This is a genomic window from Bacteroides clarus YIT 12056 (genome assembly GCF_900129655.1).
In the GTDB taxonomy this organism is placed as follows: Bacteria; Bacteroidota; Bacteroidia; order Bacteroidales; family Bacteroidaceae; genus Bacteroides; species Bacteroides clarus.
This window is the reverse complement of sequence record NZ_FQWK01000005.1, coordinates 288357-346027: the sequence shown is the minus strand read 5'-3', so window position 1 is coordinate 346027 and position 57671 is coordinate 288357. Positions and strand designations below refer to the sequence as shown.

At 47.4% G+C, this 57671-nt stretch carries 42 protein-coding genes and 1 tRNA gene (2 of these 43 cut by a window edge); 29 read left to right on the top strand and 14 right to left on the bottom strand.

The annotated features are described in order from the left end of the window. The 5 genes from BUB52_RS10860 to topA form a co-directional block, all read left to right on the top strand. Positions 1 to 5, top strand: the 3' end of a protein-coding gene (locus BUB52_RS10860; RefSeq protein ID WP_009122178.1) for an HU family DNA-binding protein. Its footprint begins 460 nt before the window's first position; only the last 5 of its 465 coding nucleotides appear in the window; the start codon falls outside the window, past its left edge; it ends in the stop codon at positions 3 to 5. A gap of 197 nt (positions 6 to 202) precedes the next feature. Further along, entirely contained in the window at positions 203 to 727 is a 525-nt protein-coding gene (locus BUB52_RS10855; protein WP_009122177.1) for an NUDIX hydrolase, read from the top strand. Positions 728 to 800: 73 nt separating this feature from the next. Then, positions 801 to 3833, top strand: a complete 3033-nt coding sequence (locus BUB52_RS10850; protein ID WP_009122176.1) for a tetratricopeptide repeat protein — start codon at positions 801 to 803, stop codon at positions 3831 to 3833. A 9-nt stretch (positions 3834 to 3842) separates the two neighbouring features. Further along, positions 3843 to 5507 carry a TonB-dependent receptor gene (locus BUB52_RS10845; RefSeq protein ID WP_009122175.1) on the top strand — a complete coding sequence of 555 codons (1665 nt, stop codon included), beginning with the start codon at positions 3843 to 3845 and terminating at the stop codon, positions 5505 to 5507. Positions 5508 to 5641: 134 nt separating this feature from the next. Then, entirely contained in the window at positions 5642 to 7990 is a 2349-nt protein-coding gene (topA, locus tag BUB52_RS10840) for a type I DNA topoisomerase (RefSeq protein ID WP_039950861.1), read from the top strand. Between the two features lie 74 nt (positions 7991 to 8064). Here the strand turns inward: topA and argS are convergent, their stop codons facing one another. Both argS and BUB52_RS10830 read right to left on the bottom strand, forming a co-directional pair. Then, positions 8065 to 9882, bottom strand: a complete 1818-nt coding sequence (gene argS / locus BUB52_RS10835; RefSeq protein ID WP_009122173.1) for an arginine--tRNA ligase — start codon at positions 9880 to 9882, stop codon at positions 8065 to 8067. Positions 9883 to 9987: 105 nt separating this feature from the next. Then, the gene (locus BUB52_RS10830) at positions 9988 to 10254 is read right to left on the bottom strand and encodes an HU family DNA-binding protein (protein ID WP_009122172.1); all 267 of its coding nucleotides are present in this window, start codon (positions 10252 to 10254) and stop codon (positions 9988 to 9990) included. Positions 10255 to 10457: 203 nt separating this feature from the next. On the opposite strand from BUB52_RS10830, the gene BUB52_RS10825 reads away from it, so the two are divergent. The 5 genes from BUB52_RS10825 to secDF all read left to right on the top strand — a co-directional run bounded on the left by BUB52_RS10825 (position 10458) and on the right by secDF (position 18336). Further along, positions 10458 to 11141 carry a rhomboid family intramembrane serine protease gene (locus tag BUB52_RS10825; protein ID WP_009122171.1) on the top strand — a complete coding sequence of 228 codons (684 nt, stop codon included), beginning with the start codon at positions 10458 to 10460 and terminating at the stop codon, positions 11139 to 11141. Next, positions 11122 to 12012 carry a rhomboid family protein gene (locus BUB52_RS10820; RefSeq protein ID WP_009122170.1) on the top strand — a complete coding sequence of 297 codons (891 nt, stop codon included), beginning with the start codon at positions 11122 to 11124 and terminating at the stop codon, positions 12010 to 12012. Before BUB52_RS10825 ends, BUB52_RS10820 begins: the two co-directional genes overlap by 20 nt. Positions 12013 to 12019: 7 nt before the next feature. Continuing rightward, positions 12020 to 13120 carry an endonuclease/exonuclease/phosphatase family protein gene (locus BUB52_RS10815; RefSeq protein ID WP_039950859.1) on the top strand — a complete coding sequence of 367 codons (1101 nt, stop codon included), beginning with the start codon at positions 12020 to 12022 and terminating at the stop codon, positions 13118 to 13120. A gap of 57 nt (positions 13121 to 13177) precedes the next feature. After that, positions 13178 to 15262, top strand: coding sequence for a M3 family metallopeptidase (locus tag BUB52_RS10810; protein WP_009122168.1), 2085 nt, complete (start codon positions 13178 to 13180; stop codon positions 15260 to 15262). Between the two features lie 83 nt (positions 15263 to 15345). Beyond that, a complete protein-coding gene (gene secDF, locus BUB52_RS10805; protein ID WP_009122167.1) occupies positions 15346 to 18336 on the top strand; it encodes a protein translocase subunit SecDF in 2991 nt (996 codons plus the stop codon). Positions 18337 to 18971: 635 nt separating this feature from the next. Here secDF and BUB52_RS10800 read toward each other — a convergent pair. After that, positions 18972 to 19043, bottom strand: a tRNA-Arg gene (locus BUB52_RS10800). Positions 19044 to 19209: 166 nt separating this feature from the next. Here BUB52_RS10800 and BUB52_RS10795 point away from each other — a divergent pair. The 4 genes from BUB52_RS10795 (at position 19210) to BUB52_RS10780 (ending at position 27600) form a co-directional block, all read left to right on the top strand. Continuing rightward, positions 19210 to 21057 (top strand): 2-oxoacid:acceptor oxidoreductase subunit alpha, encoded by a 1848-nt coding sequence (locus BUB52_RS10795; protein ID WP_009122166.1) that lies wholly within the window; start codon positions 19210 to 19212, stop codon positions 21055 to 21057. Positions 21058 to 21071: 14 nt separating this feature from the next. Next, entirely contained in the window at positions 21072 to 22076 is a 1005-nt protein-coding gene (locus BUB52_RS10790) for a 2-oxoacid:ferredoxin oxidoreductase subunit beta (RefSeq protein ID WP_009122165.1), read from the top strand. 410 nt (positions 22077 to 22486) lie between these two features. After that, the gene (locus BUB52_RS10785) at positions 22487 to 25870 is read left to right on the top strand and encodes a SusC/RagA family TonB-linked outer membrane protein (RefSeq protein ID WP_009122163.1); all 3384 of its coding nucleotides are present in this window, start codon (positions 22487 to 22489) and stop codon (positions 25868 to 25870) included. A 35-nt stretch (positions 25871 to 25905) separates the two neighbouring features. Further along, positions 25906 to 27600, top strand: coding sequence for a SusD/RagB family nutrient-binding outer membrane lipoprotein (locus BUB52_RS10780; protein ID WP_009122162.1), 1695 nt, complete (start codon positions 25906 to 25908; stop codon positions 27598 to 27600). Between the two features lie 11 nt (positions 27601 to 27611). On the opposite strand, the gene upp is transcribed toward BUB52_RS10780, so the two are convergent. Next, the gene (upp, locus tag BUB52_RS10775; protein WP_009122161.1) at positions 27612 to 28271 is read right to left on the bottom strand and encodes a uracil phosphoribosyltransferase; all 660 of its coding nucleotides are present in this window, start codon (positions 28269 to 28271) and stop codon (positions 27612 to 27614) included. A gap of 313 nt (positions 28272 to 28584) precedes the next feature. Between upp and pckA the strand changes: the two genes are divergently transcribed. Together pckA and BUB52_RS10765 are read left to right on the top strand one after the other, a co-directional pair. Further along, the gene (pckA, locus tag BUB52_RS10770) at positions 28585 to 30192 is read left to right on the top strand and encodes a phosphoenolpyruvate carboxykinase (ATP) (protein ID WP_009122159.1); all 1608 of its coding nucleotides are present in this window, start codon (positions 28585 to 28587) and stop codon (positions 30190 to 30192) included. A 98-nt stretch (positions 30193 to 30290) separates the two neighbouring features. Continuing rightward, positions 30291 to 30938, top strand: a complete 648-nt coding sequence (locus BUB52_RS10765; protein ID WP_009122158.1) for a nitroreductase family protein — start codon at positions 30291 to 30293, stop codon at positions 30936 to 30938. A 110-nt stretch (positions 30939 to 31048) separates the two neighbouring features. Here the strand turns inward: BUB52_RS10765 and typA are convergent, their stop codons facing one another. Next, entirely contained in the window at positions 31049 to 32848 is a 1800-nt protein-coding gene (typA, locus tag BUB52_RS10760) for a translational GTPase TypA (protein ID WP_009122157.1), read from the bottom strand. Positions 32849 to 33004: 156 nt separating this feature from the next. Between typA and rpsO the strand changes: the two genes are divergently transcribed. Beyond that, on the top strand, positions 33005 to 33274 hold the full coding sequence (gene rpsO / locus BUB52_RS10755; RefSeq protein ID WP_009122156.1) for a 30S ribosomal protein S15: 270 nt from the start codon (positions 33005 to 33007) through the stop codon (positions 33272 to 33274). Between the two features lie 118 nt (positions 33275 to 33392). Here rpsO and BUB52_RS10750 read toward each other — a convergent pair whose 3' ends face one another. After that, positions 33393 to 33920, bottom strand: coding sequence for a GNAT family N-acetyltransferase (locus tag BUB52_RS10750; protein WP_009122155.1), 528 nt, complete (start codon positions 33918 to 33920; stop codon positions 33393 to 33395). Between the two features lie 96 nt (positions 33921 to 34016). On the opposite strand from BUB52_RS10750, the gene BUB52_RS10745 reads away from it, so the two are divergent. The 5 genes from BUB52_RS10745 to BUB52_RS10725 all read left to right on the top strand — a co-directional run bounded on the left by BUB52_RS10745 (position 34017) and on the right by BUB52_RS10725 (position 39587). After that, positions 34017 to 34505, top strand: coding sequence for a DUF4251 domain-containing protein (locus tag BUB52_RS10745; protein WP_039950858.1), 489 nt, complete (start codon positions 34017 to 34019; stop codon positions 34503 to 34505). A gap of 232 nt (positions 34506 to 34737) precedes the next feature. Continuing rightward, positions 34738 to 36177: an MBOAT family O-acyltransferase gene (locus BUB52_RS10740; protein WP_009122153.1), complete on the top strand. Its 1440-nt coding sequence runs from the start codon at positions 34738 to 34740 to the stop codon at positions 36175 to 36177. Positions 36178 to 36181: 4 nt separating this feature from the next. Beyond that, on the top strand, positions 36182 to 37150 hold the full coding sequence (locus BUB52_RS10735) for a hypothetical protein (RefSeq protein WP_009122152.1): 969 nt from the start codon (positions 36182 to 36184) through the stop codon (positions 37148 to 37150). A 104-nt stretch (positions 37151 to 37254) separates the two neighbouring features. Further along, positions 37255 to 37830, top strand: a complete 576-nt coding sequence (locus BUB52_RS10730; protein WP_004291603.1) for a helix-turn-helix domain-containing protein — start codon at positions 37255 to 37257, stop codon at positions 37828 to 37830. Between the two features lie 110 nt (positions 37831 to 37940). Then, the gene (locus BUB52_RS10725) at positions 37941 to 39587 is read left to right on the top strand and encodes an AMP-binding protein (protein ID WP_039950785.1); all 1647 of its coding nucleotides are present in this window, start codon (positions 37941 to 37943) and stop codon (positions 39585 to 39587) included. 563 nt (positions 39588 to 40150) lie between these two features. Here BUB52_RS10725 and BUB52_RS10720 read toward each other — a convergent pair. Both BUB52_RS10720 and BUB52_RS10715 read right to left on the bottom strand, forming a co-directional pair. Next, on the bottom strand, positions 40151 to 40639 hold the full coding sequence (locus tag BUB52_RS10720; RefSeq protein ID WP_009122150.1) for an S-ribosylhomocysteine lyase: 489 nt from the start codon (positions 40637 to 40639) through the stop codon (positions 40151 to 40153). Positions 40640 to 40663: 24 nt separating this feature from the next. After that, entirely contained in the window at positions 40664 to 41368 is a 705-nt protein-coding gene (locus BUB52_RS10715; protein ID WP_009122149.1) for a 5'-methylthioadenosine/adenosylhomocysteine nucleosidase, read from the bottom strand. A 200-nt stretch (positions 41369 to 41568) separates the two neighbouring features. On the opposite strand from BUB52_RS10715, the gene BUB52_RS10710 reads away from it, so the two are divergent. From BUB52_RS10710 to BUB52_RS10700, 3 genes are all read left to right on the top strand, one after another. After that, positions 41569 to 44085 (top strand): YfhO family protein, encoded by a 2517-nt coding sequence (locus BUB52_RS10710; RefSeq protein ID WP_009122148.1) that lies wholly within the window; start codon positions 41569 to 41571, stop codon positions 44083 to 44085. Between the two features lie 580 nt (positions 44086 to 44665). Next, positions 44666 to 45004, top strand: coding sequence for a 30S ribosome-binding factor RbfA (gene rbfA, locus BUB52_RS10705; RefSeq protein ID WP_009122145.1), 339 nt, complete (start codon positions 44666 to 44668; stop codon positions 45002 to 45004). 109 nt (positions 45005 to 45113) lie between these two features. After that, positions 45114 to 46346, top strand: a complete 1233-nt coding sequence (locus BUB52_RS10700) for an FtsX-like permease family protein (protein ID WP_009122144.1) — start codon at positions 45114 to 45116, stop codon at positions 46344 to 46346. Between the two features lie 86 nt (positions 46347 to 46432). On the opposite strand, the gene BUB52_RS10695 is transcribed toward BUB52_RS10700, so the two are convergent. From BUB52_RS10695 to aroQ, 3 genes are all read right to left on the bottom strand, one after another. After that, complete coding sequence (locus BUB52_RS10695) at positions 46433 to 47062, bottom strand: O-methyltransferase (protein WP_009122143.1); 630 nt, start codon at positions 47060 to 47062, stop codon at positions 46433 to 46435. 89 nt (positions 47063 to 47151) lie between these two features. Beyond that, complete coding sequence (pyk, locus tag BUB52_RS10690) at positions 47152 to 48609, bottom strand: pyruvate kinase (RefSeq protein ID WP_009122142.1); 1458 nt, start codon at positions 48607 to 48609, stop codon at positions 47152 to 47154. A gap of 100 nt (positions 48610 to 48709) precedes the next feature. Beyond that, positions 48710 to 49129: a type II 3-dehydroquinate dehydratase gene (gene aroQ / locus BUB52_RS10685; RefSeq protein ID WP_022218518.1), complete on the bottom strand. Its 420-nt coding sequence runs from the start codon at positions 49127 to 49129 to the stop codon at positions 48710 to 48712. A gap of 66 nt (positions 49130 to 49195) precedes the next feature. Here aroQ and xerD point away from each other — a divergent pair, with 66 nt between their 5' ends. The 4 genes from xerD to BUB52_RS10665 all read left to right on the top strand — a co-directional run bounded on the left by xerD (position 49196) and on the right by BUB52_RS10665 (position 54729). Further along, positions 49196 to 50146, top strand: coding sequence for a site-specific tyrosine recombinase XerD (gene xerD, locus BUB52_RS10680; protein ID WP_009122140.1), 951 nt, complete (start codon positions 49196 to 49198; stop codon positions 50144 to 50146). Between the two features lie 135 nt (positions 50147 to 50281). After that, positions 50282 to 51973, top strand: coding sequence for a tetratricopeptide repeat protein (locus tag BUB52_RS10675; protein WP_009122139.1), 1692 nt, complete (start codon positions 50282 to 50284; stop codon positions 51971 to 51973). Between the two features lie 113 nt (positions 51974 to 52086). Beyond that, positions 52087 to 53142: a TlpA disulfide reductase family protein gene (locus BUB52_RS10670; protein WP_009122138.1), complete on the top strand. Its 1056-nt coding sequence runs from the start codon at positions 52087 to 52089 to the stop codon at positions 53140 to 53142. Between the two features lie 48 nt (positions 53143 to 53190). Next, entirely contained in the window at positions 53191 to 54729 is a 1539-nt protein-coding gene (locus tag BUB52_RS10665; protein ID WP_009122137.1) for a YifB family Mg chelatase-like AAA ATPase, read from the top strand. Positions 54730 to 54765: 36 nt separating this feature from the next. Here BUB52_RS10665 and BUB52_RS10660 read toward each other — a convergent pair whose 3' ends face one another. The 3 genes from BUB52_RS10660 to BUB52_RS10650 form a co-directional block, all read right to left on the bottom strand. Continuing rightward, positions 54766 to 55836 (bottom strand): TIGR04133 family radical SAM/SPASM protein, encoded by a 1071-nt coding sequence (locus BUB52_RS10660; RefSeq protein WP_083554545.1) that lies wholly within the window; start codon positions 55834 to 55836, stop codon positions 54766 to 54768. A 5-nt stretch (positions 55837 to 55841) separates the two neighbouring features. After that, positions 55842 to 56306, bottom strand: coding sequence for a radical SAM-associated putative lipoprotein (locus BUB52_RS10655; RefSeq protein ID WP_009122135.1), 465 nt, complete (start codon positions 56304 to 56306; stop codon positions 55842 to 55844). Positions 56307 to 56388: 82 nt separating this feature from the next. Further along, positions 56389 to 57671, bottom strand: partial view of an acetate--CoA ligase family protein gene (locus BUB52_RS10650; protein ID WP_009122134.1) — the 3' portion only. It continues 781 nt past the right edge of the window; 1283 of the gene's 2064 nt are visible here — the last part of the coding sequence; its start codon lies beyond the right edge, outside the window; the stop codon is at positions 56389 to 56391.

The window sequence follows — 57671 nt, the reverse complement described above, 5'->3', positions numbered from 1 at the left end:
GATAAACGTTTATAGAAATATGTAAAGACTAACCGGCCAACAACCAAAAAGCGATGAATCTCCTCTCTTACATATAGGAGAGGAGGTTTTTCACTTTCGTTCAGAATGACAAATGATGGCTTAAATCCATTTTGTACATCTCTTTGTATATGGATAGATTTTCCTATCTTTGCCTACTGCAACCACTAAAACTATAAACAATATGGAACATCCTCTTTCTCAATTCAGATATTGTCCGAAATGCGGTTCGGAACATTTCGAAACTCATAATGAAAAATCAAAAATCTGCAAGGATTGCGGCTTTGTCTATTATTTCAATTCCTCTTCCGCTACCGTTGCCCTGATACTGAATGAGCGGAACGAACTATTAGTGTGCCGCCGCGCTAAAGAACCGGCCAAAGGAACACTGGACTTGCCGGGCGGTTTCATTGACATGGCGGAAACCGGCGAGGAAGGAGTAGCGCGTGAGGTGAAAGAAGAGACGGGTATGACAGTGACACAAGCCGAGTATCTGTTTTCACTGCCGAACATCTATATTTATTCAGGATTTCCCGTACATACGCTGGATATGTTTTTCCGCTGTACGGTAACCGATACTCTGCATTTCGAAGCAATGGACGATGCGGAGGAAGTTTTCTTTCTTCCTTTACAAGACGTGCATCCGGATGATTTCGGACTGGCTTCCATTCGTAAAGGTCTGCAAATGTTCCTGTCCGGCATATCCTAAAAAAGCCAAATAATCGGAACATTTTCAAACCAAAACCCGTATTTTTGTAAAAGCATCCATTCTATAACCGAAGATGAAACATAAAATTTACCGCATAGTATACACTGCGCTTTGCTGCGCACCATTGCTCGCGACAGCACAGACGAGCGAGAAAATCACTTCTCCGCAACGACTGTATGAAGAAGGACGGAATCTGTTCCAACAAAAGGCATTTGCCGCAGCCATGTCTCCTTTACATACTTTTGTAAAACAACTCAATGCGGAAGGCAACCCGTTGTTTGCCGCCGGAGACAAAGAAGAAGCCGAATATATGCTGGTATGTGCCGAATACGAACTGAGAAGTCCCAATAGTATAGAACTATTGCGAAGTTACCTCGATGTGTATCCCGACACTCCTCATGCCAATCGTATTTACGCCCTTATAGCATCTGCCTATTTTTTCGAGGGGAAATATGATGAAGCACTCGCCATGTTCAATTCCGCCCGGCTCGACCTCCTAAGCAATGAAGAGCGGGATGACATGACCTATCGTTTGGCAACCTGTTTTCTGAAAACGGGCAATGTGAAAGAAGCCGCTATCTGGTTTGAGACATTACGCAGTACCGGCTCCAAATATGCAGCGGATTGCACGTATTACCTTTCGTATATCCGCTACTCACAACAACGGTATGAAAACGCTCTCAGCGGTTTTCTCAGTCTGCAAGACAATACGAAATACAAGACGCTCGTCCCCTATTACATTGCGGAAATATATCTGATTAAAAAGAATTATGACAAAGCGGAAATAGTCGCGCAAAACTATCTCTCTGCCTATCCCAACCAAAAATATACGGGAGAGATGTACCGCATACAAGGTACGGCCGACTATCATTCCGGCAAATACCACGAAGCCGCAGAAGCTTTCAACCAATACTTGAAAGACAATGTGGAATCCACCCGAAGAAGAGACGCGCTCTATATGTTGGGAATGTCCTATTATCAGACGGGAGTCTATTCGCAGGTTCCTGTCATTCTGGGTGAAGTAACTACCGATAAAGACGCGCTTACGCAAAACGCTTACCTGCATATGGGATTAGCCTACCTGCAGCTTGCCGACAGGAATAAAGCCCGTATGGCATTTGAACAGGCCGCCGCATCCGACGCTGACCAGAAAATAAAGGAACAGGCATCCTACAACTATGCTCTCTGCATTCACGAAACGTCTTATTCCGCATTCGGCGAGTCAGTGACAGTCTTTGAGCATTTCCTGAATGAGTTTCCCAACTCCGTATATGCCGATAAAGTAAGTAACTATCTGGTAGAGGTCTATATGAACACCCGCAGTTATGATGCCGCCCTCAAATCCATTGAACGCATTGCACGTCCCGGAAAGGCTATCTTGGAAGCCAAGCAGAAAATCCTGTTCCAATTGGGAACCCAATCCTTTGCCAATACGCAGTTCGAACAGGCAATCAATTACTTCAACCAAAGCATTGCCTTAGGCCAATATAATCTGCAGACAAAAGCCGACGCCCTTTACTGGCGGGGCGAATCGTATTATCGGTTGAACCGTATGCAGGAAGCTGCCCGTAACTTCAACGAGTATCTGTCACTTGCCCCGCAGAAAAATACGGAAATGTATGCCCTTGCCTACTACAACTTGGCATACATAGCTTTCCACAAAAAAGATTATGCAACGGCACAAGACCGTTTCTTGAAATTCATCCAACTGCAAAAAAACGGAAACGCCACTGTCCTTGCCGATGCGTATAACCGTATCGGCGACTGCTACATGCATGTCCGCCGTTTCGACGAAGCCAGACAATACTACACCCGGGCGGAAAACCTGGGTACGCCTGCCGGTGATTACTCCTACTACCAACTGGCTTTGGTGTCGGGCCTGCAAAAGAACTATGACGGAAAAATTACGTTACTCAACCAATTGGCCAGCAAGTACCCGAATTCACCCTATGCCGTCAATGCGCTTTATGAGAAAGGCCGTTCGTACGTGCAAAGCCGTAACAGTAACCAAGCCATCGCTACTTTCCGGGAGCTGCTGAACAAATATCCCGAAAGCCCCGTCAGTCGTAAGGCTGCCACGGAAATCGGACTGTTATATTATCAGAACGATGATTACAACCACGCTATCGAAGCTTACAAATACGTCATCTCCAAATATCCGGGCAGCGAAGAAGCACGGCTTGCCATGCGCGATTTGAAATCCATCTATGTGGAAGCCAACCGTGTGGATGAATTCGCTGCGCTTGCCGCTCAAATGCCGGGCGTCATCCGCTTTGAACCCAGCGAGCAAGATTCGCTGACTTATATCGCCGCAGAAAAAGTGTATATGAAAGGGGAAATCTCCCCTGCAAGAGAAAGTTTCATCCGCTATCTGCAAAGCTATCCAAACGGAGCGTTCAGCTTGAATGCACACTATTATCTGAGTCTTATCGGAAAAGAGCAGAAAGACGAAACCGCCGTACTGGAGCATACAAGCAAACTGCTGGAGTATCCGGACAGTCCGTATTCGGAAGAAGCCTTGTTGATGCGAGGGGAAATCCTCTTCAACCACAAAGAGTACGAACGGGCCCTGGCAGACTACAAACAGCTGCAAGCCCGTACCACAACCGCCGAGCGCCGACAACTGGGCCTCACAGGCGTACTGCGCTGTGGTGTGTTATTGAAGGATGAAATTGAAGTGATACAGGCTGCGACCGCCTTACTGGCCGAAGCCAAGCTGTCCCCCGAATTGCAGCATGAGGCTTTATACTATCGAGCCAAAGCCTATCTGAACCAAAAAGCGGTGAAGAAAGCGGCGGATGACTTGAAAATTCTGGCACAAGATACCCGTACATTATACGGTGCGGAAGCCAAGTATCTGGCAGCACAACTGATGTACAACGCCGGCGACTACGCTGCCGCCGAAAAGGAAATATTGAACTTCATCGACCAAAGCACACCGCACGCCTACTGGCTGGCACGCAGCTTCATCCTTCTGTCCGACGTATATGTTGCCATGGACAAGAAACTGGATGCACGCCAATATCTGCTAAGCCTGCAACAAAATTATCATGCAGACGATAATATTGAAGGAATGATTCAAGAAAGACTGGAAAAGCTGAAATAAAAGAACACAATGAATATGAGAAAGATACAATATATTCTCAGCGGAATAACGCTGATAACCCTACCTTTGGGTACCCATGCCCAACAACAGCCTCAAGACTCCACTGTGAACCGGACAGTTGTTGTGGAACAGGAGTATAATCCCGATATTCTGGACGCGTCCAAAATAAACGTGCTTCCTAAAGTAGAGCCGCCGACCGCCAATAAGAGGACAGTGGAGTATGATGTAACCCTTATGCCCGCCAATACAGTTCCTGCAACTGTCATGCAGGCATATACCGGAAAAGAGACGCAAGCCAAGACACAGCCCGGATATATCAGACTGGGCTATGGTAATTACGGGAATCTGGATGCACGTGCCAGCTATCTGTTCACGCTATCCAACAGTGATCGTATCAACCTGAATTTCCATATGAACGGTATGGATGGCAAACTCGAATTACCTGACAATGACGGCAAATGGAATTCTTATTACTATCGTACTCATGCCAACATCGGTTATTTACATTGCTTCAAGAAAGTAGACTTGGATGTTGCGGGTAACTTTGGATTAAGCAATTTTAATTTCCTGCCTGATGCAGCCGTCAGAAAACAGAAATTCACTTCAGGCGACATTCATTTCGGAGTGAAATCCACGGATGAGGAACTGCCTCTCCAATTCAGCGCAGAGACCAACCTGATGCTCTATGAACGCCAATACGATTTCGGTTCACTGAACAATCAAGAGAATATTATCCGTACCAAAGCACTGGTTGCAGGCGGCATATCCGAGAAACAGATTGTCGGTATCGGTTTGGCAATGGACAATGTACTGTACAAGAATAATAATTTTGAGAACTACACCTCACTCAACCTGAACCCGCATTACCGTTTGGAAAACGATGATTGGAAAATACGTATCGGCGCACAGGTTGACATGGCTTTCGGTTTCGGAAAGAAATTCCGGGCAGCTCCTGATGTGGCGGTAGAGTATAACTTCGCGGATAGCTACATCCTATATGCGCAGGCCAAAGGAGGAAGAGTGCAAAATGATTTCCGCCGTTTGGAGGCATTCTGCCCATACGGGCTGGTAACTTCGCAACCGGATGCCACATACGAGCAAGTGAACGCCGCCCTCGGCTTCAAGGCCAGCCCGGCAATCGGTTTATGGTTGAACCTATATGCGGGATACCAGAATTTGAAAGATGATTTGTTTTTCCATCCGGCAGGTCTCGATGAAACTACAGAGGGACACTACCGGACGCTCGCCATCAGCCAATGGAACACCAGCAACATCTATGCCGGTGCAGAGGTACGCTACGACTATAAAAACATATTCTCATTCGTCGCTGCCGGAACTTACCGCAGTTGGGATGCAAAGGATAACAGTCAATTCGGTGTCAAAGACTATGTGCTCACTTACAAGCCGGCCTTTGAAGCCAATCTGCATATAGACGTACATCCTATATCCGCTTTACTCCTTAATCTTGGCTATCGGCATATTTCGCGCGAGAAGGTAGAGGAAGGCAAGGTTAATGCAGTCAATAACCTTTATTTAGGCGGTAGTTACGAGTTTTTTAAAGGAATATCCGTTTATGCCCGCATAAACAATTTATTAAACCGGAATTATCAATATTACTGGGGATACCCGACCGAAGGCACCAACTTTATCGGAGGTGTAAGTCTCAAATTCTAATCTCCGGATTAAAAACATTACGAGCAAAAAAGGACATTTTTGCTAAATTCTCCTTATATTATAAGGTGGAAAGTTTGTTTTTTCCTACTTTTGCGGGTAAATTAGTGGTTGGAACCACTATAAAACAGAAATTTATGCAGAAAAACCTTGTCATTGTCGAGTCTCCGGCAAAAGCAAAAACCATTGAAAAGTTCCTAGGAAAAGACTATAAAGTCCTTTCCAGTTATGGTCATATACGCGATTTGAAGAAAAAAGAGTTCAGTATTGATATTGATAAAGATTTCAAACCGCATTATGAAATTCCGGAAGATAAGAAAAAGGTTGTGGAAGAATTGAAAGCCGAAGCCAAAGAAGCGGAAACCGTATGGTTGGCATCCGATGAGGACCGTGAGGGAGAAGCGATTGCATGGCATTTATACGAAGTGCTGAAACTGCAACCGGAACATACCAAGCGCATCGTCTTCCATGAAATCACTAAAAGCGCTATCTTAAAGGCCATCGAGCAACCACGTAATATTGACATCAATCTCGTAGATGCACAACAAGCACGCCGTATTTTAGACCGTATCGTAGGGTTTGAACTTTCGCCCGTGCTATGGAAAAAAGTGAAACCGGCACTTTCCGCCGGTCGTGTACAATCAGTATCCGTTCGCCTCATCGTAGAACGTGAGCGGGAGATACAAGCTTTTCAATCGGAAGCATCTTATCGGGTTACCGCCATATTCCTCGTACCCGATGCCGATGGCAAACTGGTTGAAATGAAAGCCGAATTGGCACGCCGTATCAAAACAAAAGCCGAAGCTCAAAAACTCCTGGAAAGTTGCCGATCAGCCACTTTCACCATCAATGATATTTCCACCCGCCCGCTGAAGAAAAGTCCTGCGGCTCCTTTTACGACATCTACCTTGCAACAAGAGGCCGCCCGTAAATTAGGATTTACAGTTGCACAAACCATGATGGTTGCCCAACGGTTGTACGAGTCGGGAAAGATTACCTATATGCGTACCGACTCCGTCAATCTTTCCGAGCTGGCTGTAAACAGCAGCAAATCAGTCATTGCCAGCATGATGGGAGAACGTTACGTATATCCGCGTCATTTCGCCACGAAGACCAAAGGCGCTCAAGAGGCTCACGAAGCCATTCGTCCTACCGACATGGAAAATGCTAAAATAGAAGGTAGTCCACAGGAACGAAAACTGTATGACTTGATATGGAAACGTACCATAGCCTCCCAAATGGCGGATGCGGAAGTTGAGAAGACTACCGTAAATATCAGCATCAGTAACGAGTCGGATACGTTCAATGCCACAGGAGAAGTTGTGAAATTTGACGGTTTTCTCCATGTATATCGCGAATCCATTGACGACGATGCGGAACAAGAAGATGAAACACACTTGTTGCCGCCTTTGAAGAAAGGACAGATTTTACAGAGCCAAAGCATTACTGCTACGGAACGCTTCACGCAGCATCCTCCCCGCTACACAGAAGCCAGTCTTGTACGCAAATTAGAGGAGTTGGGCATCGGCCGTCCTTCCACATACGCTCCTACCATTTCTACCATACAGCAACGCGGCTATGTGGAGAAAGGCGAAAAAACCGGAGAAGAACGTTCTTATAATATACTTTCATTACAAGACAGCAAGATTACAGACGTTATCCAAACAGAAATAACAGGAGCCGAGAAAGCTAAATTGATGCCTACCGATACAGGCACCGTAGTCAATGACTTCCTGATGGAATATTTTCCCAATATCCTTGACTATAACTTTACCGCCAGTGTTGAAAAACAATTTGACGAGATAGCCGAGGGAGAAAAGAAGTGGACAACTATTTTGGGCGACTTCTATAAGAGCTTCCACCCGTCCGTAGAAAATACGCTCGCTACCAAGAATGCCCATAAAGCCGGTGAACGTATCTTAGGCGAAGAACCGGGCAGCGGTAAGCAGGTATCTGTAAAAATCGGCCGCTTCGGTCCTGTTGTACAGATTGGCACTGCCGGTGACAATGAGAAGCCGCGTTTCGCACAACTCAAGAAAGAAATGTCCATTGAAACAATCACGCTGGAAGAAGCGCTAGACCTGTTTAAACTGCCTCGTACTTTAGGTGAGTATGAAGGTAAGGCGGTTACCATAGGAACCGGTCGCTTCGGACCTTATGTGTACAATAACGGAATGTACACTTCACTTCCAAAGACCATAGACCCCATGGAAATTACACTGGACGAAGCAATCCAACTTATCCAGAACAAAAAAGACGCCGAAGCTCAAAAACATCTCAAGAAATTTGATGAAGAACCGGAGCTGGAGATTCTGAATGGTCGCTATGGACCCTATATATCCTATAAAGGAAATAATTATAAAATTCCGAAAGATATTATTCCGCAGGATTTAAGCCTGGACGCATGCAGAGAAATCATCAAACTGCAAAGTGACCCGGACGCGCCGAAAGCCAAACGAGGTAAATATGCCAAGAAGAAAAAATAATGAGGTTATATTAAAAAAAGAAAAGCCCTCTCTACGAATCCGTAGAGAGGGCTTTTCATATAGAGTACTTTCAACTACATTCTGTCGGGTACTTCAATGCCAAGCAATCCCATTCCCAAACGTACCACCTTGGCTACGTTTTCGGATAAGGCAAGACGGAATATCTTCACCGCTTCATTCTCCTCACGCAAGATACTGAAATCATGATAGAACTGATTATATTCTTTCACAAGATCATAAGTATAGTTCGCAATCAGAGATGGACTGTAATCCTCGCCTGCTTGTTTCACAACAGTTGCAAAATCTGCAACCATCTGTATCAGACCTTCCTCTTTCTCACTCAATTCAATACCCGCGGGAAGTTGTGCAGGAACGGTGATGCCTGCCTCTTTCGCCTTGCGAAGAACGGATTGTATACGTGCATATGTATACTGGATGAACGGTCCTGTATTACCGTTGAAGTCAATGGATTCCTTAGGATTGAACGTCATGTTCTTGCGGGCGTCCACTTTCAATATAAAATATTTCAAAGCGCCCAAACCGACAATACGGGCAATATTATCAGCCTCTTCCTTGGTCAGGCCGTCTAGCTTACCCAATTCTCCGGAAGTCTCCTTAGCGGTATTAATCATTTCAGCCATTAAATCGTCAGCATCCACAACCGTACCCTCACGGCTCTTCATCTTACCTTCAGGCAGTTCCACCATACCGTAGGAGAAGTGAACCAGCCCCTTACCCCACTCAAAGCCCAACTTATCGAGCAAAATAGAGAGTACCTGAAAATGATAATTTTGTTCATTACCTACCACGTAAACCATCTTGTCAATGGGAAAATCGGCAAAACGCAATTTGGCCGTACCAATATCCTGTGTCATATAAACAGAAGTTCCGTCGGCACGGAGAAGCAATTTATGGTCAAGTCCTTCTCCGGTCAGGTCGGCCCATACGGAACCGTCCTCTTTGCGATAGAAGAAACCCTTCTCCAAGCCCTCCATAACTTTCTCCTTACCTTCCAGGTAGGTTTCCGACTCATAGTAAATCTTGTCGAAAGTAACTCCCATCATGCGGTAAGTCTCATCAAATCCTGCGTATACCCAGTCATTCATCTTTTTCCACAAAGCACGTACTTCAGGATCATTGGCTTCCCACTTCACCAGCATTTCACGCGCCTCTTTCATCAAAGGTGATTCAGCTTCCGCTCTGGTCTTGGCCTCTTCTTCGCTCAGACCTTCACTTTGGAACTTCGCCATCAACTCTTTGACTTCAGCCTTGTAATGCTTATCAAAAGCCACATAATAATCACCAATCAGATGATCACCTTTCTTTCCGGAAGACTCGGGAGTTTCACCGTTGCCATACTTCTGCCACGCCAACATCGACTTACAGATATGAATACCACGGTCATTCACAATATTTGTCTTTACCACTCTGTTGCCATTGGCCAAAATGATATTTGCCAATGCATTACCCAACAGGTTATTGCGGACATGGCCTAAATGGAGCGGCTTATTCGTATTGGGCGAAGAATATTCAATCATCACCAACGGGGACTTGTCGGTAACAGCGGCAATGCCATACTGTACATCCGCATGGATGCCATTCAGCAATTCAATCCATGCCGAAGAAGCGATAGTCAGGTTCAGGAACCCTTTGATAACATTGAATGCCGAAACCGAAGGCTCGTTTGCCTGCAGATATTCGCCAATCTCTTGTGCCGTCTGCTCCGGTCCTTTCTTAGACATGCGGAGAAAAGGGAAAACAACCAACGTAAGGTGTCCCTCAAATTCTTTCTTGGTTTTCTGCAACTGCACCTGTGCAGCAGGAACATCCTGTCCGTACAACGCTTTCAATCCGCTAATTACGGACGTTACCAATTTCTGTTCTATATTCATGATTCAAATGTATTTTCTGTGTGCAAAGATACGAACTATTTTTAATTCCATAAAAAAGGAGACGTTGTATGCGTCTCCTTTTCTCAAGTTTTATTTATGATCTATTTATTCGATAGTCAATTCCGAACCTGCTTTAAATTTAGCAACTTTCTTCGCCGCAATCTGAATAGGCTTCTTTGTTGCCGGATTGATACCAACGCGTCCGGCTCTCTCCATTACAGAAAAAGTACCAAAGCCAACCAATGCTACTTTATCACCTGCCTTTAATGCTTTTGTTACTGATGCGATGAATGCATCCAATGCTCTTTTTGAATCGGCCTTTGACAAACCGGCTTCAGCTGCCATTGCGCTAATAAGTTCTGACTTATTCATAATACAAATGATTAATTAATTGTTACACAAAAGAAAAATTCCAATGCTACTTCCTACAAAAATAGAGCAAAAATTCTGAATATCAAATAAAAACATTAAAAAAGGCCGGAAAAATAGAGAAAAAAAAGGAATAGGAGTTCCTTTTTCTGTTATAGAACAGAATTAATTCGTATTTTTGCCAAATAAAGCGAAAAAAACAGATTATGAATACTATACCGACAGTAACCAAAAACCTTTTAATTATCAATGTGCTGATGTTTCTCGGCACGCTTGTAGCCCAAAATTACGGCATCGATTTAAATAAGTACTTAGGCCTGCATTTCTTCCTTGCCGGAGATTTTAACGCAGCGCAACTGATTACTTACATGTTCATGCACGGCGGATTTACCCATTTGTTCTTCAATATGTTTGCAGTATGGATGTTCGGCCGTATACTCGAACAGGTATGGGGACCGAAGCGTTTCCTGTTCTATTACCTCGCATGCGGTATCGGCGCAGGAATTATTCAAGAGCTCGTACAGTACATTCATTACGAAACGGTACTTTCCGCATACGACAGTGTCAACACCGGATATTCCGTCATTCCCATGGAAGAATATCTCAATATGATGACTACCGTCGGAGCTTCCGGAGCCGTCTATGCCATCTTGCTGGGATTCGGTATGCTGTTCCCCAACCAGCCCTTATTCATCTTTCCGTTACCGTTCCCCATCAAAGCCAAATATTTCGTTATCGGATACGCCTTGATAGAACTGTTCTCGGGACTTGCCAACAATCCGGGCGATAATGTGGCGCACTTTGCACACTTGGGCGGTATGATATTCGGCTTCATACTAATAATGTATTGGAGAAAAAAGAACAGAGGAAATGGCTACTATTATAACTGATTTAAAAGAATCATTCCGTAGAGGAACCATCTACATACAGCTGATTTATATCAATGTGGGAGTATTCATCCTTACTACATTGACAGAAGTTATATTGCAACTTTTCAACCGGAGCCTCGACGGAGCATTTGAATGGCTGGAACTGCCTGCTTCACTACCCCGCTTCATAACCCAGCCTTGGTCTATCCTGACGTATATGTTTATGCACGCGGGAGTAATGCATATCCTTTTCAATATGCTTTGGCTGTACTGGTTCGGTGCTTTGTTCCTAAGTTTCTTCTCCGCGAAACATTTACGGGGCGTATATATCTTGGGCGGAATCTGTGGCGGACTGCTTTATATGGCAGCCTACAATATCTTCCCCTACTTCCGTCCGATGACGGAATACTCCTTCATGCTGGGAGCATCGGCATCCGTACTCGCTGTCGTGGCAGCTACCGCCTATCGGGAACCTAACTATCCGATACGTCTTTTCCTTTTTGGAACAATACGCTTGAAATATCTGGCTTTGATTGTTATCGGAACGGACTTATTATTCATCACATCCAGTAACGCCGGCGGACACATCGCTCATTTAGGCGGAGCGTTGGCGGGGCTGTGGTTTGCAGCCAGCCTTAGCAAAGGCGCAGATATCACCGTATGGATTAACAAGTCTCTGGATGCCGTCAGTTTTTTGTTCAGCTCCAAACCCCGCAAACCTAAGATGAAAGTTCACTATGGAACTGACAAACAGAAAGATTATAACTATAATGCCCGAAAAAAAGCTCAATCCGATGAAATAGACCGTATCCTCGACAAACTGAAAAAGTCCGGATATGAAAGTCTGACAACAGAAGAAAAGAAGAGCTTGTTCGATGCAAGTAAACGATAATGTACGTATGAAGCATTTCGGTAATTTTATCGCTCTCCTGATTTTAGCGATCAATGCTTTATTCACGGGCCTTTTGCTATTAGTAGCATACAGTCCTTACATCCAACCGGTAACTCATCCGGTACAATCTTGTTTTGGGCTGACTTTTCCCATTTTTGCACTTATCAACGGCGCTTTCCTGATTTTTTGGTTGGTTATACAACGATACAAAACGGCTTTATTGCCGTTAATCGGTTTTTTATTGTGTTATTCGCAACTACGGACATATCTTCCCCTCAATTTTCATACCGCCAATCCACCCGAAGAAAGTATAAAATTCCTTTCTTACAACATCATGGGGTTCAACGGCGCCGTTAAAAAAGACGGAAAGAATCCGATACTGACATATCTGAAAGAGAGCAACGCCGACATCCTCTGCCTGCAGGAGTATGCATCCGATGAATCTCCCCGTCGCCTCACACAGAAGGATATAGAACGAGAATTAAAAGATTACCCTTACCATCGCATCAGTGTTGTAGGCAGCGGCAGCGGTTATACCAACAAGATAGCCTGCTATTCCAAATTCCCTATTCTATCCGCACGTGTTTTAAACTACCCGAGCGGTTATAATGGTTCCGTACTGTACGAACTCAAACTGAATGAAGACACGATTACCCTTATCAACAATCACTTGGAGTCCAACAAACTGACAAAAGCCGACAAAGACATTTATGAAGACATATTGAAAGCTCCCGAAAAGGAGAAAGTGAAAAGCGGCGCGCGATTGTTGGTACATAAACTGGCAGAAGCCTCTGCTATCCGCGCTCCACAGGCAGATACCATCGCACGGGAAATCGCATCTTCCCGGTATCCGTCCGTCATCGTCTGCGGAGATTTCAATGATACCCCCATTTCGTACGCTCACCGTGTCATAGCGCAAAATCTGGATGATGCTTTCACCCAATCAGGGCGCGGACTGGGAATTTCCTACAACCAGAATAAGTTCTATTTTCGGATAGACAATATATTAATCAGCAAAAACCTACAGTCCTATAACTGTACCGTAGACCGTTCCATAAAGGAATCCGATCACTATCCAATATGGTGTTATATAGCCAAACGGCAATGAGTTTCTTTACAAAATGAAATTATTAATAAACTACTCAATATCTAATACTCTGACTTTATGTTTAAAAGAAGTATTCTAATTTTAGCTGCAAGTTGTATGATGTACTCCTGTGCTACCCAAACGGAAAGTAATCCGTTCCTCACCGAGTTTCAAACCCCGAACGGTGTTCCACCCTTTGATAAAATCAAACTGGAGCACTACGAGCCTGCATTCCTTAAAGGAATAGAAGAACAAAATACCAATATCCAGGCTATTATCGACAATGCCGAAGTACCGAACTTTGAAAATGTAATCGTTGCTTTGGACAACAGTTCCCCCATACTCAACCGGGTAAGCGCCATTTTCTTCAACATGACGGATGCCGAAACCAGTGATGCCCTGAACGAACTTTCTATAAAGCTCGCTCCAGTACTGTCCGAGCATGGAGACAATATTTCGCTTAACCAAGAGTTATTCAATAAAGTAAAAGCTGTTTATCAGAAGAAAGATTCTTTAGGCCTGACAACCGAACAACAAAGACTTTTGGACAAAACGTATAAAGGCTTTGTACGCTCCGGTGCCAATCTTTCTGCCGAAAAGCAAGCCCGCCTACGCGAAGTAAATAAACTACTTTCTACACTGGGTATCACTTTCAGCAACAATATTCTGAATGAAAACAACGAGTTTATGCTTTTTGTAGACAAGCAAGAAGACCTTGCCGGACTTCCCGAATGGTTCTGCCAAAGCGCCGCCGAAGAAGCAAAAGCTGCCGGTCAGGAGGGTAAATGGTTGTTCACATTGCATAACGCCAGCCGTATCCCGTTCCTGCAATATTCCGCTAACCGCCCGTTACGCGAGAAGATATATAAAGCTTACATCAACCGAGGCAATAATAACGACAAAAACGACAATAAAAAAATCATTACCGACATCGTCAGCCTGCGTTTGGAAAAAGCCCGTCTGTTAGGTTTCGACTGTTACTCCAACTTCGTATTGGACAATACCATGGCTAAAAACTCGACCACAGTAATGGAATTCCTGAACAACCTGTGGGGGTATGCCCTGCCTAAAGCCAAAGCCGAAGCTGCCGAACTCCAGAAATTAATGGATAAAGAGGGTAAGGGCGAAAAACTGGAAGCCTGGGACTGGTGGTATTACACCGAAAAACTACGTAAAGAAAAATACGACCTTGAAGAAGACCAAATCAAGCCTTATTTTAAATTAGAGAACGTACGCGAGGGAGCCTTTGCCGTTGCCAACAAACTATACGGAATCACACTGACAAAACTCAACGATATCCCTGTCTATCACCCCGATGTAGAAGTATTTGAAGTAAAAGATGCAGACGGATCGCAGCTGGGTATCTTCTATGTAGACTACTTCCCGCGTCCCGGCAAAAGTGGCGGAGCATGGATGAGCAACTATCGTGAGCAAAAAGGCGGCATCCGTCCGTTAGTATGCAACGTAGCCAGCTTCACCAAACCCGTTGGTGACACCCCTTCCCTGCTCACAATGGATGAAGTGGAAACCCTTTTTCATGAATTCGGCCATGGGCTGCACGGACTGTTGACCAAATGTAACTATCTGGGCGTTTCCGGTACAAATGTAGTGCGCGACTTTGTAGAACTTCCGTCACAGATCAACGAACACTGGGCTACCGAACCCGAAGTTCTGAAAATGTACGCCAAACATTACCAAACCGGTGAAGTCATTCCCGACAATCTCATCGAAAAGATTCTGAAACAAAAAACTTTCAACCAAGGTTTCATGACTACCGAGTTGCTGGCTGCCGCTATTCTCGATATGAATCTGCATAACCTGACAGACACGAAAGACATAGATGTTGTGGCCTATGAAAAAGAAGCCATGGATAAACTCGGATTAATCTCCGAAATAGTTCCCCGCTACCGTACCACCTACTTCAATCATATCATAGGCGGTTATGCAGCAGGCTATTACAGCTATCTGTGGGCGAACGTACTGGATAATGACGCTTTTGAAGCATTCAAAGAACATGGCATTTTTGACAAGACGACCGCCGACCTTTTCCGCCATAATGTTTTGGAAAAAGGAGACAGCGAAGATCCGATGACGCTCTACAAGAATTTCAGAGGGGCAGAGCCTCAATTAGAGCCGATGTTAAAAAATCGCGGTATGAAGTAAGAATTGTGAAAAAAAAGCTATATTTGCAGCCTTATATACAATAGAAATCAATTAAAAAGTAATCATAATAAACTAAAAGTAACATGCAAAACAAAGGATTTGTAAGGGTTTTTGCGATATTGCTCACATTGGTATGTGTGTTCTATCTCTCCTTCTCTTTTGTGACTCGCCACTATACAAATAAGGCAAAAGAGTTCGCAAAAGGCGATGTGAAAGTGGAACAAGACTACCTCGATTCTCTGTCAAACGAGAAGGTGTGGTTCGGCAATTGGACGCTGAAACAATGTCGTGAAATGGAGATCAGTTTAGGTTTGGACTTGAAGGGCGGTATGAACGTCATTCTTGAAGTGTCAGTACCCGATGTTATCAAAGCATTGGCGGACAACAAGTCTGACGAAGCATTCAACCAAGCGTTGGCAACTGCCGCCAAACAGGCTACTACCAGCCAGGACGACGTTATCACGTTGTTCATCAGAGAGTATCACAAAATAGCTCCGGGCGCTTCACTCTCACAACTGTTCGCTACCCAGCAATTAAAGGACAAGGTAAACCAGAAATCTTCCGACGCAGAAGTTGAGAAAGTATTGCGCGAAGAAGTAAAGGCAGCCGTTGACAACTCATTCAACGTACTCCGTACCCGTATTGACCGTTTCGGTGTGGTTCAGCCCAACATCCAGAGTCTGGAAGACAAAATGGGACGTATCATGGTGGAACTTCCGGGTATCAAAGAGCCGGAACGTGTAAGAAAATTGTTACAAGGTTCCGCCAATCTGGAATTTTGGGAAACATACAATGCAAAAGACGTTGCTCCGTATTTGCAATCAACTGACGCCAAGTTGCGTGCAATTTTGGCAACTACAGAAGACGCTGAAGAAGTTACAGACAGCGTAGCAGCTGAAGCTCCTGCCGTAGCGCAAGCTACCAGTACAGCCGACAGCCTTGCCGCAGCACTGAAAGGTGAAAGCAAAGCACAAGCTGCCGATCTGGAGCAAATTAAGAAAGAACATCCGTTGCTGGCAGTTCTTCAGGTAAATCCCAGCGGCCAAGGCCCTGTTGTAGGTTATGCAAACTACAAGGATACAGCTGACATCAACAAATACCTCTCCATGCCGGAGGTTCAGGCTGAAATGCCGAAAGACCTGCGCTTGAAGTGGGGTGTTTCTCCTTATGAATACGACCCGAAAGCCCAGACTTTTGAATTGTATGCAATCAAGTCTACCGAACGTAGCGGACGCGCCCCATTGGAAGGTGATGTAGTTGTAAACGCCAAAGACGAATACGACCACTATGGTAAACCTGCCGTAAGTATGTCCATGAATACGGATGGTGCACGACGTTGGGCGCAACTTACCAAACAAAATGTAGGTAAAGCCATCGCTATTGTATTGGACGGTTATGTGTACTCTGCACCGAACGTAAACCAGGAAATTACCGGCGGTAATTCACAAATCACCGGCCACTTCACTCCCGAACAGGCGAAAGACTTGGCGAACGTATTGAAATCAGGTAAGATGCCGGCTCCCGCCCACATCGTACAGGAAGACATCGTAGGCCCGTCTTTGGGACAAGCATCTATCAACGCCGGTATCATGTCATTCGTCGTGGCATTGATTCTGTTGATGGTTTACATGTGTACCATGTATGGTTTGATTCCGGGTATGGTCGCCAACGGCGCTCTGGTATTGAACATGTTCTTCACATTGGGTATCCTTTCATCTTTCCAAGCCGCGCTAACCATGTCCGGTATTGCCGGTATGGTGCTGTCACTCGGTATGGCTGTAGATGCCAACGTATTGATTTACGAACGTACCAAAGAAGAATTACGTGCGGGTAAGGGCGTTAAGAAAGCACTTGCCGATGGTTATGCAAATGCCTTCTCTGCAATCTTCGACTCCAACTTGACATCTATCATTACAGGTATTATCCTGTTCAACTTCGGTACCGGACCTATCCGTGGTTTCGCTACTACATTGATTATCGGTATCCTGATTTCATTCTTTACCGCAGTGTTCATGACGCGTTTGTTCTACGAGCACTTCATGAGCAAAGACAAATTGCTGAACCTGACATTCTCTACGGGTATTTCCAAAAACCTGATGGCAAATGTACACTTCGATTTCATGGGCAGAAACAAACTCTGGATGACGTTGACAGGTATAGGTGTTGTAGTTTGCATCGCATTCCTCAGCATGCGCGGTTTAAGCCAAAGTATCGACTTTACCGGTGGACGTAACTTTAAGGTACAGTTCGAAAACAAAGTAGAGCCCGAACAAGTACGCGAACTGATTGCCAGCAAGTTCGGTGACGCCAACGTCAGTGTTATCGCCATCGGTGCAGACGGCAAGACTGTGCGTATCAGCACCAACTACCGTATTGAAGAAGAAGGCAATAACATCGACTCGGAAATCGAAGCCTATCTGTATGAAACGCTAAAACCGTTGTTGACTCAGAATATTACACTGGAAACATTCATCGACCGTGAGAATCATACGGGCGGCAGTATCATCAGTTCACAAAAAGTAGGTCCAAGTATTGCAGACGACATCAAGGTATCAGCCATTTGGTCTGTTGTGCTGGCTTTGATAGCCATCGGCCTGTACATCTTGCTTCGTTTCCGTAATATTGCCTACTCTATCGGTTCCGTATGCGCATTGGCTTGCGACACGATTATCATTTTGGGTGCATATTCCATGTTCTGGGGTATTCTTCCGTTCTCTCTGGAAATCGACCAGACATTTATCGGCGCTATCCTGACGGCTATCGGTTACTCAATCAATGATAAGGTGGTAATCTTCGACCGTGTACGCGAATTCTTCGGTCTGTATCCGAAACGCAACAAGAAAGTACTGTTCAACGACTCACTGAACACAACTTTGGCACGTACCATCAATACTTCATTGAGTACATTGATCGTATTGCTGTGTATCTTCATCCTCGGTGGTGACTCTATCCGCAGCTTCGCATTCGCAATGATTCTGGGTGTTGTATTCGGTACATTGTCTTCTCTGTTCGTTGCATCTCCTATCGCTTATATGCTGATGAAGAACAAGAAAGATACAGAAGAAGAAGCATAAACTTTCATATAATTAAGGTTATATAAATAAGAAAAGAGGAAGTCTCGCAAGAGGTTTCCTCTTTTTTTGATATATACATCTATTCCCAAGAGATGGCTTATTCTCCAAAATGCAGAAGAGAGAAAGGATAAGCAATCAATCCGTTCAGTTTATCAGTAATAAACTGGGAGTTTATTTTTTTATAACTCAATATCTGTTCCTTGCTCATATTCTGTCAGATAGTCTGCATAGTCGTCTTCATTTTGTACGCAGAACTCGAAATTCTCATAAAGTTCCCCATATCCCCGCGGATAAACAGCAAAGACAATCAGCCGCCCATCCTACTCCAAAACACCTTCTGAAGTGGGGGTATCTCAGTATACGACCAAGGTACCCTAAGTATACGACTGAGACTACCTAAGTATACGACTGAGATACCCTCAACATAAGACCCGGATTGTATTGGCAGTAAAACTGATTTGGCGGACGGAAAGAATCACCGACTTTTTGTCCTGATAAATCAAAAACCGGAATCTTCGGCTATCTCTCCAGGATGAATCATGCAAATAACCACTTAGGGGTGTGATAGTATAGACTGTTATTTTCGTATCAAAAAAAACAAAAAGGAATACCGGCCGTAACCGATATTCCTTTCGTAGCTCCGAGGGGAATCGAACCCCTATCTAAAGTTTAGGAAACTTCTATTCTATCCGTTGAACTACAGAGCCTTTTTGCATACATTCTGCATATAGCAATAGAATGCGGGTACAAAGATAATGTATTCTGCTGATTTTCCGAAAAAAGTTTTGTTAATCCGATTAACTTTACGAAATTTGTCCGTCAACAAAATAACAATGTAACTTTTCTAATATAATATATAGTAATTCGTAAGTTATGGCAAACGACATGATGGTCAAAGAACTGGAGCAGGTGGTAGTCCGCTTCTCCGGAGACTCCGGCGACGGTATGCAGCTCGCCGGCAACATCTTTTCAACAGTTTCGGCTACGGTAGGTAATGACATCAGCACATTCCCTGACTATCCGGCAGACATCCGCGCCCCGCAAGGCTCGCTGACAGGTGTATCCGGTTTTCAAGTACATATCGGTGCGAACAAAGTCTATACCCCCGGTGACAAATGCGATGTACTGGTAGCAATGAATGCCGCTGCATTGAAAACCCAATATAAGTTTGCCAAATCTACCGCATGTATCATCATCGATACGGATGCATTCCAAAAGTCGGATTTGGAAAAAGCGGCTTTCAAGACAGATGATCCCATCGAGGAAATGGGAATCAAACAAGATGTCATTGCCGCTCCTATCTCCAAAATGGTGAAAGACTGCCTTGCCGACACAGGTATGGACAACAAATCCATGCTGAAGTGCCGTAATATGTTTGCAGTGGGACTGGTATGCTGGCTCTTCAACCGCGACCTGACAATAGCCGAAGACTTCATCCGTGAGAAATTCGCCAAGAAGCCCGAAATTGCGGAAGCCAATATCAAGGTTATCCGCGCCGGATACGACTACGGACATAATACCCACGCATCCGTTGCCCACACTTACAAGATAGAAAGTAAGGTAAAGACCCCCGGACGCTATATGGACATTACGGGTAACAAAGCCACAGCCTACGGTTTCATCGCCGCTGCCGAGAAGGCCGGCTTGAAGCTGTATTTGGGTTCTTACCCCATCACTCCCGCCACCGATGTGCTGCACGAACTCTCCAAACACAAGTCACTCGGCGTTATGACCGTACAGTGCGAAGACGAGATTTCCGGTTGCGCCTCTGCTGTCGGAGCATCCTTTGCCGGAGCATTGGCGGTTACTTCCACTTCCGGACCGGGTATCTGTCTGAAATCGGAAGCCATGAACTTGGCTGTTATCATGGAGTTACCGTTGGTAGTACTCGACGTACAGCGTGGCGGTCCTGCAACAGGTCTGCCCACCAAGTCCGAACAAACCGACCTGCTGCAAGTACTCTTCGGACGCAACGGCGAAAGCCCCATGCCTGTACTTGCCGCCACCTCACCGACAGATTGCTTTGAATGTGCCTATATGGCATCCAAAATAGCTTTGGAGCACATGACTCCCGTCGTATTGCTTACAGACGCTTTCGTTGCCAACGGATCGGCGGCATGGAAACTGCCCAAGCTTGCCGACTACCCCGTTATCGTTCCGCCTTATGTACGTCCCGAAATGCAGGGTTCATGGACACCCTACCAACGTGACGAAAAGACCGGCAGCCGCTATTGGGCCATCCCCGGAACAGAGGGCTTCACTCATATCCTCGGCGGACTGGAAAAGGACAACAAGACAGGCGCCATCTCCACCGACCCGGAAAACCACGACTTAATGACCCGCCTGCGTGCCGAGAAGATTGCCAAAATCGAAATACCCGACGTAGAAATAGAAGGCGATAAGAACGATGCCGACCTGTTGATTGTCGGTTTCGGCGGTACTTACGGCCACTTGCACGCTGCGATGGACGAACTTCGTGCAACCGGAAAGAAGGTAGCTCTCGCTCACTTCAAGTTCATCAACCCGCTGCCCAAGAATACGGCGGAGGTGATGAAACGTTACAAGAAAGTAGTGGTGGCAGAACAGAACATGGGACAGTTTGCCGGATACCTGCGTATGAAAGTAGACGGATTCGTTCCCTATCAGTTCAACCAAGTGAAAGGCCAGCCCTTCTTGGTAAACGAGTTAGTACAAGCATTTGAGGAGATTATCAAAAACTAAAAACGAAAAGAACTATGTGCGAATATACAGCAAAAGACTTCAAGAAAGGGCAACCCCGCTGGTGTCCGGGTTGCGGTGACCACTTTTTCCTCGCATCTCTGCATAAGGCTATGGCCGAAATCGGCGTACCGCCTCATCAGACAGCGGTAATTTCAGGTATCGGTTGCTCCAGCCGTCTGCCCCACTATATGAATACGTATGGTATGAACACCATCCACGGACGCGCCGCAGCCATCGCCACCGGTTGTAAGGTAACCAATCCGGAACTCGCCGTATGGCAAGTGAGCGGAGACGGTGACGGACTTGCCATCGGTGGTAACCACTTCATCCATGCCAACCGTCGTAACATCAACCTGAACATGATTCTGCTGAACAACCGCATCTACGGTTTGACGAAAGGGCAATACTCCCCGACGTCTCCCCGCGGCTTCGTCAGCAAGTCATCCCCTTACGGTACGGTAGAAGACCCGTTCCAACCGGCAGAACTCTGCTTCGGTGCACGCGGTCACTTCTTTGCACGTGCCGTAGCCACGGATGCAGCCGGAACAATAGAGGTTCTGAAAGCCGCCTACAACCATAAAGGCACAAGTGTCTGCGAAATTCTCCAAAACTGCGTTATCTTCAATAACGGTACGCACGACTCAGTTGCCAAAAAAGAAGACCGTGCCAAGAACGCCATCTATCTGGAACACGGCAAGCCCATGCTCTTCGGCGAGAACAACGAATACGGACTGATGCAGGAAGGTTTCGGACTGAAAGTGGTGAAACTCGGTGAAAACGGTATTACGGAAAAGGACATCCTTATTCACGACGCTCATTGCGAGGACAACACCCTGCAACTGAAACTCGCCCTGATGGAAGGTCCCGACTTCCCGATCGCCCTCGGTGTAATCCGCGATGTGGAAGCCCCGACTTATGACGATGCCGTACACGCGCAAATCGAAGAAGTATCCGCCAAGAAGAAATACCACAACTTCGAAGAGCTGCTTATGACAAATGATACCTGGGAAGTGAAATAACCTTTCACCGAACAAAAAATCTGTTTAGACTTACTCCCCTTCACCCGCCACATCCCTTTATTCAAGAAGGATAGCGGGTGAAGGGGATTTTTTCGCTCTATTTGAATTTAAAGGCCCGGCAATATCACCGCTCTAAAGGCACAGACTGAATATCGATATACTTCATTTCAAATGTAGCGAGCAAGCACCGCAACTGTGGAATTGCAACACACCACTGTGGATTTTTTCCACAACATTCCACACCACGCACACATATATTACAAGTATTTATAAAAAATAAAGAACTGAATATCATATATATAAACTATCATCCACATCCTGCCTACCATTTTTGGCATACTGATTGCCCCATAATATCTGCAAAAATTCCAACGGATTTAATTATACAAGGCAATAATCATTGTAGAAATATGAAGTTTATTAAGAAAGAATGGGGCGAGGCTTCTTATAGGAAGTTGCATCTTCAAAAGGGATTAGGTATTATGGGTATGGTATTGGCGTTCCTTTTCGCAGAAAATATCTATGCGCAAGACTCCCAGACAATTAAAGGTATGGTAAGAGATGTGACAGGCGAACCGCTTATCGGAGCCAGCGTCATAGAAAAAGGCACTAACAACGGTGTTATTACAGATGTGGACGGAAACTTCACCTTGAAAGTTCCCGCCGATGCAACACTCTCCATTGCCTATATGGGCTATGCCACCCGTGAAATCAAATTGGCAAGACGCAAGAAACAAGGCGATTTACGAGTGACACTGAGAGAGGACTCGCAACAACTGAAAGAAGTGGTCGTTACAGCTATGGGTATCAAAAAAGATACCAAACGGTTGGGCTACGCCGTCAGCACTATCGAATCGGACGAAATAGTAAAGGCGGGAGCGACCAATTTTGCATCTGCCATGTACGGCAAAGCGCCGGGCATCCGCATCACGCAGACACAGGGCGGTTCGGCCGGTGCGGTATCTATCAACGTACGCGGACTGACCTCCATCACAGGAAACAACCAACCGCTTATTATTCTGGACGGCGTGCCCATCCGTAACGGCGGAACAGGTAAAAGCACCGACTTTGCCGAGTTCGGCAACGACGGACAGATACGCTCCAACGGTCTGGTGGATATCAATCCGGAAGATATTGAAAGTATAAGCGTGCTGAAAGGCGCTTCGGCTACGGCGCTTTATGGTTCGGAAGCCGCAAACGGCGCAGTGGTTATCACCAGCAAGCGTGCTAAAAGCGGCAAACTGACGGTGGATTTCACAGCGCAGGTTACCGCCAACCTGCCCGCCTATCTGCCGAAAGTACAGACACTGTACGGCCCGGGACGCTACAACACCGACTATAGCGATTACGAAAAACAGACAGGAGGTTTCTACCAACGCACCATGAACGGTGAAAATTACAAAAGCTTGTATAACACCACCATGTCCTTCGGCCCGAAATACGACGGAAGCGACGTACTGTACTGGGACGGCAAGGTTCGTCCTTACCTGCCGGCTACGGACAATCCGTGGAAAGAGTTGTTCCGCACGGGATGGAACCAGACGTACAACCTCGCCATTTCACAAGGAACGGAAACAAGCAGCAACCGTTTCTCCTATACCTTTATGGACGAAATACCGAATTCGCTGACAGGCAGCTTCACGAAGCACAACTTCAAACTGACGGGGTCCTACAAACTGGCCAAGCCCTTGACACTGGAATACTCGCTGAACTACATCATACAGGATGTGAAAGACCGCCCTCAAACCTCTTTGAACCTGTACGGCAGCTTCGGCAATATGTTCTCGTCTTTCATGGATATTCCTTATCTGAAGCAGAGTTATGTCACCAGCCTGGGCTATCGCAACACATATGCCATAGGCGGTGACGCCACACTCACTCCGGATGAGTCATGGGTATACGACCCCGGATATCTGAGCGGCGTATCGAATATGCTTTGGAATATGTATCATCACCACAGCGAGGAAACGGAAAACCGTCTCATCGGTATGATACGTCCCACCTGGCAGATAACCAATTGGTTGAGCCTTCGCGCACAACTCTCTACGGACATAACGGATACCAAGCAGACCTTGGAATATGAAACGGAGCGTCCCAACTCTTTATACGACCCCAGCGGCAGTTTCCAAAATATCAACCGCCGCTACGACATCGTGTACGGTGATGTAATGCTGAACTTCAACTACAACATCCGCCGCTTCGACATCGCCGCCACATTGGGTTGGACGGGGCGTTACGAAAACATGAACAACATGCGTGTTTCCACCAACGGCGGTCTGGTTACGGAAAACTGGTTCGACCTTAATGCCAGCCGCTACACCGCCAGCAGCACATTGCAGCGCATGGAACTGTTGAAAACAGGATATATGGGTACGCTAAGCCTGGGTTGGGACAACTACCTGTTCCTCGAACTGACGGGACGGCAGGAACGTTCGTCCACCCTGAAAGACCAAAGCTTCTTCTATCCATCCGCCAACCTCAGCTTCCTGTTCTCAAACGCTTTCCGCATGCCGGCATGGTGGAATCACGGTAAACTCCGTCTCTCATACGGTATCGTAGGTAATGCGCCGGAGACGTATGCCGCCAACATCATCTACGAGCAAGGTTCGGACAATGGCTTCACATGGAACTATGTGCCTTCTTCATGGGGTAACGCCAACATCCGCCCCGAAAAAAAGTATGAGTACGAAATAGGACTCGAAAGCAAGTTCTTCAACAACCGTCTGGGTTTCGACGTATCGTACTACAACAACCGTGTGAAAGACCAGATACTTTCCACTCCCCAACCGTCTTCTTCGGGCGTGAAGTACGTACTGATGAATGTGGGAGAAGTAGCCAATGAGGGCTGGGACATCTCCGTTAGCGCCACTCCGATACTGACCAAAGATTTCCGCTGGGACCTGACAGCCAACTACGGTATCTACCGCAATAAGGTCGTAAAACTCGCCGAAGGCGTGCCGTACCTCGAAATATCCAATATAGGCGGTGGCGGAGCCAAGATACAGGCCGTAGAGGGACGTCCGATGGGCGACATCTACGTGCAAGTGCCGCAGGTGAACGAGAACGGCGATTATCTGGTATCGGACAAAGGCCTTTACCTGAACCAGGCAGACCTGCAAAGAGTGGGTAATATCAATCCCGACGGTGTAGGCGGCTTGTTCAGTTCATTCTCCTACAAAAACATATTCCTGGATTTCAGCATCGACTTCCGCATAGGCGGCGATGTCATCAACGAGATGTACCAGTACTCCACTGCATCGGGTCTGACACCGGAATCGCTGCAATACCGCGATACGGAACATGGCGGTTTATCCTACTACTATCCGGGTAACAACAATGCCAGCGGCGTACCTGTACAGATAGACCCTTCATTGGGTGCAGGCCCTAACGGAGAGGTTATTTACCACGACGGTGTTATTCTGCCGGGCGTAGTGGCTTCTACCGGCGAGAAGAACACCCGCATCATCCCTGCCGGATACTACTACAACCAGACATACAACTGGGGTACTCAACCCGAGCAATATACGTACCGTCACTCGGTATTCGACAATACATACGTAAAGCTGCGCGAATTGACCATCGGCTACCAATTCCCGGAGAAACTGATCTCCAAACTGGGCATGACACGACTGAGTGTCTCGGTATTCGGCCGTAACCTGTTCTACTTCTACAAAGCGCTGAAGAATTACGATGCAGAATCTTCCGTAGGGACATCCTGGGCAAGCCAGGCGGTAGTGGGCGGTTCCACTACGGCAACACGTAATTTCGGCATCTCGTTACGGGCAAGTTTTTAGGAAATAGAGAAATGAATATTAAGAATTGAGAGTTAATGACAATGGGTATGAAAAGAATAAATATAGGAGCGTTCATTCTATCGGGAGCTATGCTGCTGGCTACTTCCGGTTGTACGGATGCTGACTTCGACAGCAAATATGAAGATCCTTCCAAGGTCAATCAAGTCACTATCAGCAATCTGATGGTGGGAGTTTTCCAGAAAGTGAAAGATTATGATGTCTATGAGTACGGACGGTTCTTCGGTTTCGACTCGCAGTTCGTAGGCAAGTATGCGCAGACATTCGGTTACAGTAACTCCGGCGGCATGTACAGTCCCGGATATACCCCCGCCATAGACGGGCAATGGGATAATCTGTACTCGGCACTGATGCAATACCGCAAGATGGAATCGCTGTACAATGAAGAGAATGACAACCAGAAAGCACAGGACGAAGCCTTTATGCTGGCAGGCAAAGTGCAACTGTACGACTTTTTTGCCGCAACGGTGGATATTTTCGGAGATATGCCTTTCTCCAAAGCGTGCACCCTGCCGCTGACTAATGATGTAAACGGCTCTTACGCTCCTTATGACAAAGCGGAAGATATTTATAAAACGATACTTGACGAGCTGAAAGAAATAGCCCCGCGTTTCCGTTCGGTAACTACACCGAAGAATTTCAGCACTCAGGACTTCATCAACCTGGGAGATATGAAAAAATGGGAACGCTATGCAAACTCCCTGCGCCTGCGCCTTGCCATGCGCGTAGCGGCACAGGGGGCTTTGCAGGCGGAAGGACGCGCAGCCATCAAAGAGATATTGGAGAATCCCGCCGACTATCCGTTGGTAGAAGAACAGGAAAACAATATCTTCATCATCAACCAAAAGTCCGGACAACTGAACTTCACCGCCGGCAGCGGATTGGGTGACTGGGTTACAAACCGCCTTGCTTCGGGCGCCATCATAGACCGCATGCTCGGTCACGGCAACTATGACATGACCGGCAGTGATCCGCTAAGCGGCGTTTACATCAAAGGCGAAGACGACCCCCGCATCCTGCTGAACTACAACCCCGTCACCATCACCAACCGTGAAACCGGAGAAGTGGACGAGCACCGCTATCTCGGCACAGACCTCACTGTGGCAGACGAACTGACGGAGTATTACAATTCTCAAGCGCAGGATGAAGTGAATACCGCCAACAAAGGCTTCTCACAGATTACCCAAAGGGGATTTTTCTGGGAAAACGATAAATTCGATATGCTGATAATGGCCTCACCCGAAATACACTTTCTGAAAGCGGAAGCTTATGCCATGGGGTATGGCGTGGCACAGGATATGGCAAAAGCGGAAGAAGAATTCAAGATGGCCGTCAGCCAATCCATCGCACTGTATTACTATTACGACTCAATAGGTTCCGGAGAAAATTGCCGCCGTTACGACGCTCCTACCGATGAAGAGATTGCGGACTTTGCCGACGCCAAATGGAACGACACGGCGTATACGGACAAATTAGACGCCATCATAACGCAGAAATGGCTGCACTTCGGGTTCCTTGTCAGCCGCGAAGCGTGGAGCGATATTCGCCGTACAGGCTATCCTTCGGGGCTGGTATTCCCGGAAGTTTCGGGTACTATCCCCAATGTGCCGAACCGCTGGAGATACCCAAGTACGGAAGTGAATTATAATCCGTACTATAAAGATATAGCGGCCAAGGATACCTATACGGAGAAACTGTTCTGGGCTAAATAAGGCGATACGGATTACAGCTTATCTCCGAAAGCCAGGTCTCCGGCATCACCCAATCCCGGAACGATATAAGAGTGTTCGTTCATATCCGGATCGATAGCGCCGCACCACAAAGAAACTTCATCCCCCGGGAATAGTCTTTGCAAATGGTCTACCCCCTGTTGGCTGGCAATCACACAGGCAATCTGCAATTTAGCGGGTGTGCCTTTGGTAAGGAAAGCCTTCCATGCAAGCTCCATGCTTTCTCCCGTAGCAAGCATCGGGTCAACCAGTAACAGCGTCTTGCCGGAAAGGTCGGGAGTGGCGATATACTCGATATGCACATCCACCGTACGGCACTCCTTATCCTTATAATAGCGGTAGGCCGAAACGAAAGCATTGCCCGCGCGGTCGAACACGTTCAAGAAGCCGGTATGCAAAGGAAGCCCCGCACGGAAGACGGTGGCAATTACCACATCATCATCGAAAGTGCTGACAGGAGCTATCCCCAGCGGCGTTTGCACTTGCTTTTCGGAGTAGGTAAGTTCCTTACTCATTTCATACGCCATGATTTCACCGATGCGTTCGATGTTCCGGCGGAAACGCATGCGGTCGGACTGCACCTGCACGTCGCGTATTTCCGCCACGTATTGATTCAAGACCGAGTTAGTCTCGGCAAAGTTGATAACTTTCATTAGTGTATTATCAGATTAATATGTATTGGTTATTCCGTATATTGATAGAATATAAATGCAAAGTAAACGATTTCCACTCAATTTGCAACATTCAGTTTGCAGATATTGTTACGGTTTTATAAAAGATTTCCTATTACAGAAAAATTTCTCTAATTGGATGTTTCTTTTAAAATAAAGTATTACTTTTGTAGTCGCAAAAACAAGGGTCTTACTGAAAAGTGCGGTTTTTCATAGATTCGCCCCCTTGCAATAAGGCTAAAAAGTACGAAAAGAGATTATAAACCAAATACCAATTTTAAAAATCTTAAAAGAAATGGCAAATTTAGATTTAAGCAAGTACGGTATCAAAGACGTGAAGGAAATCATCCACAACCCGTCTTATGATGTATTGTTCGCTGAAGAGACCAAACCGGGTCTGGAAGGCTTCGAAAAAGGTCAAGTAACTGAACTGGGTGCTGTGAACGTAATGACCGGTATCTATACCGGACGTTCTCCTAAAGATAAATTCTTTGTAATGAACGAAGCCAGCAAGGATTCTGTATGGTGGACTTCCGAAGAATACAAAAACGACAACAAGCCTTGCTCCGAAGAAGCATGGGCCGACCTGAAAGCTAAAGCTGTTAAGCAGTTGAGCGGCAAGCGTCTGTTCGTTGTCGATACTTTCTGTGGCGCTAACGAAGCTACCCGCATGAAAGTGCGTTTCATCATGGAAGTAGCTTGGCAGGCTCACTTCGTAACTAACATGTTCATCCGTCCGACAGCTGAAGAGCTCGCTAACTACGGAGAACCCGATTTCGTATCATTCAACGCTTCCAAAGCAAAAGTTGACAACTACAAGGAACTGGGTCTGAACTCTGAAACAGCTACTGTATTCAACCTGAAGACTAACGAACAAGTTATCCTGAATACTTGGTACGGCGGTGAAATGAAGAAGGGTATGTTCTCTATCATGAACTACAAGAACCCGCTTCGCGGCATCGCTTCCATGCACTGCTCCGCCAACACCAACATGGAAGGTACCGATTCTGCTATCTTCTTCGGTCTGTCCGGTACAGGTAAGACTACTTTGTCCACCGACCCGAAACGTCTGTTGATTGGTGACGACGAACACGGATGGGATGACGAAGGTGTATTCAACTACGAAGGCGGTTGCTACGCTAAAGTTATCAACCTTGACAAAGAAAGCGAACCCGATATCTACAACGCTATCAAACGTGACGCTCTGTTGGAGAACGTAACTGTTGACGCTAACGGCAAGATTGACTTCGCTGATAAGAGCACAACCGAGAACACTCGTGTTTCTTATCCTATCTATCATATCAACAACATCGTGAAGCCGGTATCCAAAGGTCCTCACGCTCATCAGGTAATCTTCCTGTCAGCTGACGCCTTCGGTGTATTGCCTCCGGTATCTATCCTGAACCCGGAACAGGCTCAGTACTACTTCCTCTCCGGTTTCACTGCTAAGTTGGCCGGTACGGAACGCGGTATCACTGAACCGACTCCAACATTCTCTGCTTGCTTCGGTGCCGCTTTCTTGAGCTTGCATCCTACTAAATACGCAGAAGAGCTGGTTAAGAAGATGAATAAGGTAGGCGCTAAAGCTTACTTGGTTAACACCGGTTGGAACGGTAGTGGCAAGCGTATCTCCATCAAAGATACTCGCGGTATCATCGACGCTATCCTCGACGGCTCTATCGACAAGGCTCCGACAAAGATTATTCCTTACTTCGACTTCGTTGTTCCGACAGAATTGCCGGGTGTTGATCCGAAGATTCTCGATCCTCGCGACACTTACGAATGTGCTTGCAAGTGGGAAGAAAAAGCAAAAGACTTGGCCGGACGTTTCATCAAGAACTTCGCTAAGTTCACTGGTAACGAAGCCGGTAAAGCTTTGGTTGCTGCTGGTCCGAAACTCTAATAGAATAGGATTACATATTTTTAAGGCGGCTTCCGTTTTCGGGAGCCGCTTTTTTTGTTAGATTTGCGAAGAAGCGAATTACTAATATAGCACAGAATATGAAGAGTTTAAAGTTAATGCTGTTAGGCGCAGGCCTATTGATGCTGTCCGGTTGCGGGCCGCAGGTACAAAGAGAGAGTGAAAGCACGGTTACGGAGAAAAGCGATTCGGAAGCGGTAATCGAAACGATTATGTCGCGCCGCAGCATCCGTAAGTACAAACCGGAAGCGGTGAACCGGGATACGATGAAAGTTATTTTGGATTGCGGCATCAACGCCCCCAACGGCCAGAACAAACAGTCTTGGGCGGTACGCGTGGTGGACAACCCGGAATTCCTGAACGGAGTTAGCGAAATCTTCAAACAGAAGAACCCGAAAGCGGCTGAAGACCCCGACTTCAAGAATATGTTCCGCAATGCGCCTACGGTGGTATTCATCGGAAACGACACTTCGTACGACTGCTCACAAATAGACTGCGGCCTGCTGGGTGAAAACATGGTATTGGCTGCCTGGTCTATGGGAATAGGTTCCTGCTGTCTGGCAAGCCCCACGCGCTTTATGGCCGATACGCCCGAAGCCGCCGAGTACCTTAAAAGGCTGGAACTTCCCGAAGGTTACAAATTGCTTTATTGCATCGCTTTCGGCTATCCGGACGAAGCGCCTGCCGCCAAGCCGAGAGATGCGGCTAAAGTGAAATACATAGACTGACCGTACGATAAAAGAGGAAGCTCGTAGGATAACGGATTATCCTATGACGAAAAAAGGAGCGCTCCACCTTGCAGTGAAGCGCTCCTTTCTATATACAACAACTAAAATAATCAGTTCTTATTCGCGCGTTTACGCTCTGTCTCGTCTAGGATAACCTTACGCATACGCATAGACTTGGGAGTAACTTCCACGTACTCGTCTTCCTTGATGTATTCCAACGCTTCTTCCAAAGAGAACTGTACCGGCGGAATCAGACGCGCCTTTTCATCAGAACCCGAAGCACGCATATTGGTCAGCTTCTTGGATTTAGTTACGTTCACCACAAGGTCGTTGTCGTGGGAGTGCTCACCTACAACCTGTCCGGCATACACTTCTTCCTGCGGGAAAATAAAGAACTTACCCCGGTCCTGCAACTTGTCGATGGCATAAGCGAAAGCGGTACCCGACTCCATGGCGATGATAGAACCATTGGTACGGCGTTCGATTTCACCCTTGTAAGGCTGGTATTCTCTAAAGCGGTGCGCCATGATGGCCTCGCCTGCGGAAGCTGTCAACACATTGGTACGCAGACCGATGATACCGCGTGACGGCATATTGAACTCGAGATTCACACGTTCACCGGCGCTTTCCATTTTCACCATCTCACCCTTACGGCGGGTTACCATATCGATAATCTTGCTGGCATATTCTTCGGGAACGTTGACTGTGAGTTCCTCGATAGGCTCATTCTTCACGCCGTCTATTTCCTTGAAGATTACCTGCGGCTGTCCTACCTGCAATTCGTATCCCTCGCGACGCATCGTCTCAATCAATACGGAGAGGTGAAGCACGCCACGGCCGGAAACCACCCATTTTCCATCTTCCTCGCTCTTACGCACACGGAGCGCGAGGTTCTTATCCAATTCCTTCATCAGGCGGTCGTGGATATGGCGGGAAGTAACGAACTTGCCTTCCTTACCGAAGAACGGAGAGTCGTTGATAGTGAACAACATGCTCATGGTCGGCTCGTCAATGGCGATAGGCGGCAATGCTTCGGGATTTTCGTAATCACAAATCGTATCTCCGATTTCAAATCCTTCGATACCTACCAATGCGCAGATGTCGCCGGAAGAAACTTCCGCAACTTTCACACGGCCCATACCTTCAAAAGTATGCAGTTCTTTAATCTTCGATTTGACGATTGAACCGTCACGCTTAGCCAAAGACACATTCATGCCTTCTCTTAAAGTACCGCGATGTACACGGCCTACGGCAATACGACCGGTATAAGAAGAGTAATCCAATGAAGTAACGAGCATTTGCGGCGTACCTTCCAACTGCGTAGGAGCCGGGATGTTTTCCAGAATACAGTCCAGCAACGGATAGATATTGTCCGTCGGCTGTTGCCAGTCTGTGCTCATCCAGTTGTTTTTTGCGGAGCCGTAGATAACGGGGAAGTCCAGTTGGTCTTCCGTAGCTTCCAGACTGAACATCAAATCAAATACCATCTCATAGACTTCTTCGGGACGGCAGTTGGGCTTGTCCACCTTGTTGACAACGACGATAGGCTTCAAACCTATCTGCAAAGCTTTCTGCAGTACAAAACGGGTCTGCGGCATCGGACCTTCAAAAGCGTCCACCAGCAAGATACATCCGTCGGCCATATTCAATACACGTTCCACCTCGCCACCGAAGTCGCTGTGTCCCGGAGTATCGATAATATTAATCTTCGTGTCTTTATAGCTGATGGAAACGTTCTTTGAAAGGATTGTTATCCCTCGTTCACGTTCCAAATCATTGTTATCCAACATTAATTCACCTGTGCTCTGGTTACTGCGGAAGAGATTTCCTGCCAGAAGCATCTTATCGACAAGCGTCGTTTTCCCATGGTCGACATGGGCAATAATTGCAATGTTTCTAATATTTTGCATATAATACCTATTATTTGCGTGCAAAGGTACGAATTTTACAGTATATACCTCACAGGGAAAAGATTTTTTTGCTGGAAATCATTGCAATATAAAAGATAATCCCTATCTTTGCGCCCTCGAAAGAGAAAAGAATTATCAACTTTTTAATTAAACACTATGTATTTAGACGCTGCTAAAAAGCAAGAAATCTTCGGCAAATACGGAAAGTCTAACTCTGATACGGGATCAGCTGAATCTCAGATAGCATTGTTTTCATACCGTATTGCTCGTCTGACTGAGCACATGAAGCTCAACAGAAAAGATTATAGTACAGAAAGAGCCTTGACAATGTTGGTAGGTAAGCGCCGTGCGCTGTTGAACTACCTGAAAGACCGCGACATCAACAGATATCGTGCTATTGTTCAGGAACTCGGCTTGCGTAAGTAATTTACTTGCGGTAAACTTATTAAAGCGGTGGTACTTTCATTGGAGAGTACCACCGCTTTACTTTCATATCATATCCTTGTTCCCCGCTCCCCCATAAACAGGAGAGCGCAGGAAAATGTTACAGTTGTATCTTATAGAGTACGTGCTCTTTCAGCAGATGCCCGTCGGGTACGGCAGGATGCAGAAAATTCTTTTCAAATTCCATTCCTATCTTCCGCATCACCCTTTGCGAACGCTTATTGGGCAACGAAGTGAAAGCCCGAACCGTAGAAAACGGAAGATTCTCTTCGGCATAAGCCAGACATGCCTTCGCCGCTTCAGTGGCATAGCCCTGTCCCCAATATTCCCGCCTCAATCGCCACAGTATCTCAATGCCCGGAGCGAAATCCACATCAAACGCAAAGTTATGGAAGCCCGTAAAACCGACAAAAGCCCCATCCGACTTCCGCTCGACGGCATATCCCCCATACCCGCACCGGAGGAACTCATTTCTGACAGTATCAAAAAGGCTGCGGGACTCTTCCTCTGACAAAGGATGCAGAAAGAATTCCATGACAGACGGATTCCTGTTCATCTCCGCAAAAGGAACGAAGTCTTCTTCTTTCCAACCGCGCAATAGCAAACGGGGAGTTTCAATATATACCATACTTAATAATCTTTATTCTCGCACAAAAATATTGAATCTGTTTTACTTCTCAAAAACATTATCTTTATCTTTGTCGATATCGAAAACCGGGCAATGATGAAAACAGCTAAACTTATCCTATTATGTTTGTCGGGGATGCTTGCCATGCAACCCGCAACAGCACAGAGCCGGAGCGAAAAGAAAGCGCAAACCGAACGCAGCGTCAGGGAAGCGCTAAACGCCGGTCAGTACAAAATCAAGGTAGACTATATGCAACCCATGAGAGGTCGCAGCCGGGCCCTGACATCCGACTACTCCATAGAAATCAGGAATGACTCCGTCTTTTCCTACCTGCCCTATTTCGGAGTAGCCTACAATGTACCTTACGGCGGTGGGAAAGGACTGATTTTTAACGCCCCGCTTACCGGATACAAAAAAGAAAGCCTCAAAAAAGGAAAGACCCGGATCGACTTCAAGACCGGCAATGAAGAGGATAAGTATGAGTACAGCCTGACTATCTATTCCGACGGTTCCGCCAACATACATATCCAACCGATGAACAAACAAGCCATCTCATACTCCGGAGAGCTGGATGTAAAAGAGTAAGAAACCCCAATCAAGGCTCCTGCAATCATAAAATACACGCCTTCAAATATCATTTCTTCTTTGAGAAAGATTGATTTGTTTTAAATTTTGTTTATTTTTGCGCCCGGTCAATATTATATAAATCTGAAATTCAGACGGGAAGTGCTTTCACTGACATAAGGAGAACAACAGTTCCAACACTTCCCCTTTTATAAATCGCTATTAGGGAACTGGAGCAAAAAACAAACGGCCTGTGCTATTCAATTCTTTTGAGTTTCTAATATTCCTGCCAATAGTATTCCTGCTCTATTGGTTTGTTTTCAAGCCGCTGCGTTGGCAAAACCTCTTTATAGTGGCGGTAAGCTACATCTTCTACGGCTGGTGGGACTGGCGTTTCCTCATTCTGATTGCGTTTACCACGCTCTGCAGTTTTGCCAGCGGCATAGTTTTGGAGAGACTGGAAGGGCAGCGAACCAAACAAAAATGGGTCAGCGCAGCGAATATCACCCTCAACCTGCTAATTCTCTGCATCTTCAAGTACTTCAACTTCTTCGGAGAGAACCTGGCCGAACTGTTCCAACTCTTCGGCGTAGGAGCGGACTGGGTGACGATAGATATATTGCTGCCGGTGGGCATCAGCTTTTACACCTTCCAAGCGCTCAGCTATACCATCGATGTGTACCAACATAAAATAAAGCCCACGCACGACATAGTCGCTTTCTTCGCTTTCATCAGTTTCTTCCCGCAGCTCGTAGCCGGCCCTATCGAACGGGCTACCAATCTTCTGCCGCAGTTCCTTGTACCGCGCGGCTTCAGTTACGACAAGGCGGTAGACGGCATGAGACAGATTTTATGGGGACTGTTCAAGAAAATGGTGGTGGCCGATAACTGCGCCGCCGCCGTCAATCTGATCTTCGATGAATATCAGACGCTCGGCGGGACGCATCTGTTTTTGGGAGCGCTCTTCTTCACATTCCAGATATACGGCGATTTCTCCGGTTATTCGGACATTGCCATCGGTACGGCACGCCTGTTCGGCGTCAACCTGATGCGCAACTTCAACTTCCCCTACTTCTCAAGGGATATAGCCGAATTCTGGCGGCGCTGGCACATATCGCTCACAACCTGGTTCCGCGATTATATTTACATTCCTCTGGGCGGAAGCCGATGCGGCAAATGGAAAGCGATGCGCAACACACTGATTATATTCCTGGTTAGCGGCTTTTGGCACGGAGCCAACTGGACTTTCATCTGCTGGGGAGCTTTTCACGCTTTGCTGTTCCTGCCTTTGTTCATCATGGGCAAGAATCGCAAGAACAAAGACGTGGTAGCCCAAGGCCGCCTGTTTCCTGATATAAAAGAGGTATGCCAAATGTTTATCACCTTCCTGCTGGTTGTTATCGGATGGATTATCTTCCGCGCGGAGAACATTCACCAGGCATGGGATTATATAATGCGCATGGTGACCCGGTTTGATTTCGTACTTCCCGCGCATGGCAAAGACCCGCTTATCTATATCGCGATATTATTGGTGGTAGAGTGGCTCCAACGCGAGAAACAGTTCGGCCTGCAAATAGAGGAAAAAGGCATTTTCCGTTATCAGGCAGTCCGTTGGACGCTCTACTATGTTCTGTTTATAACGACTCTCCTGCTGGCCGGTCAGCAGGAAGAGTTCATTTATTTCCAATTCTGAGGATATGAAGAAATTCCTAACATACATCTGCCTGTTCTCGTCACTCCTGCTCGTATTGGGTATCGGCTTCGAGGTTATGCTCCGCCGTATTCCCAACTCTTATAAGTTCAAGCAGGAAATCATAGAGAAGAACAGTGATAAAGTCAAGAACCTGATTATAGGCAGCTCGGTAACCAATTGCAGCATCAACCCGGCATACCTTGCCGACAGTACATACAACATTTCACTCTCCGGGCAATGGTTGCGCTACAATCGGATATTGCTGGAGAGATACATCGGACAACTGCCCCATCTGCAAAACGTCATCTGGGGAATATCCTATCAGACACTGTGGATTGACGACTGCATCAGCCAGGACAAGATAAGCATAGCCAACCATAAAATCTATATGGGTATCGAGACAGACAAAGACCCGCTTTACAACATCGAGTTGATTGCCACAGGCTCCATCTCCTTCAGAAAATGGTCGAAGTACTACCTTCTCCATAAAAAAACCATGGCATGCGATTCTTTGGGCTTAGACCACGGATTCGATTCGACCGAGAGAAGCCATGCCTGGCTGCAAGACATTCCCCGATTGATAAAAGGGCACTCCGCGTCCCAAGAGCCCGCGGCGGAGCAGACATTCAGAGATAATATCCGGCGGCTGAATGACGTCGCCGGATTGTGCCGGAGCAAAGGCATCAATCTGTACCTCGTCATTCCGCCGGTACACAAGCTATATTACGAGCTCACCTATCCGGCGCAAGTCGCGCAAATGCATACCGCATTGGAGGAGATAGCCGCCAAATGGGACAACGTCCGCCTATACAGTTATTTCAACGACAACCGCTTCGGCGACGACGATTTCCACAGCGGCAACCACCTGTCCGCCGATATCGGCGCCATAAAGTTTACGCAGATACTGCAACATGACATTTGGAACAACGATAGCGTACAAACGAAATCTCCCGTACACTCGCAAAGACCATAAACAAACTTTTCGTCACAGAATGTTGCACCAAGTAAAAGAATATCTTATTTTTGCAGCTTACAGCTATTAATCATAACCTTTTAGACTGAAAATACTATCAAATTATGGATACAAGTAAGATTGTAGGAGAAAAGATTAAGTCACTCCGCGAAAGCCAGTCCATCAGTATGGAAGAGTTGGCGCAACGTTCGGGGCTCGCCATCGAACAAATCGAACGCATTGAAAACAATATCGACCTGCCTTCATTGGCGCCGCTTATCAAAATAGCCCGTGTACTGGGCGTACGCCTCGGCACGTTCCTCGACGACCAGGACGAAAACGGCCCTGTGGTATGCCGCAAGTCGGAAGCGAAGGACAGCATCAGTTTCTCCAACAATGCCATCCACTCGCGCAAGCACATGGAGTACCATTCCCTTTCCAAGTCCAAGGCCGACCGCCACATGGAGCCGTTCATCATCGACGTAGCCCCTACGGACGACAGCGACTTCGTACTCTCATCACACGAAGGCGAAGAATTCATCATGGTCATGGAAGGAACCATGGAAATCAGCTACGGCAAGAACACCTACCTTCTCGAAGAAGGAGACAGCATCTACTACGATTCCATCGTACCGCACCATGTACATGCCTACGAAGGACAGGCAGCCAAAATACTGGCAGTAATTTATACACCGATTTAAACAGTTGAAAGTTGAAAGTTAAGAGTTGAAGGTTACTATGCGGCATGACGGCGAAACCTAACTTCAGACTCATAACTCTCAACTTTCAACTCTCAACTTTCAATTCTACTATGTTATACGAAAGAACGCTTGGCCAATGGCTGGAGCATTGGGCCACAAATACACCTGACAAAGAATATATTGTTTACTCCGACCGTAATTTACGCTTCACATGGAGCCAGTTCAACCGCAGGGTGGACGACATGGCAAAAGGACTTATCGCTATCGGCGTGGAACGGGGAACGCACGTCGGCATCTGGGCGGCAAACGTACCCGACTGGTTGACGCTGCTGTATGCCTGCGCCAAGATAGGCGCCGTCTACGTAACGGTAAATACCAACTACAAGCAGGCAGAGCTGGAATATCTGTGCGAGAACTCGGATATGCACACGCTCTGTATCGTCAACGGCGAAAAAGACAGCGACTTCGTGCAGATGACCTACACCATGCTGCCGGAACTGAAGAACTGCCAGCGCGGACATCTGAAAAGCGAGCGTTTTCCTTATATGAAGAATGTCATCTACGTAGGGCAGGAAAAACACAGAGGAATGTACAACACTTCCGAGATTCTGCTCTTAGGCAATAACGTGGAAGATACCCGTCTGGATGAGCTCAAAAGCCAGGTAAGCTGCCACGATGTGGTAAACATGCAATACACTTCGGGCACAACCGGATTCCCGAAAGGGGTAATGCTTACCCACTACAACATCGCCAACAACGGTTTCCTCACCGGTGAGCACATGAAGTTTACCTCCGATGACAAGCTCTGTTGTTGCGTGCCCCTGTTCCACTGCTTCGGCGTGGTGCTCGCCACGATGAACTGCCTCACTCACGGCTGTACGCAAGTCATGGTAGAGCGCTTCAACCCGCTCGTGGTGCTTGCGTCCGTCCACAAAGAGCGATGTACCGCACTCTACGGCGTACCCACGATGTTCATCGCCGAGCTGCATCATCCGATGTTCGACCTGTTTGATATGTCCAGTCTGCGTACGGGCATCATGGCCGGCTCTCTCTGCCCCGTCGAACTGATGAAGCAGGTAGAGGAAAAGATGTACATGAAAGTAACCAGCGTTTACGGCCTGACGGAAGCCGCTCCCGGCATGACCGCCACACGAATCGACGACTCGTTCGACGTGCGTTGCAACACCGTAGGACGCGACTTTGAGCATACCGAAGTGAAAGTTATCGACCCGGAAACCGGCGAGGAATGTCCGGTAGGCGTGCAAGGCGAAATGTGCAACCGCGGTTACAACACCATGAAAGGTTACTATAAGAATCCGCAAGCCACAGCCGAGGTCATCGACAAGAACGGTTTCCTGCACTCCGGAGACTTGGGCGTAAAAGACGAGGATGGCAACTACCGTATCACCGGACGTATCAAAGATATGATTATCCGCGGCGGCGAGAACATCTACCCGCGTGAAATCGAGGAGTTCCTCTATCAATTGGAAGGTGTCAAAGATGTACAAGTGGCCGGTATCCCTTCCAAGAAGTACGGCGAAGCGGTCGGCGCGTTCATCATCCAGCACGAAGGAGCCGACTTGCACGAATCGGATGTACGCGACTTCTGCATCGGCAAGATTTCCCGCTACAAGATTCCCAAATATATTTTCTTTGTAAAAGAGTTCCCGATGACAGGAAGCGGCAAGATACAGAAATTCAAACTGAAAGACGTAGGGCTGCAACTTTGCAAGGAGCAAGGAATAGAAATTATTTAAGCAGTTAGGAGTAAACTAAGTAAAGAAGTAAATAACCAACTAAATAAGTAAGTAAATAAGTAAATATTGAAATTTAGTTTATATCAGTAACGGTGCCATAGAGTAACTTAAGGCTGAAAGCCTTCTTATCGTATAGCCCGGGGTAACACCCCGGGAATAAATGTTCCCGGAGCTCTGCGCCCTGTAAGGGCAAAACATTTGCAGATTCATCTTTTGCCCTTTCAGGGCGCAATGTTATTCATATTCGCATTCCCGGGGTGTTACCCCGGGCTATAAGATAAAAGCCTTTCAGGCGTAAAGATAAGAGGTTTTCAGGCGTAAAGATGGAAAGGGCACTGTCCATAATTTTGTGTAAATGTAAACGGGATTCAGTATGAGTTGGCACTATAAAATATTTTGTGTAAATGTAAACTACGGAACTCATTCTGAATCCCGTAGTTTACATTTACACAAAATATTTTATAGTGCCATGAAAAGGCTTTCGGCCTTACTTCCAACCTTAGGTTACTCTATGGCACCGTTACTGCTATAAACTAAATTTCAGCACTTATTCAACCAACCACTCATTCCGCTTTCTCGGGGTAGTTCATATTGCCTTCCGTCATTTGTTCCAGCACTTCATGCAGATATTTGGCAGACTCCCATTTTGCCATCGGCAAGTCGTGGAGCAGATAATTGCCGCAATCCTGCGGAGCTGCGCCGGGTACTTCGCCCTCATATTCGGCGACAAAGCGGAAAGTGTCCTGCATCAGCTTCACGATGTCCTGCGGCTGCAAGTCGCCTTTCATCAGCAGATAGTTACCGGTAAGGCAGCCCATAGGCCCCCAATAAATAATCTTGTCCTGCCATTGCGGTTCATTACGCAGGTAGGTGGCAGCCAGATGCTCGATAGTGTGCAGAGCGCCTTGTCCCAAAGCCGGTTCGCGGTTGGGCTCCTTCATACGGATATCAAAAGTAGTGATAACTTCTCCGTTCACTTCATCCTTGCGTGATACGTAAATGCCGCGCAGCAAACGGATGTGATCGATGGTAAAGCTGGGAATCTTCTTCATAAGTTATAAGTTGTGAGTTATGAGTTATAATTTGTCGGGCAGGGTGGAAAGGAAAGTCCATGTCGTAAGGAAGGAACGTTCCGCCATCGTACCCCAGAAATCGGCATATTGCGAAGAATGGTCTTCCACGCCCGGCGTATCGCTGACGATACGGAAGCTAAGGAAAGGAATGCCGTACAGATAGCAGGTCTGCGCAATGGCAGCGGATTCCATATCGACAGCCAGTCCCGCCGGGAAACGGTGTTTGATGACATCCAGTTCGGTACGGTCCGTTATGAAGCGGTCGCCGGTGCAAACCAGCCCGCCGTGAATACGGCTTTCCAATCCGGTATTGTTCAGAGACAAGGCATGCTCCAACAACGGGACGCAACCTTTGTACACCGCGGGAAATCCCTGCACCTGACCGTATTCGTTACCCTCGCCGCACCACACGTCATGGTACGCCAGCGATTCGCTCACCACCACATCCGTCACCTTGAGACAGGCATCGATGCCACCCGCCACACCGGTACTGACAACGCAATCCGGAGCAAAACGGCGTATCAGCTCCGCGGCTCCCACCGCCGCGCTTACTTTGCCGATGCCGCACTGCGTAAGTACCAAACGGTTACCGCCGAGCATGCCCTCCGCATAGCGGAAATTGCCGTCGCCCGTCACTTTCTTCTCCTGCAAACGCTCCGCCAACTGGCGGTGTTCGCTATCCATTGCGCTGATAACACCTATCGTCATGCCTGCTGATTTATGATTTCAGATTTATGAATTATGATTTTCGGGAAGGCAAAGGTACGATATTTCGGCAGATTTCTCTATCCAACTGGTGCATAAATCAATATTTATGTATAAGTTTGCCGCTGAAATTCAGATTAGGAGTTAAGGGAGTTAGCTCCTCTACCCCTTTAACTCCCCCACATAAACCATAACCCTGCAAGATGATAAAGAAGATTCTTCCCGACTTAATTGCCGTTCTGGCATTCGTCCTGATTTCTTTCGCCTACTTTTTCCCGGCGGATATGGAAGGACGCATCCTGTTCCAGCACGACACCGCTGCCGGAGCCGGCGCCGGACAAGAAGCCAAAGAGTATTACGAACAGACAGGCGAACGCACCCGCTGGACCAATTCCCTTTTCGGCGGAATGCCGACTTACCAGATAGCGCCGTCTTACGACTCTACCGTACCGTTGCAATGGACACAGAAAATATACCAGCTCTTCCTGCCCACCTACGTCAACCTGACGTTCATCCTGATGCTGGGCTTCTACATCCTGTTGCGGGTATTCGGTATACCGGCATGGCTGGCAGGATTGGGCGGCATCATGTGGGCTTTCTCGTCCTACTTCTTCATTCTGATTTCAGCGGGACACATCTGGAAGTTCATCACCCTCGCCTATATCCCGCCCACAATAGCGGGCATCGTACTCGCCTACCGGGGCAGGCTGCTGGCGGGCGGTATCCTGACGGCTTTTTTCATCGCCCTGCAAATCATGTCGAACCATGTGCAGATGTCCTACTATTTCCTGTTCGTCATTCTGTTCATCGCAGGCGCATACTTTGAAGACGCATGGCGCAACAAGACGCTGCCCGGGTTCTTCAAGGCAAGCGCCGTACTGCTCGTCGCCGCCCTTATCGGCGTGGCCGCCAACCTCTCCAACCTCTACCACACCTACACGTACAGCAAGGAAACCATGCGCGGCAAGAGCGAACTCGTGCAGACCGGCAATGCCGCCAAGCAAACCAGCAGCGGACTGGACCGCGACTACATCACCAACTGGAGCTACGGCATCGGCGAAACCTGGACACTCCTCGTCCCCAACTTCAAAGGCGGCTCTTCCGCCGCCCCCCTCAGCCAGAGCGAAACCGCCATGGAAAAGGCCAATCCGATGTACGGCAGCCTCTACAACTCGTTCCCGCAGTACTTCGGTAGCCAGCCCTGGACGGCCGGTCCCGTCTATGTGGGCGCATTCGTCCTGTTCCTCTTCGTACTGGGCTGCTTCATCGTCAAAGGGCCTCTGAAGTGGGCGTTGCTGGGAGCAACCTTCTTCTCCATCGTTTTGGCATGGGGTAAGAACTTCATGCCACTAACGGACTTCTTCATCGACTACATCCCGATGTACAACAAGTTCCGCGCCGTATCGTCCATCCTCGTCATAGCTGAGTTTACCATTCCCCTGCTCGCGATTTTCGCCCTGAAGCGTGTATTGGAAGAGCCCGGCATATGGAAAACGAACAAGAAAGCCTTCGGTATCAGCTTTGCGCTCACCGCCGGCGTAGCCCTGCTGCTTGTCATTGCGCCGGGCAGCCTCGGATCAGGCTTCGTGCCCGCGCAAGAGGCGCAGATGCTGCAAAATGCCGTCGACCAGCAGATGATACCCGCCAACGAGCTGTCCGGCATCCTCGCCAACCTTGCGGAAATGCGGGGCGCACTTGTCAGCGCCGACGCATTGCGGAGCTTCATCATTATAGGCATCGGATGCGCACTGCTTTGGCTCCACTCGGCCGGCAAGCTGCGCCGGTCACTGACCATTGCAGGCATTACGGCGCTCTGCCTTGCCGACATGTGGACCGTAAACAAACGTTACCTGCACGACGACCAGTTCGTGCCCCGTTCCATCCGGACGGAAACATTCACCAAAACCAAAACCGACGAGCTGATTCTGCAAGACAAAGCTCCCGACTACCGTGTGCTGAACTTTGCCACCGACGCGTTCAACGAGAACAATACTTCCTACTGGCACAAGAACATAGGTGGGTATCATGCCGCCAAACTGCGCCGCTACCAGGAACTGATAGAGCGTCATATCTCTCCCGAGATGCAGGCCGCCTACCAAGCGATAGCCGCCGCAGGCGGAGAAATGGACAGCGTGGACGCTTCCAAATTCCGCGTACTGAACATGCTGAACACCAAGTACTTCATCTTCCCCGCCGGACAGCAGGGACAGACCGTTCCCGTCCTCAACCCCTATGCCAACGGCAACGCCTGGTTTGTAAAGAACGTGCAATACGTAAACAACGCCAATGAGGAAATCGATGCGCTCAAAACCATTCTTCCCACCGAAACCGCCGTTGTCGACGCCCGTTTCAAAGATGTGCTGAAAGGTACTGCCGAAGCCTACAAAGACAGCCTTTCCTCCATTCGCCTGACAAGCTATGAGCCCAACCGCCTGGTTTACGAAACGGACAATGCGGGCGACGGTATCGCCGTATTCTCCGAGATATACTATCCGGACGGCTGGCAGGTAACCATCGACGGGCAACCGGCCGGACTGGGACGTGCGGATTACGTGCTGCGCACCCTGTATGTGCCTGCCGGCAAACATACCATCGAGATGCGCTTCGACCCCAAGAGCCTGCATGTAACGGAAAGCATCGCCTACGGAGCATTGGCGCTGCTGGTTATCGGAGTTGCGGCAGTTGTGCTGATTGCACGCAAGAAAGCCGCGCAAGATTAAGAACAGCAACAGGAGACACATACATCGTCTGAATAAGGAAACCGCCTCTGCCCCTCACGGGTAAAGGCGGTTCTACGTCAATAATACATGAAAAAACGCTATTTAGAGAGAGTCTCTGCAAACTTCTATCCACATCAAAAGTAGGACGTAGCGCGAGCAACCGCAAATAAAATCTACGAACCGGCCGATTTCATCGACGGAACGGGGCGATATAGCTGTCTCCCTATGGCAAAACAGCCTTTTCCCGGCAGCTTATAAAGAAGAAGCACAGGGGAAAACGAAGTTTTACCATAGGGAGAATTGTTTTTTCTCACGACGAAAACAGGATGTTGACTACTGTCAACAGCCCGGTTGACAACAGCCGCTCGAACCGTTGACAACAGTAAACAGACCTGTTGACAATAGTCAACACCCTGTTTTCCTCGCAGCCAAAGCGAATGCCGCATAGATGAAAACACAGTCATACAGCGTCATAAATCAGATTACACTATAAGGAAAAGAATGAAAAAAATGGTATAAATCACCGGCAGAACGATATATTTCAGTAACTTTGCTCTTCAAATCAAAAAAACGATATAGTATGGAAACTACCAGACAGAACAAAATAGCCCGCCTGCTCCAAAAGGAGTTGAGCGACATCTTCTTGTTGCAGACCAAATCCATGCCCGGCATACTGATTTCGGTCAGCGCCGTACGCATCAGTCCCGATATGAGCGTGGCACGCGCTTACCTCAGTGTTTTCCCCTCGGAAAAGAGCGAGGAAATCATCAAGAACGTCAATGCGAACATGAAGTCCATCCGCTTTGAGTTGGGAACCCGTGTACGTCACCAGCTTCGCATCATCCCCGAACTGAAGTTCTTCGTGGACGACTCACTGGATTATCTGGAAAGAATCGACGAATTGCTTGGGAACCAGTAGATAGCGATTAGTGGTTAGTGATTAGTGATTAATGTAAATGAGTGGCTTTTATCACTAACCGCTAACCGCTAATCACTAACCGCTAATCACTAACCGCTAATCACTCCCCATGAACCTTCCTTTTTTTATAGCCCGCCGCTATCTCTTCTCCAAGAAGAAGCACAATGCTATCAACATCATATCCGGCATATCGGTATGCGGGGTGGCGTTGGCTACATTGGCGCTGGTGTGCACGCTGTCCGTATTCAACGGGTTTCAGGACATGGTGGCGGGATTCTTCACGGCTTTCGACCCGGAACTGAAAATCACCGTTCGGGAGGGAAAGGTGTTTGACCCGCTCGAATCGCGCGTGCAGCAAGTACGCGCCCTGCCCGAAATAGATATCTGGACGGAGACGCTGGAAGAAAACGCGATGGTACAGTACAAAGACCGTCAGGCAATGGCGGTTATCAAAGGCGTAGAGGACAACTTCGAGCAACTGACGTCCATAGACAGCCTGCTGTACGGTACGGGGGAGTTTATACTGAACGATTCCGTCGTGGACTACGGGTTTATGGGGGTGGAACTGGTGTCCGAACTGGGTACGGGGATTCAGTTTGTCGACCCGCTGCGGGTGTACGCGCCCAAAAGGAACGTACGCGTCAACATCGCCAATCCGTCGGCGGCTTTCAATCAGGACTATCTGTTTTCACCGGGAGCGGTGTTTGTCGTCAACCAGCAGAAGTACGACGCGCGCTATATCCTTACATCGCTGAGCTTTGCGCGACGCCTGTTCAACTATGATACGGAAGTTTCCGCCATCGAACTGAAACTGAAACCGGGCAGCAACACCAATGCCGTGCAAAAGAAAATGGAACGCATGCTGGGTGACCGTTTCACTGTACAGAACCGCTACGAGCAGCAAGCCGATGTATTCCGCATCATGGAGATTGAGAAGCTCATCTCGTACCTGTTCCTTACCTTTATCCTTACGATTGCCTGTTTCAATGTCATCGGCTCGCTGTCCATGCTGATACTGGACAAGCGCGAGGATGCGGAAACGCTGCGCAATCTGGGCGCCGACGACCGGCTGATTGCCCGTATCTTCCTTTTTGAAGGGCGATTGATTTCAGTATTCGGAGCCATTGCCGGAATTGCGCTGGGACTGCTGCTGTGCTTCCTGCAACAGCGTTTCGGACTGATATCCCTGGGCGGCGGTAACGGAAGTTTTGTTGTGGACGCCTATCCGGTGAGCGTGCATGCAACGGACATCATACTGGTATTTATAACGGTTATCACCGTAGGATTCCTTTCGGTATGGTATCCGGTGCGGTACCTGAGCAAGCGGCTGCTTAAAAAATAAAAGCAGCATCCCCCTTCACCCGCAAATCCCCATGAACAGTATGATGCAAAGGGATTGTGAAAGTGAAGGGGGATGATGCAAACTTATTATTTCTTACGTATAATCGTCAGTCCGTCCCGCAACGGGAGTATAACTTTCTCCACACGATTGTCTGCGGCCACCAAATCATTGAAAGCTTTTATGCCGATAGTCTGCAAGTCTGTGCGGTGCGGTTGCTCTTCGAGTACGTGTCCGTCCCACAAGGTATTGTCGGCTATGATATAGCCTCCTTCCGAAAGACGCGCCAGCACCATTTCATAATAATCGATGTAACGGCGCTTATCGCCGTCGATAAAAGCAAGGTCGAAAGTGATTCCCAACCGGGGCACAAGCTCCAAGGCGTCGCCTATATAGAACTTTATCTTACCGGCATAGGGCGAGTTCTCCAACCAGGGACGGGTGAAGTCTTCCTGCTCGTCATTGATTTCGAACGTGTGCAACATCCCATCGTCCGGCAGTCCCTCCGCCATGCAAAGCGCGGAATATCCGCTATATGTCCCGATTTCCAATATTTGGCGGGGACGTATCATCCTGACAAACATCTTGAGCATACGCCCCTGCAAATGTCCCGAAGCCATACGGGGATAAAGCAATTTAAGGTGCGTATCGCGATAAAGAGCCTTCAGATAGTCGCCCTCGTCGTCAATGTGGCGCAGGATGTATTCGTCTAATGTCATATAAATTGAGAATTGAGAATTGAGAATTAAAAAATAAATGCCTGTCAGCGGGCTATCATTTTTTAATTCTCAATTCTCAATTTATAATTTTACAAGTATCTGTTACTGTTCGGCAGCACACTGTCTTGAGCGTGTTTCAGAGCGTCTTCCACTACGTTGATTTCGAGGAAGGAAGTTTGCGTGCCGGCTTTGCCGCTACTCAGGTAACCTACCATATCGGTGGGTTGCAGACGGCCTTCCTGAAGCAGGCGGCGGAGAGCGGCGAAGTAGTATTCCTGTCCGTTGGCAAGTTCGGGCATGTAGATGGCTTCCACGCCGTATGAAAGCGCCAGGTGACGCATGGTCTTTTCCTTATAGCAGATGGCGAGCACCGGGTATTTACCACGGAACGCGGCAAGGTTACGGGCGGTACGGCCGCTGTAACTGTCGGTGATGATGGCGCGGATCTTTAATTTCGTAGTGGCTTTTACCGCTTGCTTGGCGAGGAAGGCTGTTACGTCGTTGCTGTTTTCGTCCAAAGGAATACGGATGTCGTTATCCGCCAGCTTGTCCTTTTCGGCTTGGGCGGCAACTTTCGTCATGGTCTTGACGGCTTCAACGGGATATTTGCCATAAGCGGTCTCGCCGCTCAGCATCAAGGCATCCGTGCGGTAGTAGATGGCGTTGGCGATGTCCGTAACTTCCGCACGGGTAGGACGCGGATTGGAAATCATGGTGTGGAGCATCTGCGTAGCGACAATCACCGGTTTCTTGGCCAGGATACACTTGCGGATCAGCAAACGCTGGATGCCCGGAATGCGTTCCTGCGGAACTTCGATACCCAGGTCGCCGCGGGCTATCATAACGCCGTCGGCCACTTCGAGAATCTCGTCGATATTGTCTACGCCTTCCTGGTTCTCAATCTTGGCGATGATTCTGATGTCGCTGTTGTGAGCGTCGAGGATGGCTTTTATATCAAGAATATCCTGTCTGTTGCGTACGAAAGAGTGGGCAATGAAGTCGATGTCTTTCTCGATGGCGTAGAGGATATTGTTGCGGTCTTTCTCCGTCAGTGAAGGCAGGTTGATGCGTACTCCCGGCACGTTGACGCTCTTACGGCTACCTAAGGTAGCCTCATTCTGTACCTCGCACAGGAGATGGTCCGCATTCTTTTCTATAACCACCAGTTCCAGGTCGCCGTCGTCGATGAGGATATGGCCGCCGATATTCAGGTCGTTTACAAAATTAGGGTAGGAAACGGAGATACATTCGCGGGTGGTCTGCAGGTCGGGATTGCCTACTACCTTTACACGGTCGCCTACCTTGAAGGGAACAGGCTCGGCGAGGACAGTCGTACGCACTTCGGGACCTTTCGTATCCATGAGGATGGCGATGCGGTTGGAAACCGTACGTACATTGGCTATCAGCTTCTCGAAGCCTTCGCGGCCCGCATGAGCCGTATTCATACGTACTACGTTCAGACCTGCGTCGAACAACTGTTTTATAAAATCAACATCGCAGCGCTGATCGGAAATCGTCGCAACGATTTTTGTCTGTTTTAATAACATAATCTTGTACCTAATTTTATATTAATGATGGGGTTATGAATGAAGAATTACGGATTGCCTCGCAGAAACGCCGTCCGCCCCGTCATTCATAATTAATAATTCATAATTCCTTTAACGCTTCCAATGCCAGACGGTAGGAGTTCAGCCCGAAGCCGCAAATAACACCCCGGCAGGCACAAGCTATCATGGATACGTGGCGAAACGCCTCTCGGGCATGTACATTAGAGATATGAACCTCAATCACCGGAGCGGTGACCGACCGGATCGCATCTTGCAGAGCAATGGACGTATGGGTGTAGGCACCCGCGTTCAGAATGATACCGTCCGCATCGAAACCCGCCTGCTGTATCTTGTCTATCAACTCTCCTTCGATGTTGGATTGAAAATAGTCTATCTGTACATCCGCATACTTTTTACGGAGTTCGGCAAGGTAGTCTTCAAAAGTAACACTGCCATAAATGGAAGGTTCACGTTTTCCCAACAGATTTATATTGGGGCCGTTAATAATCTGTATTCTCATAACACATTTTTTTATACCTTTGTCCACAGAGAACATTCTTTCAAGGTGCAAAGATAGGAAAAAGTAATGAAAGTAGAAGAGAAATCAGCGAATAAGGAAAAACGAGCGGTGATAATCAGGAAGTATCAGCAATATATCAGGCTGGAGAAGGCGCTTTCATCCAATACGTTCGACGCCTATATGACGGACTTACAGAAACTTCTGCACTTTCTGGACGGGGAAAACATAGACATTCCGGATGTTACGCCGGATGATTTGCAACGCTTCGCCGCAGGACTCCACGACATCGGCATACATCCCCGCTCCCAAGCCCGGATACTCTCCGGAATCAAATCCTTCTTCCACTTTCTGGTGATTGCCGACTATCTGGAAGCCGACCCGAGCGAACTGCTGGAAGGCCCCAAAATAGGATTCAAGATACCGGAAGTACTCACCATAGAAGAAATCGACAGAATCATCTCCACCGTGGACATGGAGAAGAAAGAGGGACAACGCAACCGTGCCATTCTGGAGACGCTGTACAGCTGCGGGTTACGCGTGTCGGAACTGTGTAACCTGAAAATCTCCGACCTTTACTTCGAGGAAGGATTCATCAAGGTGGAAGGCAAAGGCAGCAAACAACGCCTGGTACCTATCTCCCCCCGCGCCATCAAAGAAATAAAGTATTGGTTTGCAGACCGTAACCTGGGAAAAATCAAGAAAGGATACGAAGATTACGTATTTCTGGCACGATGGGGCAATCGTATCTCCCGCATCATGGTGTTTCACATGATTAAAGAACTGGCGGAAAAGGCCGGTATCACCAAGAATATCAGTCCGCACACGTTCCGCCATTCCTTTGCCACCCATTTGCTGGAAGGCGGCGCCAATCTGCGGGCAATTCAGTGCATGTTGGGACATGAATCCATCGCCACCACGGAAATTTATACGCATATCGACCGGAACATGCTCCGAAGTGAAATTATCGAGCATCATCCCCGCAATATTAAATACCGGAAAGAGCATGGCGTTTATTAAATTATAATAAATGTGATAGTATTATTAACAAATTGCCAAGAGAATTAATATCTTTGCAAAGCTATATATATAGGAGTATAGCAACTAATTGTGAATGGACAAATTTCAATTACAAACAATTAATTTATATCTAAAATGACTAAAAAATTGTATCTGCCTTTGTTAGTGGCACTTGTTGCTGTTTTGACATCATGCAGCAGCAAAATGGGTGAACTGTCTTCTGACTATTTCACAGTGACTCCGCAAGTATTGGAAGCCGTGGGTGGCAAGGTACCTGCTACAATTAACGGTAAGTTCCCTGAAAAGTATTTCAAGAAAAATGCCGTAGTAGAGGTTACTCCGGTTTTGAAATGGGAAGGTGGCGAAGCTAAAGGTCAGCCTGCCGTATTCCAAGGCGAAAAAGTGGAAGGCAACGACCAGACTATCTCTTACAAAGCCGGCGGTAGCTACACAATGAAGACTTCTTTCGACTATGTTCCTGAAATGGCTAAATCCGAGCTGTACCTGGAATTCAAAGCCAAAGTCGGAAAGAAAGAAGTTACCATCCCTGCCGTAAAAGTAGCTGACGGTGTTATCTCTACTTCCGAATTGATCGGCCAGACTTTGGGCAGCGCTAACCCCGCTAACGGCGACGACGCTTTCCAACGCATAATCAAAGAAAAATATGATGCAAACATCATGTTCTTGATTCAACAGGCTAACGTTCGTGCAAGCGAATTGAAAACCGCTAAAGCATTCAACGAAGAAGTTAAGAATGTAAACGATGCAGCTAACAAGAAAATCAGCAACATCGAAATTTCCGCATACGCTTCTCCCGATGGTGGTGTTAAGCTGAATACGGGTCTGGCTGAAAATCGTCAGGACAACACTGCTAAAATCATCAACAGAGACTTGAAGAAAGGCAAAATCGAAGCTACCGTAGATACTAAATACACTGCGCAAGACTGGGAAGGCTTCCAGGAATTGGTAAGCAAATCCAACATCCAAGACAAAGAGTTGATTCTCCGCGTATTGTCAATGTACTCTGATCCCGAACAAAGAGAACAGGAAATCAAAAACATCTCTTCTGTATACAAGACTTTGGCTGAAGAAATCCTTCCGCAACTGCGTCGTTCTCGTCTGACTTTGAACTACGACGTAATCGGTAAGTCTGACGAAGAAATCGCATCTTTGGCTGATAGCGACGCTAAGCAACTGAACATCGAAGAATTGCTGTATGCAACTACTTTGACTAACGATCCCGCCAAGCAAGAAGCTATCTTCATCAAAGCTACTCAAATCTACCCGAACGACTACCGTGCATATAACAACCTCGGTAAGTTGGCTTACCAAGCCGGTAACCTTGACAAAGCTGAAGGATATTTCAAGAAATCTCTTTCTATCAAGAATTCTGCCGAAGCTAACATGAACATGGGTCTTATCGCTCTGACTAAGGGTGACAAAGCCGCTGCCGAGTCTTACTTGGGTAAAGCTGCAGGCGCTAAAGAACTGAACGAAGCTTTGGGTAACCTGTATGTAGCTCAAGGTCAATATGACAGAGCCGTTAATGCATTTGGCGATACTAAGACTAACAGTGCGGCTTTGGCACAAATCCTCGCTAAGGATTACAACAAGGCTAAAAGCACATTGTCAAGCATTGCTAAACCGGACGCTTACACCGACTACCTGATGGCTGTTGTAGGCGCAAGAACCAACAACACTTCTATGGTAACCGATAACCTGAAGAAAGCTGTTGCTAAAGATTCTTCATTAGCTAAGAAAGCTGCTTCTGACTTGGAATTCTCCAAATACTTCACGAATGCGGACTTTATGAATATCATCAAATAATAAAGGTTATAAGATGAAAAGAAGTGCCCGGCATAGAAATATGTCGGGCATTTTTTTTTATTCACACCAAAAAGAACTACTTTCGCAGCAACGTATCAGAAGAAGAAAGCCGTATGAAGAATATTTATCTTGCATATTTCCTGATTATCATACTATCCGCTTGCGGTGGCAAGAGCTCCGACACTGCCAGTCTGAGCGGAGAAATCAAAGGGTTGGGAAATGACACCTTATATATATATGGTGCAGACGAAATGTACGACCGCATGGATACCCTGCTCGTTGAGAATGATAAATTCTCGGCAACGCTCTCTCCGGATACTTTAGTAGCTGCCTGGCTGTTGTTTAGCGACGGCAGTCGATACCCTTTCTTTATGGATAAGGGAAATACGATACATGTCAAAGGTTCTGCCGCCGAGCTCAACAGTTTGGAGATAAGCGGAAACACGCCCAACGAAGAGTTAAGCGCTTTTCAAAAAGAGTTGAAAGGATTAGGCAAACCCTCTGAAAAGGTATTGGAAGAGAAAGCCGGCAAGTTTATTAATGAGCATCATTCCTCTTTAGTCAGCATCTACCTGCTGGATAAGTATTTCGTACAGAAAGAAAAGCCGGACTATACCCAAATTAAGAAGTTGACCGAGCACATGACGGGAGAATTGAAAGACCGTCCCTATATCGATGAATTGCTCGACCGCATTCAGGAAGAAGAGAAAGCCGGTATCGGAAAAACAACCGCTTACTTCCGCCTGCCCAATGCCAAAGGAAAACAGATAACCCGTTCTAACTTCAAAGACCAATACCTGTTAATACATTTCTGGGCTTCCTGGGATACGGTGAGCCGTGACAGTAATGCCGTTTACCGCAAAATCTATAAGAAAGAACAAAAGAACAAGAAGTTTGCCCTCTTAGGAGTTTCCTTAGACATCAATAAAGACAATTGGCAAAAAGCGATTGAAACAGACACCCTGAAATGGGAGCAGACATGTGACCTTTCCGGCTGGAATACCGAGTTTGTGAAACAACTCGCCATAAAAGCTCTGCCTGCCAATATACTGCTCAGCCCCTCCGGAAGAATAGAAGGAAAAAACCTGAGCGGAGCGGCTATCGAGAAGAAGCTGAAAGACATAGAAGAACAAGAAAAGAAAGAGAAAGAAAGGAAAAGAAAACGATAACTTTTCCATTAGTAATCACTAAACACTAATCACTAAACACTTAATTACGTGCTCATCAAAGTTTTTGGAGCGGCTGTTCAAGGTATTGATGCAACCCTCATCACTATCGAAGTCAACAGTTCCAGAGGCTGTATGTTCTATCTTGTAGGTTTACCGGACTCCGCTGTCAAGGAAAGCCACCAACGCATTATCTCCGCATTGCAAGTAAACGGCTACCGGATGCCGACAAGCAATATCGTCATTAACATGGCTCCGGCGGATATCCGTAAAGAGGGTTCCGCTTATGACTTACCATTGGCTATCGGCATGCTGGGCGCCAGTGAAGTTATTCAATCGGATAAAACAGACCGTTATCTGATAATGGGAGAACTAAGCCTGGACGGTAGTCTGCAACCCATTAAAGGAGCGCTTCCCATTGCCATAAAAGCGAGAGAACTCGGTTTCGAGGGAATCATCATTCCAAAACAAAACACGCGGGAAGCCGCTGTCGTAAACAATCTGCAGGTTTATGGAGCGGAGAACCTAAAAGAGGTTATCGAATTCTTCAATGGTAAACAGGAATTAAAGCCGGTACATATCGACACCCGTAAAGAGTTTTATACCCGGCAGAACAGCTTCGACCTGGATTTCTCCGATGTAAAAGGACAGGAGAACGCGAAACGCGCATTAGAGGTAGCCGCCGCAGGCGGACACAATATTCTTCTGGTAGGCGCTCCGGGCAGCGGAAAGTCCATGCTTGCCAAACGTCTCCCCTCTATACTGCCGCCATTATCATTAGGCGAAAGCCTTGAAACAACCAAGATACACTCTGTTGCAGGAAAGCTGGGACAGGAAGGCGGGCTTATTTCCAAACGTCCGTTTCGTGATCCGCACCATACCATCTCCATAGTAGCCATGACAGGCGGCGGAAGTTTCCCGCAACCGGGAGAAATCAGCCTGGCGCATAACGGCGTCTTGTTCCTCGACGAGCTTCCGGAGTTCAACCGGAATGTGCTCGAAGTATTACGGCAACCTCTGGAAGACCGGAAAATCACCATTTCCCGCGTAAAATGCAATGTGGAATTTCCCGCCAGCTTTACGCTCGCAGCATCCATGAATCCCTGTCCCTGCGGATATTACAATCATCCCACCAAAGCCTGTGTGTGTAGTCCGGGGCAGGTACAGAAATACCTTAACCGTATCTCAGGACCTTTGCTCGACCGTATCGACCTGCAAATCGAAGTTATTCCCGTGCCCTTTGAGAAAATGTCCGATGCACGCCCCGGCGAGTCAAGTGCCGATATCCGTGAACGCGTAGTGCGTGCACGGCAAATTCAATCCGAAAGATATTCCGAAGTTCCCGGCATATATTGCAATGCACAGATGAACAGTAAATTACTCGCCCGCTATGCCCGTCCTGACGATAATGGTCTTGCCCTGCTAAAAACAGCCATGAACCGCTTCAATCTCTCGGCACGCGCATACGACCGTATTCTAAAAGTCTCACGCACTATTGCCGACCTTGAAGGGTGTGAACTGATACAACCGTCGCATCTGGCCGAAGCAATCGGATACAGAAACCTGGATAGGGAAGATTGGGCGGGATAACTCCCCAAGAGAAAAGCCGCGTAACAGACAACTCCATTAAGAATGAAGCCTGTCGAGATGGCAGAAAAGCAGCGCGCCTTTATTATCACGCAAATGCATGCCATTGCCCTCGCAATAGCGGAAAAGGCTGCAATCGGCACATAGGCCTTTCTTCATCCATTCCCGGTTACGGAAAGATTGAAAACGATTCTCCCACACATCCATAAAGTCATCGCGATAAATATTGCCCTGATGATAGTCGCTACGGATACTCGGACAGGCGGATATGGCTCCGTCCGCCAATATAGAGCCAACACTGATTCCGGCATTACAAGAAAAGAAACCGTCACGAACCTCACCTTCATATCTGCCTAAGAAACCCTCACAACCATAGCTTGCGTGCATCTTACCCTCTTTCCGGATACGCTTGATGAACTCCATAATACCTGTAAACTCATCATTGCTCAACTGAAACTCCGGATGTGATGCGGCACGTCCCATCGGAAAAATGGTAAACAAACGCCATTGCCGGACACCTATATGATAAAGAGATGTTTTCAATTCATCCAGATACGGGTAGTTACGGTGATTGACACATGTCACCACATCCCACACCAGCTCGGGCTCATGCACCAACATCTTAATCGCCTCCACAGCCCTTCCGTAACTTTCCGGATGACCGCGCAACCAATTATGCTCCTGCTCAAAACCGTCCAAACTGATGGTTATGGAATGGAGCCCGGCAGCCATCAACCGCTCCAAACGTCTGCCGGTAAGGTAAAGGCCGTTGGAAACAATTCCCCAGGGATAGCCGCGCCTGTAGAGTTCCAGCCCTACTTCTTCCAGATCTTCCCTCATCAGCGGTTCTCCACCGGTCATGATAATGCTTACTTCGTTCGGATTGATATGCGGAGTGATGGAATCGACAACCCGTAAAAAATCGGCAGCCGGCATATCCTTTATATCCGGCATCCGCCTGCAATCGCTGCCGCAATGCTTACAGTGCAAATTACAACGTAAGGTGCATTCCCAAAAGAGCTGCCTCAACGGATGCAGCTCTTTCAGGTTATTACGCATCTTACGCGCGATTTCCAGCGCCAAACGTTTACGAACAGAAAGGACTCCCACCGGTTTTATTTTTCTTTCTTCTTTAATTCAAAGTTTACTTCTTTATTATCTTTTCCTTCATACCAGCCGCTCCCGCCTGTCGGATTCATCTTAATATCCATCGAGTCGGCTTCGTATGCTCCCGTAAGGTCTTCGCAAACAACACGGAAGTTTTGATAGCCCGTTATGGTGTTCTGATAAAGATATTCTCCGTTTTCTTTCGTATAGACCGTATCGGATGAAACGACACGGGTACGAGAGTTATCGGTTTGGGGAGCCATATTCTTCACGAGAATCCTGGCGTCGGATACAACCTGCCTGTCTTCTCCCATCACCTTTCCTTTGATTTCATATTTGGCATAAGGAGTACCATACTCACATCTCCCCGTACCTGTACTGTTTTCATCGCAAGACGTGAAACCCAGCAGAACCAACGCACCGGACATCATGCCGTTGCACATCCGGAGCCATTGCTTTTTTCTTTTCTTCATAGCGTGTCATAGTCTAAGTTATGTACTATAAACGTCTATCCGAACAGAATACTGCACAACAGCCCCTACTTTTAACAAAAAGTTAGTTCTTTTCTATTCTGATACGGGCGTCTACCGCTATTACATACTTTTCCGTTGCCAACAGCGGATTAATATCCATTTCCTTAATCTCCGTAGCAAAACGCAACAGGGTAGACAAGCGCACAATGATTTCGGCGAACTTATCCTCATTCACTCCTTTCTGCCCGCGCGTGCCTTTTATAATCTTATAGGCGCGCAACGAACGAATCATAGAGTAGGCTTCCTCGTAAGATAAAGGAGCCAGACCGGAAGATACATCTTTCAGCACCTCCACAAAGATACCGCCTAAACCGCAAAGCACTACATGGCCGAATTTCTCTTCGTACTTCGCACCGATAAAGAGTTCCGTTCCTTTCAGCATCGGCTGCACCATAATACCCGTTACTTCAGGAATCTGCATCATGCGTTCAAACTCCAATGCCAGATGCTGTTCGCTCTTTATATTCAATACCACTCCGCCTACATCGGATTTATGCACAGGCCCCACCACTTTCGCCACCACCGGGAATCCGGCACGACGGGCAAAGGCCAGCGCTTCTTCCTTATTAGCGGATACAAACTCCTCTACCACAGGAATACCTGCAGAATGTAACAATGCCTGCACATAATGCGGTTCGATATAGCCGTCTCCCGGAATAGAATCTATGATACGGCGGATGCGCGGAACATCCACTCCAAAAAGCTCTATTTCATTATTCGCCGGCTTCGACGCATTCACAATGCGCGACAATGCCGTACCTAACGTTACTTCATCGGCAAAGTTCACATGGCCTTTAGCGAGGAAAGCGGCAACCTCGGCTCCTGCCGTATTAATAGACGGGAGAATAGGGAATATCGGTTTCTTGCAGGTTTGCATCTTCTCATGCAGCACATCATACATTTCGAACATGGTAACCAGACCCGGAGTGCCGAAAATAGCCATTACCGCATCCACATTATCAAACTTTTCCTCACAGTATTCCAGACAAAGGCGCAAATGCTCAGGCGTACCCGTAGCCAGAATGTCTATCGGATTTCCAACGGCAGCCCCCGGAAAGAGCTTGCTTTTCAACTCTTCGGCAAGCTCGCCTTCCAACTTCGGCACATTCAACCCGCCTTTACTCAAGGCATCGGTCAACATCACACCCGGTCCGCCCGCATGGGTAATAATGGCAAAGTTCTTTCCTTTCAGTTCCGGCAAAGTGAAAATACACCCTACCGTAGTCAGTTCCTCCCGAGAATAGCAACGTACGATACCCGCTTTACGGAACAGAGCCTCCACCGCCGAATCGGAACTGGCGATAG

Bases quoted from the DNA above. Each gene is read 5' to 3' on its own strand.
- BUB52_RS10730 (WP_004291603.1), top strand. From the start codon at position 37,255: ATGGATACAAGTAAGATTGTAGGAGAAAAGATTAAGTCACTCCGCGAA.
- secDF (WP_009122167.1), top strand. From the start codon at position 15,346: ATGCAAAACAAAGGATTTGTAAGGGTTTTTGCGATATTGCTCACATTG.
- upp (WP_009122161.1), bottom strand. From the start codon at position 28,271: ATGAAAGTTATCAACTTTGCCGAGACTAACTCGGTCTTGAATCAATAC.
- BUB52_RS10735 (WP_009122152.1), top strand. From the start codon at position 36,182: ATGAAGAAATTCCTAACATACATCTGCCTGTTCTCGTCACTCCTGCTC.
- BUB52_RS10750 (WP_009122155.1), bottom strand. From the start codon at position 33,920: ATGGTATATATTGAAACTCCCCGTTTGCTATTGCGCGGTTGGAAAGAA.
- BUB52_RS10785 (WP_009122163.1), top strand. From the start codon at position 22,487: ATGAAGTTTATTAAGAAAGAATGGGGCGAGGCTTCTTATAGGAAGTTG.
- BUB52_RS10820 (WP_009122170.1), top strand. From the start codon at position 11,122: ATGGCTACTATTATAACTGATTTAAAAGAATCATTCCGTAGAGGAACC.
- aroQ (WP_022218518.1), bottom strand. From the start codon at position 49,129: ATGAGAATACAGATTATTAACGGCCCCAATATAAATCTGTTGGGAAAA.
- BUB52_RS10675 (WP_009122139.1), top strand. From the start codon at position 50,282: ATGACTAAAAAATTGTATCTGCCTTTGTTAGTGGCACTTGTTGCTGTT.
- BUB52_RS10715 (WP_009122149.1), bottom strand. From the start codon at position 41,368: ATGACGATAGGTGTTATCAGCGCAATGGATAGCGAACACCGCCAGTTG.
- xerD (WP_009122140.1), top strand. From the start codon at position 49,196: ATGAAAGTAGAAGAGAAATCAGCGAATAAGGAAAAACGAGCGGTGATA.
- BUB52_RS10710 (WP_009122148.1), top strand. From the start codon at position 41,569: ATGATAAAGAAGATTCTTCCCGACTTAATTGCCGTTCTGGCATTCGTC.
- BUB52_RS10725 (WP_039950785.1), top strand. From the start codon at position 37,941: ATGTTATACGAAAGAACGCTTGGCCAATGGCTGGAGCATTGGGCCACA.
- BUB52_RS10655 (WP_009122135.1), bottom strand. From the start codon at position 56,306: ATGAAGAAAAGAAAAAAGCAATGGCTCCGGATGTGCAACGGCATGATG.
- BUB52_RS10810 (WP_009122168.1), top strand. From the start codon at position 13,178: ATGTTTAAAAGAAGTATTCTAATTTTAGCTGCAAGTTGTATGATGTAC.
- BUB52_RS10855 (WP_009122177.1), top strand. From the start codon at position 203: ATGGAACATCCTCTTTCTCAATTCAGATATTGTCCGAAATGCGGTTCG.
- typA (WP_009122157.1), bottom strand. From the start codon at position 32,848: ATGCAAAATATTAGAAACATTGCAATTATTGCCCATGTCGACCATGGG.
- pyk (WP_009122142.1), bottom strand. From the start codon at position 48,609: ATGTTATTAAAACAGACAAAAATCGTTGCGACGATTTCCGATCAGCGC.
- BUB52_RS10815 (WP_039950859.1), top strand. From the start codon at position 12,020: ATGAAGCATTTCGGTAATTTTATCGCTCTCCTGATTTTAGCGATCAAT.
- BUB52_RS10720 (WP_009122150.1), bottom strand. From the start codon at position 40,639: ATGAAGAAGATTCCCAGCTTTACCATCGATCACATCCGTTTGCTGCGC.
- BUB52_RS10695 (WP_009122143.1), bottom strand. From the start codon at position 47,062: ATGACATTAGACGAATACATCCTGCGCCACATTGACGACGAGGGCGAC.
- BUB52_RS10795 (WP_009122166.1), top strand. From the start codon at position 19,210: ATGGCAAACGACATGATGGTCAAAGAACTGGAGCAGGTGGTAGTCCGC.
- BUB52_RS10825 (WP_009122171.1), top strand. From the start codon at position 10,458: ATGAATACTATACCGACAGTAACCAAAAACCTTTTAATTATCAATGTG.
- BUB52_RS10700 (WP_009122144.1), top strand. From the start codon at position 45,114: ATGAACCTTCCTTTTTTTATAGCCCGCCGCTATCTCTTCTCCAAGAAG.
- BUB52_RS10745 (WP_039950858.1), top strand. From the start codon at position 34,017: ATGAAAACAGCTAAACTTATCCTATTATGTTTGTCGGGGATGCTTGCC.
- BUB52_RS10845 (WP_009122175.1), top strand. From the start codon at position 3,843: ATGAATATGAGAAAGATACAATATATTCTCAGCGGAATAACGCTGATA.
- BUB52_RS10670 (WP_009122138.1), top strand. From the start codon at position 52,087: ATGAAGAATATTTATCTTGCATATTTCCTGATTATCATACTATCCGCT.
- rpsO (WP_009122156.1), top strand. From the start codon at position 33,005: ATGTATTTAGACGCTGCTAAAAAGCAAGAAATCTTCGGCAAATACGGA.
- pckA (WP_009122159.1), top strand. From the start codon at position 28,585: ATGGCAAATTTAGATTTAAGCAAGTACGGTATCAAAGACGTGAAGGAA.
- BUB52_RS10850 (WP_009122176.1), top strand. From the start codon at position 801: ATGAAACATAAAATTTACCGCATAGTATACACTGCGCTTTGCTGCGCA.
- BUB52_RS10790 (WP_009122165.1), top strand. From the start codon at position 21,072: ATGTGCGAATATACAGCAAAAGACTTCAAGAAAGGGCAACCCCGCTGG.
- BUB52_RS10830 (WP_009122172.1), bottom strand. From the start codon at position 10,254: ATGAATAAGTCAGAACTTATTAGCGCAATGGCAGCTGAAGCCGGTTTG.
- topA (WP_039950861.1), top strand. From the start codon at position 5,642: ATGCAGAAAAACCTTGTCATTGTCGAGTCTCCGGCAAAAGCAAAAACC.
- BUB52_RS10780 (WP_009122162.1), top strand. From the start codon at position 25,906: ATGACAATGGGTATGAAAAGAATAAATATAGGAGCGTTCATTCTATCG.
- BUB52_RS10765 (WP_009122158.1), top strand. From the start codon at position 30,291: ATGAAGAGTTTAAAGTTAATGCTGTTAGGCGCAGGCCTATTGATGCTG.
- argS (WP_009122173.1), bottom strand. From the start codon at position 9,882: ATGAATATAGAACAGAAATTGGTAACGTCCGTAATTAGCGGATTGAAA.
- rbfA (WP_009122145.1), top strand. From the start codon at position 44,666: ATGGAAACTACCAGACAGAACAAAATAGCCCGCCTGCTCCAAAAGGAG.